General features: G+C 65.6%; 40 protein-coding genes and 1 pseudogene (1 of these 41 running past the window's edge). 23 read left to right on the forward strand and 18 right to left on the reverse strand.

Going from position 1 to position 57,671, the window contains the following annotated elements; all coding sequences use genetic code 11:
- Nucleotides 1–462: 462 nt before the first annotated feature.
- The 5 genes and pseudogenes from L6D75_RS19970 to qhpG all read left to right on the forward strand — a co-directional run.
- On the forward strand, nucleotides 463–708 hold the full coding sequence (locus L6D75_RS19970) for a hypothetical protein (protein WP_176511821.1): 246 nt from the start codon (nucleotides 463–465) through the stop codon (nucleotides 706–708).
- A gap of 239 nt (nucleotides 709–947) precedes the next feature.
- Nucleotides 948–2,858: a sigma-54-dependent Fis family transcriptional regulator gene (locus L6D75_RS19975; protein ID WP_176511817.1), complete on the forward strand. Its 1,911-nt coding sequence runs from the start codon at nucleotides 948–950 to the stop codon at nucleotides 2,856–2,858.
- Nucleotide 2,859: 1 nt separating this feature from the next.
- Nucleotides 2,860–4,593, forward strand: coding sequence for an ABC transporter ATP-binding protein (locus L6D75_RS19980; protein WP_176511818.1), 1,734 nt, complete (start codon nucleotides 2,860–2,862; stop codon nucleotides 4,591–4,593).
- Complete coding sequence (gene qhpE, locus L6D75_RS19985) at nucleotides 4,583–5,260, forward strand: subtilisin-like serine protease QhpE (RefSeq protein ID WP_176511819.1); 678 nt, start codon at nucleotides 4,583–4,585, stop codon at nucleotides 5,258–5,260. Before L6D75_RS19980 ends, qhpE begins: the two co-directional genes overlap by 11 nt.
- A pseudogene (gene qhpG, locus L6D75_RS19990) lies at nucleotides 5,253–6,149 on the forward strand (flavin-dependent monooxygenase QhpG); the annotation flags it as partial. The gene qhpE and the pseudogene qhpG, both read left to right, overlap by 8 nt.
- A gap of 27 nt (nucleotides 6,150–6,176) precedes the next feature.
- Here the strand turns inward: qhpG and L6D75_RS19995 are convergent.
- The gene (locus L6D75_RS19995; protein ID WP_176517544.1) at nucleotides 6,177–7,670 is read right to left on the reverse strand and encodes an aldehyde dehydrogenase family protein; all 1,494 of its coding nucleotides are present in this window, start codon (nucleotides 7,668–7,670) and stop codon (nucleotides 6,177–6,179) included.
- A gap of 463 nt (nucleotides 7,671–8,133) precedes the next feature.
- Here L6D75_RS19995 and peaA point away from each other — a divergent pair, with 463 nt between their 5' ends.
- The 5 genes from peaA to L6D75_RS20020 all read left to right on the forward strand — a co-directional run bounded on the left by peaA (nucleotide 8,134) and on the right by L6D75_RS20020 (nucleotide 14,456).
- Complete coding sequence (gene peaA / locus L6D75_RS20000; protein ID WP_176517543.1) at nucleotides 8,134–9,699, forward strand: quinohemoprotein amine dehydrogenase subunit alpha; 1,566 nt, start codon at nucleotides 8,134–8,136, stop codon at nucleotides 9,697–9,699.
- A 48-nt stretch (nucleotides 9,700–9,747) separates the two neighbouring features.
- Nucleotides 9,748–11,178 (forward strand): quinohemoprotein amine dehydrogenase maturation protein, encoded by a 1,431-nt coding sequence (gene peaB / locus L6D75_RS20005; RefSeq protein ID WP_176517542.1) that lies wholly within the window; start codon nucleotides 9,748–9,750, stop codon nucleotides 11,176–11,178.
- Nucleotide 11,179: 1 nt separating this feature from the next.
- Nucleotides 11,180–11,503: a quinohemoprotein amine dehydrogenase subunit gamma gene (gene qhpC / locus L6D75_RS20010; RefSeq protein ID WP_176517541.1), complete on the forward strand. Its 324-nt coding sequence runs from the start codon at nucleotides 11,180–11,182 to the stop codon at nucleotides 11,501–11,503.
- Nucleotides 11,504–11,535: 32 nt separating this feature from the next.
- Nucleotides 11,536–12,657, forward strand: coding sequence for a quinohemoprotein amine dehydrogenase subunit beta (peaD, locus tag L6D75_RS20015; protein ID WP_176517540.1), 1,122 nt, complete (start codon nucleotides 11,536–11,538; stop codon nucleotides 12,655–12,657).
- Nucleotides 12,658–12,782: 125 nt separating this feature from the next.
- Nucleotides 12,783–14,456, forward strand: a complete 1,674-nt coding sequence (locus L6D75_RS20020) for a fatty acid CoA ligase family protein (RefSeq protein WP_176517539.1) — start codon at nucleotides 12,783–12,785, stop codon at nucleotides 14,454–14,456.
- Between the two features lie 128 nt (nucleotides 14,457–14,584).
- Here L6D75_RS20020 and mobA read toward each other — a convergent pair whose 3' ends face one another.
- From mobA to L6D75_RS20045, 5 genes are all read right to left on the reverse strand, one after another.
- Nucleotides 14,585–15,172 (reverse strand): molybdenum cofactor guanylyltransferase MobA, encoded by a 588-nt coding sequence (gene mobA / locus L6D75_RS20025; RefSeq protein WP_176517538.1) that lies wholly within the window; start codon nucleotides 15,170–15,172, stop codon nucleotides 14,585–14,587.
- Nucleotides 15,165–15,800: a retron Ec78 anti-phage system effector HNH endonuclease PtuB gene (gene ptuB / locus L6D75_RS20030; RefSeq protein ID WP_176517537.1), complete on the reverse strand. Its 636-nt coding sequence runs from the start codon at nucleotides 15,798–15,800 to the stop codon at nucleotides 15,165–15,167. Before ptuB ends, mobA begins: the two co-directional genes overlap by 8 nt.
- A 6-nt stretch (nucleotides 15,801–15,806) precedes the next feature.
- Nucleotides 15,807–17,216, reverse strand: a complete 1,410-nt coding sequence (locus tag L6D75_RS20035) for an AAA family ATPase (protein WP_176517536.1) — start codon at nucleotides 17,214–17,216, stop codon at nucleotides 15,807–15,809.
- Nucleotides 17,217–17,423: 207 nt separating this feature from the next.
- Nucleotides 17,424–20,549, reverse strand: a complete 3,126-nt coding sequence (locus L6D75_RS20040) for an efflux RND transporter permease subunit (protein WP_176517535.1) — start codon at nucleotides 20,547–20,549, stop codon at nucleotides 17,424–17,426.
- 11 nt (nucleotides 20,550–20,560) lie between these two features.
- Nucleotides 20,561–21,727 (reverse strand): efflux RND transporter periplasmic adaptor subunit, encoded by a 1,167-nt coding sequence (locus L6D75_RS20045; RefSeq protein WP_176517534.1) that lies wholly within the window; start codon nucleotides 21,725–21,727, stop codon nucleotides 20,561–20,563.
- A 172-nt stretch (nucleotides 21,728–21,899) separates the two neighbouring features.
- On the opposite strand from L6D75_RS20045, the gene L6D75_RS20050 reads away from it, so the two are divergent.
- Both L6D75_RS20050 and L6D75_RS20055 read left to right on the forward strand, forming a co-directional pair.
- Nucleotides 21,900–22,601 (forward strand): response regulator, encoded by a 702-nt coding sequence (locus tag L6D75_RS20050; RefSeq protein WP_176517533.1) that lies wholly within the window; start codon nucleotides 21,900–21,902, stop codon nucleotides 22,599–22,601.
- Between the two features lie 6 nt (nucleotides 22,602–22,607).
- Nucleotides 22,608–23,909 carry an ATP-binding protein gene (locus L6D75_RS20055; RefSeq protein ID WP_176517532.1) on the forward strand — a complete coding sequence of 434 codons (1,302 nt, stop codon included), beginning with the start codon at nucleotides 22,608–22,610 and terminating at the stop codon, nucleotides 23,907–23,909.
- Nucleotides 23,910–23,963: 54 nt separating this feature from the next.
- Here the strand turns inward: L6D75_RS20055 and L6D75_RS20060 are convergent, their stop codons facing one another.
- The 5 genes from L6D75_RS20060 to wecB form a co-directional block, all read right to left on the reverse strand.
- Complete coding sequence (locus L6D75_RS20060) at nucleotides 23,964–25,055, reverse strand: GGDEF domain-containing protein (RefSeq protein ID WP_176517531.1); 1,092 nt, start codon at nucleotides 25,053–25,055, stop codon at nucleotides 23,964–23,966.
- Between the two features lie 108 nt (nucleotides 25,056–25,163).
- Nucleotides 25,164–26,003 carry a DUF4434 family protein gene (locus L6D75_RS20065; protein WP_176517530.1) on the reverse strand — a complete coding sequence of 280 codons (840 nt, stop codon included), beginning with the start codon at nucleotides 26,001–26,003 and terminating at the stop codon, nucleotides 25,164–25,166.
- Nucleotides 26,003–29,005 carry a phage receptor gene (locus L6D75_RS20070; RefSeq protein WP_176517529.1) on the reverse strand — a complete coding sequence of 1,001 codons (3,003 nt, stop codon included), beginning with the start codon at nucleotides 29,003–29,005 and terminating at the stop codon, nucleotides 26,003–26,005. The genes L6D75_RS20065 and L6D75_RS20070 overlap by 1 nt, the downstream gene beginning before the upstream one ends.
- A complete protein-coding gene (gene nfrB, locus L6D75_RS20075; protein WP_176517528.1) occupies nucleotides 29,002–31,176 on the reverse strand; it encodes a cyclic di-3',5'-guanylate-activated glycosyltransferase NfrB in 2,175 nt (724 codons plus the stop codon). Before nfrB ends, L6D75_RS20070 begins: the two co-directional genes overlap by 4 nt.
- Complete coding sequence (wecB, locus tag L6D75_RS20080; RefSeq protein WP_236193775.1) at nucleotides 31,173–32,327, reverse strand: non-hydrolyzing UDP-N-acetylglucosamine 2-epimerase; 1,155 nt, start codon at nucleotides 32,325–32,327, stop codon at nucleotides 31,173–31,175. The genes nfrB and wecB overlap by 4 nt, the downstream gene beginning before the upstream one ends.
- A 305-nt stretch (nucleotides 32,328–32,632) precedes the next feature.
- On the opposite strand from wecB, the gene L6D75_RS20085 reads away from it, so the two are divergent.
- Both L6D75_RS20085 and ilvA read left to right on the forward strand, forming a co-directional pair.
- On the forward strand, nucleotides 32,633–33,064 hold the full coding sequence (locus tag L6D75_RS20085; RefSeq protein WP_176518355.1) for a PACE efflux transporter: 432 nt from the start codon (nucleotides 32,633–32,635) through the stop codon (nucleotides 33,062–33,064).
- A 184-nt stretch (nucleotides 33,065–33,248) separates the two neighbouring features.
- Nucleotides 33,249–34,811, forward strand: a complete 1,563-nt coding sequence (ilvA, locus tag L6D75_RS20090) for a threonine ammonia-lyase, biosynthetic (RefSeq protein WP_236193776.1) — start codon at nucleotides 33,249–33,251, stop codon at nucleotides 34,809–34,811.
- Nucleotides 34,812–34,915: 104 nt separating this feature from the next.
- On the opposite strand, the gene L6D75_RS20095 is transcribed toward ilvA, so the two are convergent.
- The 3 genes from L6D75_RS20095 to L6D75_RS20105 all read right to left on the reverse strand — a co-directional run bounded on the left by L6D75_RS20095 (nucleotide 34,916) and on the right by L6D75_RS20105 (nucleotide 38,380).
- Nucleotides 34,916–36,103: a hypothetical protein gene (locus L6D75_RS20095; protein WP_176516167.1), complete on the reverse strand. Its 1,188-nt coding sequence runs from the start codon at nucleotides 36,101–36,103 to the stop codon at nucleotides 34,916–34,918.
- A gap of 63 nt (nucleotides 36,104–36,166) precedes the next feature.
- Complete coding sequence (locus tag L6D75_RS20100) at nucleotides 36,167–36,637, reverse strand: VOC family protein (protein ID WP_176516169.1); 471 nt, start codon at nucleotides 36,635–36,637, stop codon at nucleotides 36,167–36,169.
- A 123-nt stretch (nucleotides 36,638–36,760) separates the two neighbouring features.
- Nucleotides 36,761–38,380: an NADP-dependent glyceraldehyde-3-phosphate dehydrogenase gene (locus tag L6D75_RS20105; RefSeq protein ID WP_176516171.1), complete on the reverse strand. Its 1,620-nt coding sequence runs from the start codon at nucleotides 38,378–38,380 to the stop codon at nucleotides 36,761–36,763.
- A 138-nt stretch (nucleotides 38,381–38,518) separates the two neighbouring features.
- On the opposite strand from L6D75_RS20105, the gene L6D75_RS20110 reads away from it, so the two are divergent.
- Complete coding sequence (locus L6D75_RS20110; RefSeq protein WP_176516173.1) at nucleotides 38,519–40,123, forward strand: putative bifunctional diguanylate cyclase/phosphodiesterase; 1,605 nt, start codon at nucleotides 38,519–38,521, stop codon at nucleotides 40,121–40,123.
- Nucleotides 40,124–40,129: 6 nt separating this feature from the next.
- On the opposite strand, the gene L6D75_RS20115 is transcribed toward L6D75_RS20110, so the two are convergent.
- Nucleotides 40,130–43,828, reverse strand: coding sequence for a dermonecrotic toxin domain-containing protein (locus L6D75_RS20115; RefSeq protein WP_176516175.1), 3,699 nt, complete (start codon nucleotides 43,826–43,828; stop codon nucleotides 40,130–40,132).
- A 314-nt stretch (nucleotides 43,829–44,142) separates the two neighbouring features.
- Between L6D75_RS20115 and L6D75_RS20120 the strand changes: the two genes are divergently transcribed.
- From L6D75_RS20120 to L6D75_RS20150, 7 genes are all read left to right on the forward strand, one after another.
- On the forward strand, nucleotides 44,143–45,297 hold the full coding sequence (locus L6D75_RS20120; RefSeq protein ID WP_176516178.1) for a hypothetical protein: 1,155 nt from the start codon (nucleotides 44,143–44,145) through the stop codon (nucleotides 45,295–45,297).
- Between the two features lie 68 nt (nucleotides 45,298–45,365).
- Nucleotides 45,366–46,484: a glycosyltransferase 61 family protein gene (locus L6D75_RS20125; RefSeq protein ID WP_176516180.1), complete on the forward strand. Its 1,119-nt coding sequence runs from the start codon at nucleotides 45,366–45,368 to the stop codon at nucleotides 46,482–46,484.
- A gap of 336 nt (nucleotides 46,485–46,820) precedes the next feature.
- Nucleotides 46,821–46,997, forward strand: a complete 177-nt coding sequence (gene eppA / locus L6D75_RS20130) for an EPS-associated small membrane protein EppA (protein ID WP_176516182.1) — start codon at nucleotides 46,821–46,823, stop codon at nucleotides 46,995–46,997.
- Between the two features lie 307 nt (nucleotides 46,998–47,304).
- Nucleotides 47,305–47,862 carry a polysaccharide biosynthesis/export family protein gene (locus L6D75_RS20135; RefSeq protein WP_176516185.1) on the forward strand — a complete coding sequence of 186 codons (558 nt, stop codon included), beginning with the start codon at nucleotides 47,305–47,307 and terminating at the stop codon, nucleotides 47,860–47,862.
- A gap of 70 nt (nucleotides 47,863–47,932) precedes the next feature.
- Nucleotides 47,933–49,003, forward strand: coding sequence for a porin family protein (locus L6D75_RS20140; RefSeq protein ID WP_176516191.1), 1,071 nt, complete (start codon nucleotides 47,933–47,935; stop codon nucleotides 49,001–49,003).
- A 22-nt stretch (nucleotides 49,004–49,025) separates the two neighbouring features.
- Nucleotides 49,026–50,594: a GumC family protein gene (locus tag L6D75_RS20145; protein WP_176516187.1), complete on the forward strand. Its 1,569-nt coding sequence runs from the start codon at nucleotides 49,026–49,028 to the stop codon at nucleotides 50,592–50,594.
- 11 nt (nucleotides 50,595–50,605) lie between these two features.
- Nucleotides 50,606–51,412, forward strand: coding sequence for a CpsD/CapB family tyrosine-protein kinase (locus L6D75_RS20150; protein WP_176516189.1), 807 nt, complete (start codon nucleotides 50,606–50,608; stop codon nucleotides 51,410–51,412).
- A gap of 196 nt (nucleotides 51,413–51,608) precedes the next feature.
- Here the strand turns inward: L6D75_RS20150 and galE are convergent, their stop codons facing one another.
- From galE to L6D75_RS20165, 3 genes are all read right to left on the reverse strand, one after another.
- Complete coding sequence (galE, locus tag L6D75_RS20155; protein ID WP_236193777.1) at nucleotides 51,609–52,583, reverse strand: UDP-glucose 4-epimerase GalE; 975 nt, start codon at nucleotides 52,581–52,583, stop codon at nucleotides 51,609–51,611.
- A 66-nt stretch (nucleotides 52,584–52,649) separates the two neighbouring features.
- On the reverse strand, nucleotides 52,650–55,247 hold the full coding sequence (locus L6D75_RS20160) for a glycoside hydrolase family 5 protein (RefSeq protein WP_176510858.1): 2,598 nt from the start codon (nucleotides 55,245–55,247) through the stop codon (nucleotides 52,650–52,652).
- Nucleotides 55,244–56,779, reverse strand: a complete 1,536-nt coding sequence (locus L6D75_RS20165; protein ID WP_176510857.1) for an O-antigen ligase family protein — start codon at nucleotides 56,777–56,779, stop codon at nucleotides 55,244–55,246. The genes L6D75_RS20160 and L6D75_RS20165 overlap by 4 nt, the downstream gene beginning before the upstream one ends.
- Nucleotides 56,780–56,874: 95 nt before the next feature.
- On the opposite strand from L6D75_RS20165, the gene L6D75_RS20170 reads away from it, so the two are divergent.
- Nucleotides 56,875–57,671 carry the 5' portion of an oligosaccharide flippase family protein gene (locus L6D75_RS20170; RefSeq protein WP_176510856.1) on the forward strand. Its footprint extends 580 nt past the window's final position, so the window shows 797 of its 1,377 coding nt (coding positions 1–797); it begins with the start codon at nucleotides 56,875–56,877; the stop codon falls past the right edge of the window.

The following is a 57,671-nucleotide window of genomic DNA, read 5'->3' on the forward strand; positions in this document are numbered from 1 at the left end:
GGGGCATGGGGGCAGTCACCCAGCATTGGGGGAGGTTGGTGGGATGGCAGCGCTGACCCTGCGCGGGCCGGTACAACAGAAGTGTTACTGCGCGCAGTCTCGGCTTGAAACCCTTCCCTGGCACCGGTAGTCTTTGCCTGCTGCTGTCAATCCAGCAGCCGGGTTTGGTCACCCGCAATCATCAAGGCGCATAAGCGCCGCTCTGCGATACAGTTGGCGCTTTTTTGTGCCCAGCTGTTTCGTTTTATGGCGGCTGTGCGTGGGGCGCCTTCGTGCGCGCCGGTTTCCTTGATTCCCGGTTGACCAACCCGCGTACAGTCGCCACCCATTCGTTTGGTCACGTTGTGTGGCGGCTCCAGTGAATCAAGGAGCAGCACAATGACAAAAGGCTTACCGGATCCTCCTGCCCGCGCCGTTACGGCATCTTCCAGTTTCTCGACCTGCGAATGCAGCCACCCGCCGCTGTTTGCCGTGCGCTCGGGCGTGGACTACGAAGACGCGCTGGTGCACCTGTCGACACTGCTCAAGGGGGCTTTTGCGACCAACCTCAAGGCCCTGGAATTGGCCACGGGGACTTGTCGCGATCTGCTGCTGAGCAATGACCATGGGCTGGACTCGGCCAAGGCCGTGGTGGAAGCGTTGCTCGATGGGGTGGAAATGCAGCAGCAGGCCGAACGGGAAAGTGCGCCGAAGATGCGAGGTGTTTGAGGGGCGTTAGTGGCACGCGTGATTTCGAGCACCGCAACGGCGCTCGAAATCTGCCCGAACTGCACTTCCAATCCGCAATCATTGGCCCTTTGCCAACCATCGCGTTCTCCCTTTACGTAAACGTAACCTTATGCCACCTTCTACCGCAGCCTGATGACGGTCAGGAATTTCTCCCGCACACTGCGGAAAATTCCCAAGCCCGTCCCCCGCCACCTTGCGGGGCACAGCCGGAGTAGAAAATGGCGCGACAACTCATAACAAACGCCCAAGACCCGCTGCACGAATCCCGCCAGGCCCGCCTGAAGCTTGCCAGTGAAGGCGAGCTGCCGCTGGGCATGCTGCGCGACGAAATCGACGCCTCCTGGCGCCGCAGCCTGGGCCATGGCCTGGACTGCCTGCAAGGCGAGCAGGTGGGCCTGGGCCTGGAGCAGGGGCATGACCTGCGCATGCTCCTGGAGCGCAACCGCCTGCTGGTCGACGCCGTTACCCCCGAGCTGGACTACCTGGTCGCGCGCCAAGGCAAGGCGGGGATCATCATCCTTGGCGACGCCCAAGCCAACGTGCTGGCCATCGAAGGCCAGACCCACGTGCTCAGCCGCGAGGGTCTGCGCGACCTGCACCCGGGCAGCTGCTGGAGCGAGTCGCTGCGCGGCACCAATGCCATCGGTACTGCCGTGGTCGAAGGCCGGCCGACGCTGATCAACTGCGGCGAACACTACCTGGACCGCCTCAGCCCGTTCTCCTGCACCTCCGTGCCGCTGCGCGACCCGCACGGCGAGGTGATCGGTGTGCTCGACATCACCCGCGAAGGGGTGATGGCGCAACCGCAGGACAGCCTGACCACGCTGATGCTGGCAGCCGGCAACATCGAAAGCCGGCTGTTTGGCCTGTGCCACCCGGAGCATCTGGTGCTGGCCTTCCACAGCCGCACGCAGTACCTCAACAGTGCCTGGCAGGGGCTGCTGGCGCTGAGCCTGGACGGTGAAGTGCTGGCCGCCAACGACAACGCCTGCCAGCTGCTGCAGGTACCGCGCCATGAGCTGCTGGGCCGGCGCAGCAGCGACCTGCTGGGCGAGCGCTCGCCCGCCTTCATCGCGCGCCTGTGGCAGGGCGGGGTGAGCAGCGTGCAGACGGCCAAGGGCGAGTTCTACTTCCGCGCCTTGCAGCTACCGCGCCATGCGCGGGTCAATGGCAGCGCGCCCGCCAGCAAGCCGGCGCCGGGCAAGCCGTCGCCCGCGCTCGAAGCGCTGGCCGGTGGCGACCCGCGCCTGGCGCGCAACCTGCGCATGGCCCGCCAGGGGCTGGGCAATGGCCTGCCGGTGCTGCTGCTGGGCGAGACCGGTACCGGCAAGGAAGTGGTCGCCCGCGCCTTGCACCAGGCCAGCCCGCGTGCCGACAAGCCCTTCGTGGCCGTTAACTGCGCGGCCATCCCCGAAGGGCTGATCGAGTCCGAACTGTTCGGCTACCGCGAAGGTGCCTTCACCGGCTCGCGCCGCGGCGGCATGGTCGGGCGCCTGATGCAGGCCCACGGCGGCACGCTGTTCCTCGATGAAATCGGCGACATGCCGCTGGCCCTGCAGGCGCGCCTGCTGCGCGTGCTGCAGGAGCGGCGGGTGGCGCCCTTGGGCGCGGGCGACGAGCAGGACATCGACGTGGCGCTGATCTGCGCCACCCACCGCGACCTGAAGCGCCTGGTGCAGGACCAGCATTTTCGTGAAGACCTCTACTACCGGGTCAACGGCGTGTCGCTGCGCCTGCCGGCACTGCGCGAGCGCGACGACCTGGCAGCGATCATCGAAGGCCTGCTGGACAAGGCCGGGGCCAAGGGCGTGAGCCTCGACCCGGCGCTGGCCGGTTTGCTCGAAGGCTTCGACTGGCCGGGTAACATCCGCCAGCTGGAAATGGTGGTGCGCACGGCGCTGGCCATGCGCGAGGACGGCGAGCAGCTGCTGACCCTGGACCACCTCACCGACTGCCTGCTCGACGAACTGGCCAGCGGCGGTGCGCCCTCCGGCAGCTTGAAGGACAGCGAACTGGAGCTGATTCGCAACGCCCTGGCGCGCCATCAGGGCAATGTCTCGGCGGCCGCCGAGGCGCTGGGCATCAGCCGGGCGACCTTGTACCGCAAACTCAAACAGTTGCGGGGCTGACATGGGCGGCTTGTTCTCAAGGCTGATGGAGTCCAGCGACCCTGTGCTCATGCGCCAGGCCCTGGCCTGGCTGTATGGTTTCGTGCGCCCGCAGCGGCGTGCCATCGGCGCGTTGCTGGGCCTGTCGCTGGGCGCCTCGCTGCTGGCCCTGGCGCAACCCTGGCTGGTCAAGACGCTGATCGACGAAGGCCTGCTGGCCAAGGATTACCAGACCCTCTGGCACATGGCGGCGATCATGATCGGCGCCGGGCTGCTCGGCACCGTGCTGGCCGGGGTCAACCGCTACCTGCACACGCGGTTGTCCGGGCGCATTCTGTTCGCCCTGCGCGACGACCTGTACCGCCACCTGCAGCGGCTGTCGCCGACCTTCTATGGGCGCCGGCGCACTGGCGATATCCTGTCGCGGCTCGATGGCGACGTTGCCGAGATCCAGCGGTTCGCCGTGGATTCGCTGTTTTCGGCGGTGTCGGCGGTGATCGGCCTGGTGGGCGCGGTGGCGCTGATGCTGATGCTGTCGTGGCAGCTGTCGCTGCTGCTGGCGCTGCTGATTCCGCTCGAGGTGCTGTGGCTGCGCTGGATGCGGCGCAAGGTCGAGCGCGAAGTGCGCAGCCTGCGTGAGCGTTCGGCGGATGTGTCCTCGTTCCTGGTCGAGACGCTGCCGGCGATGAAGTTCATCCAGGCCGCCGGCCAGCAAGGCCGGGAAGCCGGGCGCCTGGACCAGCTGGGCCAGGGCTACATGCGCCAGCTGCTCAAGGTGCAGGTCACCGAATTCTTCACCCAGGCGATCCCCGGCACGCTGACTTCGTGGTGCCGCGCCTGCGCGTTTCTGGTGGGCGGCTGGTGGGTGATCCAGGGTACCTGGCAGCTGGGCGCGCTGATTGCGTTCTCCACCTACATGGGCATGGCCGTTGGCCCGGTACAGAGCCTGTTGGGGCTGTATGTGGCGGTGCAGCGCATGGCGGTGAGCCTGGGCCGGGTGATGGAGCTGAAACAGGAAGCCGTGGCCGTGCACGAGGCGGCGGTGCCGCGGCCGATGCCGCAAGGGCCGGGCGAGCTGCGCCTGGAGGCGCTGCGCTTTGCCCATGACGGGCGCCAGGGCGCGGTGCTGGACAATGTCGACGCCTGCCTGCCCGGGGGCCTCAAGGTCGCCATCAGCGGCGCCTCGGGCGTTGGCAAGTCGACCCTGATCGACCTGCTGCAGCGCTTCTACGACCCCGATGGCGGGCGCATCCTGCTCGACGGCGTGGACCTGCGCGAGCTGGACCTGGCCGCCGTGCGCCAGCGCATCGCGGTGGTCAGCCAGGACATCGTGCTGTTTCGCGGCACCCTGGCGCAGAACCTCGCCTACGGCGCGCCCCAGGCCAGCCGCGAAGCGCTGGAACAGGTGGTGCGCCTGGCGCACCTGGAAGGCCTGGTGGCCAGCCTGCCGCTGGGCCTCGATGGCCTGCTCGGCGAGCGCGGCCAGCAGCTTTCCGGTGGCCAGAAGCAACGCATCGCCATCGCCCGCGCGGTGCTCCAGGCGCCGTCGATCCTGGTGCTGGACGAAGCCACCTCGGCGGTGGACGAAGCCACCGAGCGCGAGGTGATCGCCGCCATCGACGAACTGTTCGCCGGGCGCACGCGCATCCTCATCAGCCACCGCGCCGCGACCCTGGCCGATGCCGACCTGCACCTGCATCTGCAGGGCGGGCAACTGCGGGTATTGCCCCAGGAGGCCCTCAAGCATGGCCACTGAAATACGCCTGGGGGTGGTCGACAGCGGCTGCACGCCGGCCCAGGCCGAGAGCCTGGGCGCCGCACGCCGCTTCTGGCTGGACGACGGCGTGCTGCGTGAAGGCGAACTGCAACCCGACCGCCTGGGCCATGGCAGCGCTGTGCTGGCGCGCCTGCAGGGGGAGGCGGGCAGGGTGCCGGTGCTGCTGGCCCAGGTGTTCGGCGAACAGGGCAGCACCAGTGCCTTGCAGGTAGCCGCTGGCATGCTGTGGCTGGCCGAGCAGGGGGCGACCTTGATCAACCTGAGCCTCGGGCTGCAGCAGGACCGCCCGGCGCTGCGCCAGGCCTGCGCCGAAGTGCAGGCCGCAGGCGTGCTGCTGTGCGCATCCAGCCCTGCCCAGGGCGCGGCGGTCTACCCGGCCAGCTACCCGGGGGTGATACGCATCACCGGTGACGCCCGCTGCGCGCCGGGCCAGTGGTCGTGGCTGGGCAGCGCCCAGGCCGATTTCGGCGGGCACGTCGGTGAACGGCGCATGGCCGGTGCCAGCCTGGGCTGCGCGGCGGTGGCGGGGCGAATGGCTGCCCTGCTGCAGCAACAGCCCGGGCTGGGCCGCCAGCAGCTGCTCGCCTGGCTGCAGGCCCACGCCAGTTTCACCGGCCCCGAGCGGCGCAGGGCAGGCGATGCCTGAGCCGCGCATTCTGGTGCTGGGCGCAGGCCCGGCGGGCGCCGCTACCGCGCTTGGCCTGCGCCGCCTGGGCTACCCGGTCACCGTGGTCAGCGACTGGCGGCGCTTCGCCGCGCTCGAAGGGGTTTCCCAGCGGGTGCTGGAGGGCCTGCGCAACGCCGGCCTGGGCGGTGCCCTGGCAGAGGCGGCAATGCCGGCGACCCGCGAGGTGCGCTGGAATGGCCAGCACCTGCAACTGAACCAGGAATTTCTGCTCGACCGCCAGTGCTTCGACCGAGCCCTGCGCCTGGACCTCGAGCGGGCAGGGGTGAAGGTGATCAAAGGGCGCGTGCGCGAGGTCACGCGCAAGGGCGTGCATTGCGTCGGCCTGGACGACGGGCAGGTGTTGCACGCTGAATTTCTGGTCGAAGCACGAGGCCGCCAGGCGCCGCTGGCGGCCGACCGTTTGCGCGGGCCGGAAACGGTCAGCCTGCTGAACCTCTGGCAGGGTGAGCCCGGGGCGCCGGCGTCGGCGGTGCAGAGCCTGGACGAAGGCTGGGCGTGGATGGCCCGGCGCGCCGATGGCCGTTGCTACTGGCAGATCACCCTGGATGCCGGCGGCTTGCCGGGCAAGGCCGCATTGCCCGAGTACTGCGCCGAGCGCCGCCGGGGTTCGGCGCTGGTGGCCGAACTGTTCGGTGCGCAGGCCTTCGCGCCTGCCCAGGTGCATGCGCGCAGCAGCACGGCGATCCTTGCGGGTGACTGCGTGGGGGACGACTGGATCCGCGTGGGGGATGCCGCCATGGCGGTTGACCCCTTGTCGGGGAATGGGATTTTCCAGTCGCTGTCGTCGGCCTTGCAGGCGCCTGTGGTGGTCAACACCTTATTGTGCAGGCCTGAGCGGGCGGCGCTCGATCTCAAGAACGCTACAAATGCCGGATCAAAGCTTGATTAACACCGACTTAAGTTCGGTGTAATGCTCGATCGCCGCCGCGCCCATCTCACGCCCCACCCCAGACATCTTGTAGCCGCCAAACGGCAATGCCGGGTCCAGCGCGCTGTGGCAGTTGACCCACACCGATCCCGACTTGATCCGCGGAATCATCCGGTGCACCGCCGCCAGGTCGTTGGACCAGATGCTCGCCCCCAGCCCGTAGGGGTTGTCGTTGGCCATGCCGATCACCTCGTCGAGGTCATCGAACGGCATCGCCACCAGCACCGGGCCGAAGATTTCTTCCTGCACCAGGCGGTGGCGCTGGTCGACGTCGACGATCACCGTCGGCTTGACGAAATAGCCTGGGCCGAACCCTTCGCCACCACAGGCAATGGTCGCGCCCAGCTCGCGGCCCAGCTCGATGTAGCCGGTGACCCGGTCCTGCTGCTTGGCCGAGATCAGCGGCCCCATCTGCACCGCCGGGTCCAGGCCGCTGCCCAGTTTCATGCCATTGGCGATGCCGGCGATGTCGGCCACCACGTTGTCGAAATGCTTGCGGTGCACATACAGCCGCGAGCCGGCGCAGCACACCTGGCCCTGGTTGAAGAAGATTGCCGTGGCGGCGCCGGCGGCGGCCTGCTGCAGGTCGGCGTCGGGCATGACGATGGTCGGTGACTTGCCGCCCAGCTCGAGGGTGACGCGGGTCATGTTGTCCATCGCCGCCTTGCCGATCAGCTTGCCCACCTCGGTGGAGCCGGTGAAGGTCAGCTTGTCCACGCCGGGGTGGCGGCTCAGCGCTGCGCCGGCATTCAGGCCAGTGCCGGTGATCACGTTGAGCACCCCGGCCGGGTAGCCGGCTTCGTCCACCAGCTCGGCGAGCTTGAGCGCGGTCAGCGGGGTTTCGTCGGCCGGCTTGAGGACCATGGTGCAGCCGGTGGCCAGGGCCGGGCCGAGCTTCCAGCAGGCCAGCAGCAGCGGAAAGTTCCAGGCGACGATGGCGCCCACCACGCCCACCGCTTCGCGGCGCACGAAGCCATGGAACTGGTCGTTGGGCATCAACGGCATCGACGCCTCGACGGTGCTACCTTCGATCTTGGTGGCCCAACCGGCCATGTAGCGCAAGAAATCGATCGCCAGCTGCACGTCCATGACCTTGGCCACGGCAGCGCTCTTGCCGTTGTTCAGGCATTCAAGCTCAGCCAGCTGCTGCGCGTCGCGCTCCATCAGGTCGGCCAGGCGCCACAGCAGGTTCTGCCGCTCGCGCGGGCGCATGCGGCTCCACGGCGAGTCGTCGAAGGCCTGGCGCGCGGCGCGCACGGCGCGGTCGACATCCTCGGCCTCGGCCGCCGGCACTTCGCCGAGGATGTCGCCGGTGGCCGGGTTGCGGAACGACAGGGTGCGGCCGTGGGTGGCGCCCTGCCACTCGGCGCCGATGCGCATCTTCAGCTTGCGATCGAGGAAGGCGCGGGTGGCGGGCAGGATGGGCAGTTCGGAAAGCATGGGGCGGTGCCTCTTGTCATTGAATGTGCCCGGGGCTGGCGCAATGGCCGTGCCAAGATCGTGCATCGGGCGCAAAGGCCTGTGCTGCCTTGGCTTTGCTCGTGTGCAAGGGCGCGATTGCGTGGTTGCGCTGTTGCACTTTGAGACGGTGTGAGACGGTGGATGAAACAGTGCCTGTGAGGCCCTATCGCCGGCAAGCCGGCTCCCACAGGTAGGTAGGAGCCGGCTTGCCGGCGATGGCCTGCGCAGCAGGCCCTGTCTCAACCTGATACACCCTGTCGCGAATTGGCACGGTCCTACTCGCCCATGGCGGCCACCCGGTAACCCCCAAAACCCCTCAAGAGCCTGAAATACAACGACTTCCCAGCATCTGGCACAGTTTCTGTATCACAACTGTCACATGCACACCTGCTGTACCCAAGCGTGCGAAAACCATAAGAACAACAACCGTGGAGGTCTGACCTTGAAGACGACTCGACTCCGGCGGCATGCGGGCAAACTGGCGCTTGTCGCCGCCGCACTGCTGGGCACCCAGGCCATGGCGGCCGAACAGGGCCCGAGCCTGTTGCAGAACAAGTGCATGGGGTGCCACATCCCCGAAGGCAACGACACCTACAGCCGCATCAGCCACCAGCGCAAGACACCCGAAGGCTGGCTGATGAGCATCGCCCGCATGCAGGTCATGCACGGCCTGCAGATCAGCGACGACGACCGCCGCACCCTGGTCAAGTACCTGGCCGACAAGCAGGGCCTGGCGCCGAGCGAAACCGATGGCGTGCGCTACGCCATGGAGCGCCGCCTCAACACCGTCGAGCACTTCGACAGCATGCTCAGCGAAACCTGCGGGCGTTGCCACTCCGGTGCCCGCGTTGCCCTGCAGCGCCGCCCGGCGCAGGAATGGGAGCACCTGGTCAACTTCCACCTCGGCCAGTGGCCGTCGCTGGAGTACCAGGCCCAGGCGCGCGATCGCGATTGGCTGGAAATTGCCCTGAAACAGGTGGTGCCGGAACTGGCCAAGCGCTTCCCGCTGCAAAGCCCGGCCTGGGAGCAATGGCAGCAAGCCAAGCCCAAGGCCGATAGCCTGCCCGGCCAGTGGGCCTTCAGCGGCCACATGCTGGCCAAGGGCGACGTGCGCGGTGTGATGACCGTCAGCCCCGACCAGGGCGATACCTTCAAGGTCGAGGTCAAGGGCAGCTACGCCGACGGCACGCCGTTCAACGGCAACGGCTCGGCGATCCTCTACAACGGCTACGAATGGCGCGGCAACGTCAAGGTTGGCGAGGCCAACCTGCGCCAGGTGTTCGCAGCGCTCGACGGCGAGATGAAAGGCCGCATGTTCGAGGCCGACCACGATGAGCGCGGCCTGGACTTCACCGCTGTGAAGGAAGGCAAGGCGCGCCTGCTGGCGGTGCAACCGGCGTTCATCAAGGCCGGTGGCGAAAGCGAAATCAGCCTGGTCGGCACCGGCCTTGACGGCAAGCCGGACCTGGGCGCGGGCGTGGAAGTGACCGAAGTGCTGGAGCAGACCCCGACCCTGGTGCGGGTCAAGGCGCGCGCCGCGGCCGATGCCAAGCCGGGCCAGCGTGAAATCGCCGTGGGCGCGCTCAAGGGCGTCAACCTGGCGGTGTACGACAAGGTCGAGCAAGTGAAGGTGGTGCCGGCGTTTTCCATCGCCCGCATCGGCGAAAACGGCGCTTCGGTGCCCAAGGTGCAGGGCCGCTTCGAGGCCGAGGCCTGGGGCAAGGATGCCAGCGGCCAGCCGCTGCGCATCGGCTACCTGCCGGCCACCTGGAAGGTCGAGCCATTCAACGAGCGTGCGGTCGAGGACGAAGACGTCAAGTTCGCCGGCCAAATGCAGGCCGACGGCGTGTTCGTGCCAGGCGGCGCCGGCCCGAACCCGGCGCGCAAGATGATGACCAACAACGCCGGCAACCTGAAGGTGGTCGCGACCTTGGCTGACGGCGGCCAGACGGGCGAGGGGCACTTGATCGTCACCGTTCAGCGCTGGAACAACCCGCCCTTGCCATAAGGGCTGGTTGCCAAGCTTGTTCAACGGATCGATTACGCGGAGGTCGCCATGGGCGCACTACTGAACCTGGTCGAGCGCAACCTGCACGAAGTGCAGGTCGACGCCGACCGCATGCTGTTCCATATCCCCAGCAGCTCGCTGTTCGCCACTGACGCGGTGACCGGCAGCATCATCGACACCCTGCGCCAGCAAGGCTGCAGCGCCGAGGAGCTGACCCAGCGCCTCGGCCAGCAGTTCGCCGGCCAGGACATCCAGGAAACCCTGCGTGAGCTGATCGCCCTGGAGCTGGTCAGCGACGGCTCGCCACTGACGCCGGAAATTGCCCTCAGGCAAGTCGAGCGCACCGCGCTCAACACCGTGGTGCTCAACGTCAACACCGGCTGCAACCTGAGCTGCACCTACTGCTACAAGGAAGACCTGGACAAACCCTCGGCCGGCAAGAAGATGAGCACCGCCACCGCCGAAGCCTCGGTGGAGATGCTGCTCAAGGAATCGCCCGACGAGCAGCGCTACAGCGTGGTGTTCTTCGGCGGCGAGCCGCTGTCCAACCGGCCGCTGATCGAGCACATGGTGGCCTACTGCGAGCGGCGTTTCGCCGAGGCGGGCAAGCAGGTGGAATTCATCATGACCACCAATGCCACGCTGCTCACCGAAGAGATCGTCGACTGGCTCAACGCCCACCGCTTCGGCCTGTCGGTGAGCATCGACGGGCCCAAGACCGTGCACGATCGCAACCGCATCACCGTGGGCGGGCAGGGCACCTATGACGTGGTGCGGCGCAAGGCCGACATGCTGCTGTCGCGCTACACCAGCCGCCCGGTGGGCGCGCGGGTGACGCTGACCCGCGGCATCACCGATGTCGAGACCATCTGGAACCACCTGTTCAACGAGATGGGCTTTGCCGAAGTCGGCTTTGCCCCGGTGACGTCTGGCGATATGTCCGACTTCAACCTCAGCGGCGACGAGCTCATCGAGGTGTTCGCCAACATGAAGGCCCTGGGCCGGCGTTACCTGGAAGCGGCACTGGAGCACCGCAACATCGGGTTTTCCAACCTGCACCAGCTGATCACCGACATCCACGAGGGCCACAAGAAGGCCCTGCCGTGCGGCGCCGGGCTGAAGATGCTGGCGGTGGACCACGAAGGCGAGCTGAACCTGTGCCACCGCTTCACCGGCTCCAGCCTGCCGACCTTTGGCAACGTGCACCAGGGCGTCAAGCAGGCGCAGCTCAACGATTTTCTGTCCCAGCGCCTGGACCGCAGCAACACCGGCTGCGACAGCTGCCGCATCCGCAACCTGTGCTCCGGTGGCTGCTACCACGAGAGCTACGCGCGCTACGGCGACCCGCAGCACCCGACCTACCACTATTGCGAGCTGATGCGCGACTGGGTCGACTTCGGCATCGAGGTCTACAGCCGCATCATGGCCGCCAACCCGGCCTTCATCGATCGCTACATCACCCCGCGAAAGGCCCACTGACATGAAGCACTTGAAGCCCCTGAACAACAAGGCGCGCATCCTGGAGCAGGCCGCCGCCGAAGACCGCGTCGAAGAAGTCATGGCCATGAGCGCCGTGGCCGGCTGCACCGCCACCACCGACCCGGGTTGGGAAGTGGACGCCTTTGGCGGCGTCAGCTCGCTGTGCCAGCCGATGGAGGCCGACCTGTACGGCTGCTCCGACCCTTGCTGGTGGCCGGCCCAGGTGCCGGACATGATGAGCACCTACCAGGACTGGAACGCCCAGGCCACCAACTCCCAGGAAGACTGGCGCAACCTCGGCACCGTGTTCCCGAAAGACAAGTGACCGGCCCGACAAGAAAAACAAGGGGAAACCGCATGAATGCTGGACGCTGCGCGCAACTCGCGCTCACCATCGCCGCCACGGCCTGCGCCTGGGCGGTGCAGGCCGACGACGCAGGCAAGGCCCTGAAGGCCGGCCAGGAATACCTGGTGACCACCAACTACCCGAACAACCTGCACTTGGTCGATGTGGCCAGCGACACGCTCTACAAGAGCTGCCCGCTGCCCGGCAAGTTCGGCCCCGGCACCGCGATGATGGCGCCGGACAACCACACCGCCTACGTGCTCAACAACCATTACGCCGACATCTACGGCGTGGACCTGGACACCTGCAAGACCACCTTCCACGCCAACCTGTCGAGCGTGTCCGGTGAAGTCGGCAAGTCGATGTACTCGTTCGCCATCAGCCCCGATGGCAAGGAGATCTACGCCACGGTCAACCCGACCCAGCAGCTCAACGACCACTACGTGGTCAAGCCGCCGCGCCTGGAGGTGTTCAACAGCGCCGACGGCGTCGATGCCAAGCCCGTGCGTACCTTCCCGATGCCGCGCCAGGTGTACCTGATGCGCGCCGCCGACGATGGCAGCCTGTTCTTCGCCGGGCCCGACATGTACAAGATGGACGTGAAAACCGGCAAGTACGAAGTGGCCCTGCCGCTGCGCAACTGGCACCGCCAAGGCTACAGCGCCCCGGACGTGCTGTACTTCTGGCCGCACCAGAGCCCGCGCCACGAGTTCTCGATGCTCTACACCATCGCCAAGTTCAAGGACGAGAAGCAGGACCCGAACACGGCCGAGCTGCTGTACGGCTACCTGAGCGTCGACCTCAAGACCGGCAAGACCCACACCCAGGAGTTCGCCGACCTGACCGAGCTGTACTTCACCGGCCTGCGCTCGCCCAAGGACCCCAACCAGATCTACGGCGTGCTCAACCGCCTGGCCAAGTACGACATCAAGCAGCGCAAGCTGATCAAGGCGGCTAACCTGGAGCACACCTACTACTGCGTGACCTTCGACAAGAAGGGCGACAAGTTGTACCTGGGCGGTACCTTCAACGACCTGGCGGTGTTCGACCCCGACACGCTGGAGAAGGTGAAGAACATCAAGCTGCCCGGTGGCGACATGTCCACCACCACGCCGCAGGTGTTCGTCCGCTAGTTCGGTGTTGCCTCTATCGCCGGCAAGCCGGCTCCCACAGGAGGGCTCAAAGCGCCCGGTGTGGGAGCCGGCTTGCCGGCGATAGGGCCGGTTAATCCACTACAAGAACAACAAGGCGATCGCCCATGACCCAGCCCAGCTACACCCAGGGCAACCACGACAAAGCCCTGCTCAGCCACTGCATCGGCGACGCCTTCGACGCCACCGTCGCCCGCTTCCCCGACCGCGAAGCCCTGGTGGTGCGCCACCAGGCCCTGCGCTACACCTGGCAGCAACTGGCCGAAGCCGTCGACCAGCATGCCCGCGCCCTGATGGCCCTGGGCGTGCAGCCGGGCGACCGCCTGGGCATCTGGGCGCCCAACTGCGCCGAGTGGTGCATCACCCAGTTCGCCAGCGCCAAGGTCGGCGCGATCCTGGTCAACATCAACCCGGCCTACCGCAGCAGCGAACTGGACTACGCCCTCGGCCAGTCGGGCTGTCGCTGGGTGATCTGCGCCGATGCCTTCAAGAGCTCCGACTACCACGCCATGCTCCTGAGCCTGATCCCAGGCCTTGCGCAAGGGCAGCCCGGCGCGCTGATCTGCGCGCGCTTTCCCGAGCTGCGCGGGGTGGTCAGCCTGGCCGTGGTGGCGCCGCCTGGTTTTCTTGCCTGGCACGAACTGCAGGCGCGCGCGGCGTCGGTCAGCCGCCAGGCCCTGGCCGAGCGCCAGGCACAATTGCGCTGCGACGACCCGATCAACATCCAGTACACCTCCGGCACCACCGGCTTTCCCAAGGGCGCCACGCTCAGCCACAGCAACATCCTCAACAACGGCTACATGGTCGGCGAGAGCCTGGGCCTGACCGAGCACGACCGCCTGGTGGTGCCGGTGCCGCTGTACCACTGCTTCGGCATGGTCATGGCCAACCTCGGCTGCATGACCCACGGCAGCACGTTGATCTACCCCAACGATGCCTTCGACCCGCTAGCCACCTTACGCGCCGTGGCCGAAGAAAAGGCCACGGCGCTGTACGGCGTGCCGACCATGTTCATCGCCGAACTCGACCACCCGCAACGCGGCCAATTCGACCTGTCGAGCCTGCGCACCGGGATCATGGCCGGCGCCACCTGCCCGATCGAGGTGATGCGCCGGGTGATCGACGAGATGCACATGGCCGAGGTGCAGATCGCCTACGGCATGACCGAAACCAGCCCGGTGTCGCTGCAGACCGGGGCCAATGACGACCTCGAGCGCCGCGTCACCAGCGTGGGCCGCACCCAGCCTCGGCTGGAAAGCAAGGTGGTCGATGGCGACGGCCACTGCGTGCCGCGCGGCGAGATCGGCGAGCTGTGCACCCGCGGCTACAGCGTGATGCTGGGCTACTGGAACAACCCCAACGCCACGGCCGAGAGCATCGATGGCGAAGGCTGGATGCACACCGGCGACCTGGTGGTGATGGACGAGCAGGGCTATGTGCGTATTGTCGGGCGCAGCAAGGACATGATCATCCGCGGTGGCGAGAACATCTATCCGCGTGAGCTGGAGGAGTTTTTCTTCACCCACCCGGCGGTGGCCGACGTGCAGGTGATCGGCGTGCCGTGCAGCAAGTATGGCGAGGAAATCGTCGCGTGGGTGCGTTTGCATCCTGGGCAGGAGGCCAGCGAGGACGAGCTGCGCGAATGGGCGAGGGCGCGGATTGCGCATTTCAAGGTGCCCAGGTACTTCCGCTTTGTCGACGAATTCCCGATGACGGTGACCGGCAAGGTGCAGAAGTTCAGGATGCGCGAGATCAGTGTCGAGGAATTATCAGTGGGTTGATGGGCTGTACCTGATGGCCCTATCGCCGGCAAGCCGGCTCCCACAAAAGGGCTCACATCGCCCTGTGTGGGCACCCTCCTGTGGGAGCCGGCTTGCCGGCGATAGGGCCAGTACAGCCACCCCACCACTCAGCCTTGCAGCAAATCCGGGCTGTTGAAATTGCTCAACCGAGCATCCCCCTCGGCACACTCCAGCCCCTGTACCGCCTCCAGCAGCAGCGCCTTCTGCAAGCTTCGCTCACCCGCCGCCCAGGCCTGCTCCAGCCTCGGCAGCAGCCTGCGCGGCAGCACGCTGAACATCGGCTGCCAATACCCCCCCTGGCGCACCATGGCCGCACAATCATGGGCCACCGCCAGGCGCAGCAAGCCCTCGACCAACGCCCGGTCAATCAACGGCGCATCGCAGGCCAGCACCACCACCCACGCATGCCGCGCCGCCGCCAAGCCTGCGATCACCCCTGCCAAAGGCCCGGGGAAATCCGCCTCGGCATCGCCCACCAGTTGATCGGCAAACGGCCGATAGAGCGCCTGGTTGCGGTTGCAGGAGATCACCACATCGTCGCTGAGTGGCCGCACCACCCGCTGCACATGCGCCACCAGCGGCTCGCCGCGCCATGCCAGCAGCCCTTTGTCACGGCCGCCCATGCGCTGGCCACGGCCACCGGCCAGAATCAGAATTGAGCAGTGCGTAAGACCAAAAGGTGGGGTGTCATTCATTTTGTGGAGTCAGTACATGCTTGATGGCGGTTGCGAACGGTAGATCAATAATGAGCGTGAGCTCGTCAGCCAGGAATGGTAGCCATTCATCTTCGGGATACTCTTCGGCCAGCTCCGCGATCATCACTGCTGTATCCAGGTGGCCGCGTATCTGCTCCAGCCTTATCTGCGTCAGTGCGCCGTTCAATCCGAGTATTCGAATGGTCTGCTCGGCGCGGTTCCGGTCTCTTGCGCTCAGATTGGCCCTTGGTTGAACTGAGCCGTTTGGAGTGAAAACGAGAAAGGCTTCGGGGTCCTCTATATCTGGTTTGATGAGGTCCTCATGGTGGTAAAGACCGCAGTTGTCCTTGAGCTTCCCGCAGGTGCCTGTGCGGTTACAGGAGCCGAAGAGGTTGTGCCAGTCGAATGTTCCTTGGGGATATCGATCTCGCTGGCGGAAGTGCTCAATATGCCGTCTTTCGTGGTTTATGTCGGCTTCGCAATAAGCACAGCGCTTGCCCTGCATGGCGTCCAGCTTGTCCCATATCCCTTGGCGGTGTTCGAGTGTGATACTGCTCCATTGATCGCGACCGTGACGATAGCGCCTCAGGCCTTCGGGCGGTTCTACTTCTCTGTTCAACCGTCGCACCCGGCGTCACTCCTTGCCTAAGGCTTTGGGCAGTCGCTGTTTGAAGTTTTGCAGGCGTATCAAGCGATCACACTCCTGCATAATGGGATGTCCCATGCCGAAGTGCTGCTCCAGCTTTGCATGCAGCGCAGCTCCTTCTGCCGAATCCTCTAGATTCTGCTGGATGAGCGCTTGGAACTGGTTGATCCAGCGTGCTTCGGGAATGTCGGGTACCGGATTGACGTCCATGATGCGGGCTAGCAAGTCCGTACTGGCAATACCGCGGGTTTGCCAGTGCGGGCTTTCTATCAATGTGGCCATCCGACCCGATTCAGGATCCCGTTCACTGCGGATCATCCGCACCGATTCGCTATCAACGGTGCTGAGCACCTGGGGGCTGTGTGTGGTGACGATGAACTGTATCTTTGGAAAGGCTTTAGTTAACGAAGGTATTACTGCCTGTTGCCATTCTGGATGAAGGTGCATATCCACTTCATCGATCAGCACGATTCCGGGAGTTTCCCTGGCTGCCAAGGCACCCAATTGACCATTGAGTTTGGTGGCGCGGAAAGCAATATCTGCGACCATCCCGATCATGTTGCGAATGCCATCGCTCAACAACTCCACAGGGAGTAGACCGAAATCGGGATGGTAGGAAACCAGCGTTTCCTTGGCCAGTGAGTACTCGATCCCCTGCCAACCCGCAGGGGACATGCAGACTTCAACGGCGGTGCTTACCGACTCGATGTAGTCGTCGAACTCTGAGGACCGTGGTGGCTTTTCAAGTTCCATCGCTTTGTAGCGGTATTCTTTGGCGCTGATGCTCCAGTAGCGGAACCAATCTACGAAGGATTTGTAGCTGGAGGCCGGATCCAGGCAGTCGGTGTAGCCAACTGTTCGCGACGTGCGCTGAAGCGGCGCTGAATCACGCTTCTTGTTCTTCTGCTGCCATAACCGACCCGTGCCGTAGTAGGCAATGAGCGGTAATAACACCTCATTACCGGGTGTGCGAACGGCCTCCTGGAGCCGTTTGCCATAGTCGCTCAGTTCCTTGGCATCCTTCACCGTGGTCTTGGTTTTCGTTGCACTTGAAAGGCTTCGGCTCCAGGTACTTGTCAACCCGGTATCCAGCGTGTGCATCAAGCTTCCGGGAATACTGCCTTCTGCCTCCATCCTCACACCTTTAGCGGCGTACTCCATCTCATTGGAGGATGTCTTGCGAACGGCGAACTGGCGAATGTCTCGAGGCTCGAAATGACTGCCGGTCGCTTCGTCAAAAGCGCCGACAAAAGGGCCGTAAGCAACCGCGATGGCATCAAGGATTGAAGTCTTACCCACACCGTTCGAAGCGACCAGCACAGTCAATTGGGGGTGGAAATCGATATCAAGAGATTCGAAGCAGCGATAGTCGCGCAGTCTTAGCCGGGAGAGCTTCACAGGGGTCCTCCACTGAGTTCAGGAACTCCCAGCCTACAAGGTGCGGGGAAGTGCAAAAGGTTAACAGTTTAGCTGTTCAGGCCGCCTATTATCCATTCAGTAAGGCTGCGCTCGGGATCTAGGCTGGCATCGCGATCTTCTTCCACCCAGATCATCCATCGATGCCAGCACTACAGAGTTACCGTCGTTCACCGCAAGCGCTTGCTGTTACAAGCCGCGCTCTTCACCCATGGCATGGTTGGTTGCTCGACCGCGCCCGGCCAAACGCATCACCACCACGAAGAACACCGGCACGAACACGATCGCCAGGGTGGCGCTGAGCATGCCGCCGATCACCCCGGTGCCGATCGCCTGCTGGCTGGCCGAGCTTGCGCCGGTGGCGATGGCCAGCGGCACCACGCCGAGGATGAACGCCAGCGAGGTCATCACGATCGGCCGCAGGCGCAGGCGGGCAGCCTGCACGGCCGCATCGACGGCGTCCACGCCCTGGTCCACCAGGCCCTTGGCGAACTCGATGATGAGGATGGCGTTCTTCGCCGACAGGCCGATCAGGGTGATCAGCCCGACCTTGAAGAACACATCGTTGGGCATGCCGCGCAAGGTCACGGCCAGCACCGCGCCGAGCACGCCCAGCGGCACCACCAGCAGCACGGCGGTGGGGATCGACCAGCTTTCGTACAGCGCCGCCAGGCACAGGAACACCACCAGCAGCGACAAGGCCATCAACAGCGGTGCCTGGCTGCCGGAGAGGCGCTCCTGCAGCGACAGGCCGGTCCATTCCAGGCCGGCGCCGGCCGGCAACTGGGCGACCAGGCGCTCCACCTCGGCCATGGCCTCGCCAGAGCTGTAGCCGGCGGCCGGCTCGCCGGAAATCGACACCGCCGGGTAGCCGTTGTAGCGGGTCAGCTGCACCGGGCCGCTGACCCACTTGGCCTGGACGAACGCGCCCAGGGGCACCATCTTGCCGCTGCTGTTGCGCACATGGATCTTCAGCAGGTCTTCGACCTGGCTGCGCTGGTCGCCTTCGGCCTGCACCACCACCCGCTGCATGCGGCCCTGGTTGGGGAAGTCATTGACGTAGTTGGAGCCCACGGCGGTGTCCAGCACCGCGCCGATGTCGGCGAACGAGATGCCCAGCGCGTTGGCCTGGCGGCGGTCGATTTCCAGCTGCACCTGCGGGCTTTCGGCCAGCGAGGCTTCGCGCACGTTGACCAGCACCTTGCTCTTGCGCGCACCGTCCAGCAACTCGTCACGCGCCGCCATCAGCTCGGCATGGCCCATGCCGCCACGGTCTTGCAGGCGGAACTCGAAGCCGGTGGACTCGCCCAGGCCGTCGATCGGCGGCGGCAGCACCGAGAACGCCACGGCATCGCGAATTTGCGAAAACGCAGCGCTGGCCCGGTCGGCAATCGACTGGGCGCTGTCGTCGGCGCCGCGTTCGGACCAGTCCTTCAAGGTGGTGAAGGTCAGCGCCGCGTTCTGCCCGCTGCCGGAGAAGCTGAAGCCGAGGATCACCGTGGTGTTGCCCACGCCCGCTTCCGCGGCGTTGTGCGCCTCGATCTGCGCGGCCACCTGCTCGGTGCGCATGCGGCTGGCACCCGGCGGCAGCTGGATGTCGGTGATGGTATAGCCCTGGTCCTCGGTGGGCAGGAAGGCCGTGGGCAACTGGCTGAAGCCGTAGCCCAGCACCGCCAGCAGCACGCCATACACCAGCAGGTAGCGCCCGCTGCGCTTGAGCGCCTGGACCACCCAGCGCTCATAGCCCTTGCTCATCGACTCGAAGCGGCGGTTGAACCAGCCGAAGAAGCCTTTGCGCTCATGGTGCTCGCCCTTGGCCAGGGGCTTGAGCAAGGTGGCGCACAGGGCAGGGGTCAGGCTCAGGGCGAGGAACGCCGAGAACAGGATCGACACCGCCATCGACAGCGAGAACTGCTGGTAGATGACGCCCACCGAGCCCTTCATGAAGGCCATCGGCAGGAACACCGCCACCAGCACCAGGGTGATGCCGACGATGGCGCCGCTGATCTGGCCCATGGCCTTGCGGGTCGCCTCCTTGGGCGGCAGGCCTTCCTCGGCCATGATCCGCTCGACGTTCTCCACCACCACGATGGCATCGTCCACCAGGATACCGATGGCCAGCACCATGCCGAACAAGGTCAGCACGTTGACCGAGAAGCCCAGCGCCAGCATCACCGCGAAGGTGCCCATCAGCGCCACCGGCACCACCAGGGTCGGGATCAGCGTGTAGCGCAGGTTCTGCAGGAACAGGAACATCACCGCGAACACCAGCAGCATGGCCTCGAACAGGGTATTGATGACCTGCTGGATCGACACCTTGACGAACGGCGAGGTGTCGTAGGGGATGTCGTACTTCACCCCTTCGGGGAAGTAGCGCGACAGCTCCTGCATCTTCGCCCGCACCAGGGTGGCGGTTTCCATGGCGTTGGCGCCCGGCGCCAGCTGCACGCTGAAGGCGCTGGCCGGCTTGCCGTTCAGGCGGGTGCCGTACTGGTATTCCTGGGCGCCGATTTCCACCCGGGCGACATCGCCGATGGTCACCGTGGAGCCGTCCTGGTTGGCCCGCAGCACGATCGCGGCGAACTCCTCGGGGGTGCTCAGCTGGCCCTTGACCACCACGTTGGCGGTGATTTCCTGGGTGCCGCGGGCGGGCAGGTCGCCAATGCTGCCCGGGGCCACCTGGGCGTTCTGCGCGGCGATGGCGTCGGCCACATCGTTGGGGGTGAGGTTGAAGCCGATCAGCTTGGCCGGGTCGATCCAGATCCGCATGGCGCGTTCGGAGCCATACAGCTGGGCCTTGCCGACACCCTTGAGGCGGCGGATCTCGTTCATCACGTTGCGCGCCAGGATGTCCGACAGCGCGGTTTCATCCAGGCTGCCGTCCACCGAGGTGAGGGTGCCCAGCAGCAAAAAGCCGGTGGAGACCTTTTCCACTTGCAGGCCCTGCTGGGTGACCGGGCGCGGCAGGCGCGACTCGACCACCTTGAGGCGGTTCTGCACGTCCACCTGGGCCAGGTCCGGGTGGGTGCCCGGCTCGAAGGTGGCGGTGATGGTGGCGCTGCCCAGGCTGCTCTGCGACTCGAAGTACAAGAGGTTGTCGGCGCCGTTGAGCTCCTGCTCGATCAGGCTGACCACGCTCTCGTCCATGGTCGCCGCCGAGGCGCCTGGGTACACGGCGTAGATTTCCACCTGCGGCGGCGCCACGTTGGGGTACTGGGCCACCGGCAATTGCGGGATGGCCAGGGCACCGGCCAGCAGGATGAACAATGCGACCACCCAGGCGAACACCGGGCGGTCGATGAAGAATTGCGGCATGGGTCAGGCCCTCACTGGCCGTTGTGCTGGGCGATGGGCTGGGCGCCGTCGACTTGTACCTGGTCGCCGGCCTTGACGTGCTGCAGGCCTTCGACCACCACGCGCTCGCCGGCGGCCAGGCCGTCGCTGACCAGCCAGCGGTCGCCCTGGGCGCTGCCCAGCTGCACCTGGCGTTCGCTGACGCGCGCCTGGGCGTCGACCACCAGCACCTTGGGCACGCCTGCGCTGTCACGCAGGATGGCCCGCTGCGGCACGCTCAGGCCCTTGGGCTGCAGCGCCTGGTCCAGGCGCACGCGCACGTAGCTGCCGGGCAGCAGGTCGAGGTCGGGGTTGGGGAACTCGCTGCGCAGGGTGATCTGGTTGGTGCTCGGGTCGACGCTGATGTCGGAGAACAGCAGCTTGCCGGGCAGCGGGTAGGCGCTGCCGTCGTCCTGGATCAGCGTGGCGCGCGCCTCGCTGGCGCCCACCTGCTGCAGTTCACCGGCCCGCAGGGCGCGGCGCAGGGCATTGAGCTCGCGGGTCGACTGGGTGACATCGGCGTGGATCGGGTCCAGTTGCTGGATGGTCGCCAGTGGCGTGCTCTCGTTCTGGCCGACCAGCGCACCTTCGGTCACCAGTGCGCGGCCGATGCGCCCGGAGATGGGCGCGGTGACCGTGGCGTAGCCCAGGTTCAGGCGTGCCCGCTCCAGGGCAGCCTTGGACTCGGCGACCACGGCATCGGCCTGCAGGAAGGCGGCGCGGGCGTTGTCGTATTCTTGGCGGCTGACCGCCTTGTCGTCGACCAGTTCGCGGTAGCGCTGCTCTTGCAGGCGGGCCTGGTACAGGTTGGCCTGGGCCTTGGCCAGGGTGGCGCGGGCGCTGTCGTGGTCGGCCTTGAACGGGGCCGGGTCGATGAGGAACAGCACGTCGCCCTGCTTGACGTCGCTGCCCTCGCGATAGACGCGCTTGAGCACCACGCCCGCGACCCGGGCGCGGACCTCGGCGGTGCGCGGGGCGAGGATGCGCCCGCTCAGCTCGGTGCTGATGGCCAGGGGCTCGAGCTGCAGGGTTTCTACCCGCACCTGGGGCTTGGGGGCGTCTTCGGGCTGTTCGGCGCTGTCGTTGCAACCGGCCAGGGAAACGGCCAGCAGCGCCACGAGCGCCACGGGGCGCAGGTGCGGGGGGAGGATGATAGGCATACGGATCTTCCGATGATGACCCGGTGTATGCTACGGCAGCCGTTCCCTGGGTGCCTGTTAACAGCTGTAGGGCGTGTGTGAAAAAGTGTGAAGAATGAGCCTACCCAGTTGTAGGATTCTATATTCTCCTTGGCCATCTGAGCGGTCCTCCCCTAATTTTTCTCAAGCGCCTATGCCCAATATTCTCCTGGTCGAAGACGACAGTGCCCTGTCCGAGCTGATCGCCAGCTACTTGCAACGCAACGATTTCCATGTACGGGTGATTGCCCGTGGCGACCATGTGCTCGACAGTTTCCACCGCGACAAGCCGGACCTGGTGATCCTCGACCTGATGCTGCCCGGCATCGACGGCCTGCAGGTGTGCCGCCTGCTGCGCCAGGCTTCGCAAAGCCTGCCGATCCTGATGCTGACCGCCCGCGACGACAGCCACGACCAGGTGCTGGGCCTGGAAATGGGCGCCGACGACTACGTCACCAAACCCTGCGAGCCACGGGTACTGCTGGCCCGCGTGCGCACCTTGCTGCGCCGCAGCAGCGTCAACGAACCGCGCCTGGACAACGAGCAGATCCTGGTCGGCGGCCTGCGCATCGACCTGGCCGAGCGCCTGGTCAGCTGGCGCGGCGAGGAGGTGGAGCTGTCCAGCGGCGAATACAACCTGCTGGTGGTGCTGGCGCGCAACGCCGGCGAAGTGCTCAGCCGCGACCGCATCCTCCAGCAATTGCGCGGCATCGAGTTCAATGGCACCGACCGTTCGGTGGACGTGGCCATTTCCAAGCTGCGCCGCAAGTTCGATGACAGTGCAGGCGAGGCGCGCAAGATCAAAACCGTGTGGGGCAAGGGCTACTTGTTCAGCCGCGTCGAGTGGGAGTGCTGAGGGCACATGCTGAAGATCCTGGTGCGCCTGTACCTGGTGATCATCGTCGCCTACGCCGGCGCGCTGCTGCTGATCCCCGATGCCATCGTCGGCCTGTTCCACGAGCGCTTCATGGCCTACAACCTGGACCAGGCCAAGGGCGTGCAGTCGCTGATCGTCCGCCAGTTCCGCCAGGCCCCGCAGGCGCAATGGCCGGCCGTGGAAAAGGAACTGGCGCAGGCGTTCGCGCCGCTGCAGGTCAGCTTGCTGCGCAACGACCAGGCCGATTTGAGCGCTGCCGAGCAGGCGCGCCTGGAGCACGGCCTGTTCGTGGTGCGCATCGGCGACTGGGGTTACTACCAGACGGTGCTGGCGCCGCTGGACAAGAACTGGCTGGTCAGCCTGCACGCACCGCCCGACCCGCTGGACATCAACCTGCTGTCCTGGGGCGTGACCGTGCTGATAGGCGCCGCCATGCTCGGCTGCCTGCTGCTTTGGGTATGGCCGCACTGGCGCGACCTGGAGCGCCTGAAGGAAACCGCCCGGCGCCTGGGCCAGGGGCAGATGGCCGAGCGCACGCACATTTCGCCGCATTCGAACATCGGTGAACTGGCTGGGGTGTTCGACACCATGGCCAGCGACCTGGAGCGCCACGTCAACCAGCAGCGCGAGCTACTCAACGCGGTGTCCCACGAATTGCGCACGCCACTCACCCGCCTGGATTTCGGCCTGGTGCTGTTGTTCGACGAAGTGCCGCCGAGCAGCCGCAAGCGCCTGCTGGAGCTGGTGGGGCATGTGCGCGAGCTGGACGAGCTGGTGCTCGAGCTGCTGTCCTACAGCCGCCTGTACAACGCCGACCAGGCCCGCGAGCGGGTCGAGGTGTCGTTGCTGGAGCTGGTCGACAGCGTGCTTGGCAGTTTTGCCGAAGAGCTCGATGCCCGTGGCATTCGCTGGGAGGTGCAGGCCGAAGGCAAGCTGCCACGCTTCGTGCTCGACCCGCGGCTGACGGCGCGGGCGGTGCAGAACCTGGTGCGCAATGCCATGCGCTACTGCGATGAGAGCCTGCTGCTGCGCCTGCGCCTGGAAGAGGACGGCGCCTGCCTGCTGACGGTGGAAGATGATGGCATCGGCATTCCGGTGGAGGAGCGCGAGCGGATTTTCCAGCCGTTCTACCGCCTGGACCGCAGCCGCGACCGCAATACCGGTGGCTTTGGCCTGGGGCTGGCGATCAGCCGGCGGGCGATCGAGGGGCAGGGCGGCACCTTGACCGTGGCGCAGTCGGCGCTGGGTGGGGCGCAGTTCAGGATTCGTTTGCCTGCAGGCGGCTAGGTTGGCAGGCCCGGCCCTATCGCCGGCAAGCCGGCTCCCATAGGCATGTGCTGGCTAACTGTTTTCTGCAAGCCTGGCAGTCCACAGGACGAAGCGATCCTTGCCACTGTGCTTGGCCTCGTACAACGCCTGGTCGGCCTTGACCAGCGCCATGGTCAGGGTGTCCTCGCTGTCTACCCGCGCCAGCCCGATGCTGATGGTCACCGGGTGTTCACCCACATCCTCGCGCACCCGCCTGCACAACGCCGCCACCTGCCGCTCGGCGCCTGCCTGGTCGAGCTCCTTGAAAAAGATCACGAACTCCTCGCCGCCAAGCCTGGCGAATTCATAGCCGCCCATGGTCGCCTTGATGTGCACCGCCACGCGCTTGAGCACCTCATCGCCGATGTCATGGCCAAAGCGGTCATTCACCTTCTTGAAGTTGTCGATGTCGACCATCGCCAGGTACTGCCCGGAAGGCGCCGCCTTCAGCTGGCGCTCGGCCTTGGCCATGAACGAGCGGCGGTTGGGGATGTCGGTCAGCACGTCGATGTAGGCCTGGTCCAGCAGCACCTTGGACATGTAGAAATTGTGCAGCTTGGCCTGGCGGATGCGCAGGTAGCTGTAGACCACCAGGCCGCTGAGGAACAGCGCATAGCTGATGAGCATGGCCGCTTCCAGGTCGGTCAGGCGGATGTTGGTGCTGAAGAAGGGGTTGAGCACGGCCCAGGTGATGGCCATGGCGCAGAAGAACGACCAGCGCCGCACCGGCAATACCGACACGCTGTAGAGCACGGTGGAGGTGCCCAGCACCAGCCAGACCGGGCGCAGTGCGATGGGGATGCCTTCGATGACCAGGCGCATGCCCAGGGTGATGACGGCGATGAACAGCAGGTTGAGCACGTCGAAGTGGTGGGACTTGCGGGTGAAGCCCAGCACCACCGTGAGGCTGCACATCAGCCCTACGAACAGGCCCGAGCGCCAGGTGAAGCCCTGGTGGCCAAGGTAGCTGACGATCAGGTCGAAGATCAGCCAGACGGCGATGCTGACGCAGAAGATCAGCTGGCAGAAACGCCGGGAGTTCTCGAATTCGTATTGGCGAAACTCCGAGCGCAACGCGGCGGGGGCGACCTGTTGGCGAACGTAGTCTTCGATGGTCCTGAGCATCGGGGTTTCCTTGTGCGGACTGCTTTTGCCTGGGCCGGCCCTATCGCCGGCAAGCCGGCTCCCACAGGGTAGGGGCCAGTTTGCCGGTGGCAGGGCCAGTACAGGCACTCAATTGAACGACAGGATACCCCGAGCCCAAGGCCGATAGCGCAATGCAAACACCGCTTCGGCATGGCACCAGGCGCTCAGCCTGGGCTCACCCGGCTCGGCGCGAAACGCCTGCCCCGGTGCACTCACCTGGCGAAACGCTTCACGCACCACACCCACCCGGCACGGCAGGGCCTGCTCATAGCCCTGGCGCACCAGCGGCGGCAGCCGCCCGGTGCCAACGCCGTCCTGCCACCACACGGTCAAGCCCAGCCCGGCCAGTTCATCCAGCCACGCGGCGTTGACCCGCGGCGCCAGGTGGCCGGCGCTGAAGGCGCTGATATGCAGGGGCTTGTCCAGCTGCCGGTTGAAGGCCTGCAACTGCTTGAACAACGCCTCGCGGCGGCTGGCGTCACGAAAGTGCAGGTCATCCAGCTCCAGCGGCAGGTACCAGCCCGCCACCGGCAACTGCCAGTCCTTGCGCACCTGCTGGTACTGGCTCAGCGAGCGGCCCAGCTGTGCCTTCCAGTAGCTGCCCAGGCCATCGGCGTCCAGGGTTTCGATGCGCTGGTAGTAGGCCGGGTCCATGTACAACCCCAGCACCAACTGCAAGCCCTGGGCCTGGGCCTCGCGCAGGCTGTTCGCCAGCCAGCCCTGGGCACCGCCGAAATCGCTGTCGCCGTAGGCGCTCCATTGCACGATCAGGGTCTTGCCGCCCTGGGCCACGGTGGCGCGCCACAGTTGCTGCCACTGGGCGGCGCTGACCCCGGCATCGCGGTTCAGCGGCTGGTAGAACAAGCGCTGGTCGGCCATGGCCGGCAGGCACAGGGCAAGTAGGCAAACGGCGAGCAAGGTACGCATCAGAAGGTCATCTCCGCGCCAACCAGCACGCCGTTGGCGCGCTCGTAGAGGTTGCCACCCAGCGACTGCTGGTACTCGGCGCGCACTTTCAGCGAGCCGCGGTAAGCGTTGTAGCGGTCGTCGTCGAACCACCATTGCCAGCGCACGCCGACACCGGCGCGGGCATCCTGGCGCCAGTCGTTGCTCGGGTCTTGGCTTGAGAACTCGAAGAAGCCGTAGGGCATGAGGGTTTGCGGCGAATTGCCGGGCAGTTTCCAGGCATGGCCCTGCTGGTAGCGCGACAGCCAGGCGTGATCGCCGGCGCGGGTCCACCAGGCGGCGTCGAGGTAGAGGAAGCGCTCGTTCCAGTCGTCCTCGTCGACCCGCCAGTCGTTGCGCCAGTCGCCCTGGTCGAGGAACGAGGCGGTGGCCCGCAGCAGCAGGTCGTTGCTCGACTCGGCATGGTGGCGCAGGTCGCCCCAGTTGCCGCCGACCTTGGCCGGGCTGAGCAGCTCGCCCAGGCTCAGGTTGTTGTTGTGCTCCTCATCGATCTGGCGCTGGTGGTAGAGCTCGGCATACAGGTTGAGGTTGGCCTGGCCCAGTGGCTTGTAGCGCAGGCCCACCCCGGTGCCCATGCTCTGGGCATAGTCGGTGCGGCTCTGGCCGCCGAACAGCACGCGGCCATACACCGACAGGGTGCTGCCGTTGCGGCTGGGCTCCTCGCCCAGGGCGTGGTCCCACATGGCCAGCTGCACGTTCTGCGACTGGGCGCGGCGCGAGCTGCCGCTGCGCTGGCCGTTGTCGAGGAACTTGTCGTTGGTCGAGGTGCCGGCGGGCGACCAGGTGCTGGCCAGGGTGATGGTGTCACGCCGCGACAGCGCTTCATGGGCGCGCCGCTGGCGGTACTCGCGGGCTTTCAGGCTGCCGTATTCGTCGTCGCCGTCGACCAGGTTCTGCTCCACATCGAGGATGCGCCGCAGCTCGCGGCGGGCGGCGGCGCTGTCTTCGGCTTCGTCGTAGCGCAGCGCCAGGGTTTCACCCAGGCGGTAATCCTCGGGCAAATCGCCAGTGGCCTGTTGCAGGTAGGGGATCGACTGACGGCGCTGGGCCTTGTCCGTCGAGCCGGCCAGGCGCATCCCGTAGTCGGCGCGGTAGCGTGGCTGGTCGGGAGCCAGGCGCACCGCTTCGGCGAGCCAGGCCGTGCTCTGCGCGCTGTCGCCGGCCAGTTGCGCGGTGCTGGCGGCGGCATAGTAGTGGTCGGCCCGCGGGTTGCTCGCCAATGCCTGGCGCTGCAAGCCCAGGGCTGCCTGCAGGTCGCCCTGGCGCTGGGCGATGGCAGCGCCCAGCGCCCAGTCATCGGCGCTGTGGTGGGCGGCGGCATCCCAGTAGCGGCGGGCGCTGTCGGCATCGCCGAGGTTCAGTGCGCCGCTGGCGGCGGTCAGCCGGGCGTTGTCGGTCCAGGCGCTGTCCGGCAGGCTGCGCCAGATCGGCGCGGCCGCCTGGGAATCGCCGGCGGCTTCCAGTGCATAGGCCAGTGGCAGGCGGCTGCCGGCACCGTCCAGGCGCTCGGCGGCCTGGTAGTAGACCACCGCTTCACCGGGCTGGTCGGGCATGGCGCAGCGGCCCAGGGCGCGCAACTGGCCCGCTTCGCTCGGGGTCGCCGGGATGGCCTGGCGCACGGCCGCGCACTGGCCGTTTTCGGCCAGCCGGGCGAGCAGCTGGGCGCGGGTATTGGCATCGACCCTGGGCACCAGGTTGAGCATGCGGCGGCTGTCCAGCGGGCCGTCGTTGCGGGCGTAGAGATTGCCCAGGCGCTGCAGCAGCGATGGCGTCAGGCGGCCTTGGCGGCGGTCGTAGGCCTGTTCGAGCAAGGCCCTGGCGCGCTCGCTCTGGCCCTGTTGCAGGAGCAGGAAGCTGGCTTGCTCCAGCGCCGCCAGGTCACCGCTCTGGCGGTAACGCCGCTCCCACTCGGCCGCCGTGCGCGGTTGCGGCGGTTGCACCGGGTCGCCATACAGGCGCTGCTTGAGCACGGCATAGGCGCGGGCATCGGCCGTGGCGGGGCAGGCCTTGAACTGCTCGCGGGCCAGCTCCGGGTCGTGCCGCGACAGCCAGTCCACGGTTTCCAGGCAAGGGCGCTGCAGCTCGTTGCTCAGGCGCCGCACCAGCACCGCGTCGTCGCCTTCGCGGGCCAGCTCCCAGAGTTGCTGGCGCAGCTCTGGCCGTTGCAGCTGGTCGCTCGGCAGGGCCTGCAGCGAGCGCTGCGCCAGCTGGTTGTGGCCCACGGCGATGGCGCGGTTGGCCATGGCCAGGCGCGCCTGATTGGCGGCTTCGGCAGAGGGCGCGCTGGCGAGCAGCTTGTTCAGCCCTTTTTCGTCGACCTGCTGCACATAGGCATTGGCCAGGCGCTGCCAGTCTTGCGGCGGCAGCTGGCCCTGGTCGGCCAAGGGCGCGAGCTGCTCGATGGTTTCCTTCCAGTTGCGCAACTGTTCGGCGAAGTTGGCCCGGGCCAGGCGCAGCACCTGGCCATCGTTGCGCGGTGGCAATTGGTTGAGCCAGTCCAGGGCCTTGGCGGCGCCGCCGAACTTGGCCAGGCTCAGGCTGTAGGCTTGCCACAGTCGCACGCGCTGGTTGCCGTCGGCGGCGGCCAGCCAGCTTTCCACCTGGCCCGCCGGCGGCGGGTCCTGCTCGATCCAGGTCAGGCGCAGCTCCAGCAGGGCGTCGGCGTGTTCAGCGCCGTCGCCCATCTGCTCGGCCATGGCCTCGGCTTCCTTGTAGCGGCGCTGATGGGCCAGGGCCTCGACCAGCAGGGCGCGGGCCTCGTCGTTGTTCGGCACGCGGCCGAGCACGTGGCGGGTCAGGCGCTCCACTTCGGCCCAGTTGTCCTTTTTCGCTTCGCGGTAGCTGCGCTCCATGAACGGGTAGCTGGTGAAGCGCTGGAAATCGGTCATCGGCGCGGCCACGGCGGGGAGCGCGGCGCAGCACAGTAAAAGGCTGGTAAAGGTCAGGGTAAAGCGCGGCTTCATGCCACCTCCCGGATCAGGTCATAGGCGGCCTGCTGTTCGCTGGCCTGTTCGGCGAGGGCTTGTTCGAGCACCTGCTCGGTGATGATGCCGCGGGCGATCAGGTGTTCGCCGAGGCTCTCCTGCTCGGGGTCGAAGTCGATCAGCGCCTGGTTGAACAGGGTCACCGGAACCATGCCGCGCACCTGCAGCAGGGCGCCGAGCATGACCTGGTGGCTGCTGACCTGCTCGAGCAATTCGGCGTTGTCCTGGTGCTGTTCGAGCACCTTGAGCATGTGCCGGGTTTCTTCCTTCTGCCAGGGGCTGGGGTAGTGGTAGCGCAGGCCCAGGGTGACCCGGCCCTGGGGCGCCAGGCGGTAGCTGACCGGGCGCTTGAGCTGGCGGCTGATCACCCCCAGCGAAACCTGGCTGACCGGGCTTTCGCTGGCCAGCACCAGGGTGTCGCCGTCCTCGGCCACCGGCAGTACGCCGTAATGGGTGGCCAGGCGCCGCGGCAGCGCGGCGATCAGCCGCGGGTCGAGCTTGAACGGGTTGAGCGGAGCCCAGGGCAGGTCGAGCTGCTCGGCCAACGCCTGCACCAGTTGATCGCTGCTCAGCCAGCCGCGCAGCAGCAGCTCGCGGCCCAGGCGCCGGCGTACCGGGCTGTTGATGGCCTGGTCGAGTTGCTGTTCGCTGATGTACCCCTTGGCCACCAGGCGCTGGCCCAGTGGTGTGCGCGCAGGCGCGGCGATGGCGGGGAACTCGTGGGTGGTCTTGTCCCAGGCCACCCGGCGCGAGTCGCCCATCTCCATCACCTGGCGCAAGGCGCGCAGGTTGGCGAAGAAGTTGACGAAGTTGCTCCACATCATCCGCGGCGCCGACAGCAAGCCCTCGCCGATGCCGTAGTAGCGGGTGACGAACCAGCCGCGCTGGAACAGGCGGTTGATCAGCATCAGGCCGTTGAGCCAGAGCAGGGTGGTGAGCAGCTGGCTGTCGCTGAGGATCGACATGAACCGCCACGACTGCGGCGCGATCACGGTCACCAGCCACATGGCCAGCAGCACCAGCAGCAACAGGTTGACCAAAAAACTCAGCAGGTAGGCGAACAGGCCGCGGCGGTCACGCCAGAGGAAGTAGTTGAGCGCGCCGGTGCGGCTCCAGCCCAGGTTGCTGGTGCCCTGGAACACGATGCCGACGATCCACCGGGATTTTTGCCGGATGGCGTGCTGCCAGTCGCGCGGGAAGTGCTCGCGCACGCAGATCACCTGGGAGAACTCGCGGCTCATGCCCAGGCGCCACTCTTGCTTGAGGGTCAGCGCCGGGTCGGTGATGGAATAGCGGGCGAAGATGCACTTCATGCCCTTTTGCTTCAGGCGAAAGCCGATGTCGTAGTCTTCGGTGAGGCTCTGCACGTCGAAGGCGATGCCGTCGCCTTCTTCGAGCAGCGCGCTGATGGCGCGGCGGCTGAAGCAGGTGCCGACCCCGGCGCTGGGCACCTGGCCGGTGAGCGCCTCGCGCACGATCACGTCCTTGCCATGGTTCTCGGCGAACTCGTCCACATAGTGCCCGGCGGTGAAGCCTTTCCATTCCGGCGCATAGGGGTACACCGGGATCTGGATCATGTCCTTGGCCGGCAGCAGGTAGTTGAACAGGCGCAGTTCCATGGGCGAGATGACGTCTTCGGCGTCGTGCAGGATGAAGCCTGCGAACTCGATGCGGGCATCGTCCTGGAAGCGCAGGATGGCGTCGATGATGTTGTTTAGGCAGTCGGCCTTGCTGGTCGGCCCGGGGCGGGCGCAGACCACCTTGTGCACGTTGGGGTAGTGCAGGCACACGGCGTCGACGTCGGCCTGGGTCTGTGGGTCGTTGGGGTAGGTGCCGACGAAGATCTGGTAGTTCTCGTAGTCGATGGTCGAGGCTGCCAGGCGCGCCATTTCGCCAACCACGCCAACCTCGTTCCAGGCGGGCACCATGATCGCCAAGGGCTTTTCGGGCACCTCGAACAGGCGTTTCTCGTCGGCCTTGTCGTACTTGTCGTAGATGCGGAATCGGCGGATCAGCTTGCGGCCCCAATAGCACAGGTCGATGAACAGGTCATCGAGGCCGAGCAGGAACATCAGCGTGGCGAGGATGATCGCGAGGATCTTGAGGCCGAACAGTACGTAGGTGAGAAAGTCGATGAAAGCCAGGCTCATGCGTCGTCCTGTTGGTTGGCAGTTTCCTCGAACCAGCGGCTCAGGCGCTCGGCGATGATTTCGCTGGCATGGCCGTCACCGAAGGGGGTGAACACGCGTGCCATGCGCTGGTAGGCGGCCTGGTCGTCGAGCAGTTGGCTGGTTTCCTTGACGATGCGCTCGGTCTGGGTGCCGACCAGCTTGACCGTGCCGCCCTCCAGCACCGAGGGCCGCTCGGTGACCTTGCGCAGCACCAGCACCGGCTTGCCCAGCGCCGGGGCTTCTTCCTGCACGCCGCCGGAGTCGGTGAGGATGATGTGCGCGCGGTTCATCAGCCAGACGAAGTGCTGGTAGTCCTGGGGCGGCACCAGGTAGATGTTGTCGCGCCCGGACAGCAGGCCGTATACGGCCTTTTGCACATGCGGGTTGAGGTGCACGGGGTAGACGAACTGCACATCGGGGTGACGCAGGGCCAGCTCGGCCAGGGCCAGGCAGATGCGCTCGAAGCCGGCGCCGAAATTCTCCCGGCGGTGGCCGGTGATCAGCACCATGCGCTGGTCGTCGCGCAGGGCATGCAGCGGTGACTCGGCGGCGGGGTGCCAGGTGCTTTGGGTGAGGAATTCGCGCATCCACAGCAGGGCGTCGATCACGGTGTTGCCGGTGACTTCGATGTGCTCCGGCGGCACGCCTTCGCGCAGCAGGTTGTCGCGGCTCTTGGTGGTGGGGGCGAAGTGCAGGTCGGCGATCACCCCGGTCAGGCGCCGGTTGGCTTCCTCGGGCCAGGGTTGCTGCAGGTTGCCGGTGCGCAGGCCCGCTTCCACGTGGCCGACCGGGATGTGCCGGTGGAAGGCGGCGAGGGCGGCGATGAAGCTGGTGGTGGTGTCACCGTGCACCAGCACGATGTCGGGCTGCACCTGTTCGTAGGCCTTGTCGATCTTGTCCAGCAGGTCGCGGGCCAGGCCGTTGAGGGTCTGGTTCTGGGTCATCACCTTGAGGTCCTGGTCGACGCTCAGGCCGAAGGCGGTGAGCACCTGGCCGAGCATCTCGCGGTGCTGGCCGGTGGAGCAGATGTGCAGGTCGATGTCTGGCCATTCACGCAGCACCCTGGCCAGCGGGGCCATCTTGATCGCCTCTGGGCGGGTGCCGAATACCATCATGACGGTGTTAGCCATTGTCTTGTTTCCTCGTTCGATTCCCCGGACGAAGCTGTAGGATTTGTGCCGCTAGCAATGGATAGATACAAGCAGTCAAGCGCGGGGTTGTCCAATGCACGGCCGTTCGCGGTCAGCGCCTGGGCTGAGCGAATCGGGGTGGGGGTTGGTTGCAGGGCGGGGCTGCCGGGTGCCGGGGAATGGGTGTCGCTGAAACGTTTAGTCTAAATATTCTTAATTGAACGTTCAGTCAAAAATGTATTTCAGGCTTTTTCTTACAAGCAGCTTCTTGTAATTTGGCAGGTCATTTCCCAACGGAGCTGCACATGCAAGGCAAGGCACGCAAGATCGTCCAGGCCATTCTCTACGAGGCGATTGCCGTGGCCTGCGTGGCGCCGGCGCTGGAGCTGGCGTTCGATGCGGGCATGGCCCAGTCGACCCTGTTGTCGATCCTCATGTCGGGCATCGCGATGAGCTGGAACATGGCCTTCAACTGGGCGTTCGAACGCTGGGAGGCACGCCAGCCCAAGCGCGAGCGCACGCTGCTGCGCCGCTTGCTGCATGCCCTGGGCTTCGAGGGCGGGCTGGTGCTGCTGTTGCTGCCGCTGGTGGCGTACTGGCTGGACGTGAGCCTGTGGGCGGCGCTGCTCACTAACCTTGCGCTGTTCGTGTTCTTCTTCGTCTACGCCTTCGTGTTCCAGTGGGGCTTCGACAAGGTGTTCGACGTGCCGCTTTCGGCCCAGCAAGCCAAGTGTTGACTTGCCGCCAGCTTGCAGGATAAGTTCCCACCCCATGAACACTTTCCCGCACGTGAACGCGATTATTATTACCGCCATTATCAGTTTGGCGGGCTAGCGCGTACGTGCACCGAACCCGCCCTGGAGGCGGGTTTCTTCTCTCTGACTCCTGGGCAACGCAAATAAAGCCAAGGAGTTGCACCCGATGACCAGCCTCAACGTCAGCCCCCGCACACCGCTCACCCCGCAGCAGCTGCTGTCGGAGCAGGTGCGCCGCATTCTCTCGGCGCCGGTGTACGACCTGGCCATCGAAACCCCGCTGCAGCTGGCGCCGGCACTGTCGGCCAGCCTGGGCAACCAGGTGCTGCTCAAGCGCGAAGACCTGCAACCGACCTTCTCGTTCAAGATCCGCGGTGCCTACACCCGCCTGGCGCGGCTGAGCAGCGCCCAGCGCGAGCGCGGGGTCATCACCGCCTCCGCTGGCAACCACGCCCAGGGCGTGGCCATGGCGGCGGCGCGGCTGGGCATCAGGGCGACCATCGTCATGCCCACCACCACCCCTTCGCTGAAGGTCGAGGGCGTGCGTTCACGCGGTGGCCAGGTGGTGCTGCACGGTGAAAGCTTCCCCCATGCCCTGGCCCACGCGCTGACCTTGGCCGACAGCGAAGGGGCGACCTTCGTGCCGCCGTTCGATGACCCCGACGTGATCGCCGGGCAAGGCACCGTGGGCATGGAAATCCTGCGCCAGCAGCCGGGGGCGCTGGACGCGATCTTCGTGCCGGTGGGTGGCGGCGGGCTGGTGGCCGGCATCGCCGCCTACGTCAAGTACCTGCGCCCGCAGGTCAAGGTGATCGGCGTCGAGCCGCAAGATTCCAATTGCCTGCAGGCCGCGCTGGCGGCCGGTGAGCGGGTGATCCTGGCGCAGGTCGGCACCTTTGCCGATGGCGTGGCGGTGGCCCAGGTCGGTGCCCATTGCTTCGAGCTGTGCCGGCATTTCGTCGATGAAGTGATCACGGTCAGCAGCGACGAGCTGTGCGCGGCGATCAAGGACATCTACGACGACACCCGCTCGATCACCGAGCCCTCCGGTGCCCTGGCGGTGGCCGGGATCAAGAAGTACGTGGCCCGCGAAGGCGTGCAGGGGCAGACCCTGGTGGCCATCGACTCCGGCGCCAACGTCAACTTCGACCGCCTGCGCCATGTGGCCGAGCGTGCCGAGCTGGGCGAGCAGCGTGAAGCGATCATCGCCGTGACCATCCCCGAGCAGCCCGGCAGCTTCCGCGCGTTCTGCCAGGCGCTGGGGCGCCGGCAGATCACCGAGTTCAACTACCGCTATTACCCCGGCAAGGAGGCGCGTCTGTTCGTCGGCGTGCAGACTCACCCGCAGCACGACCCGCGCGAGCAACTGCTGGCGAGCCTGGGCGAGCAGGGCTACAGCGTGCTCGACCTGACCGACAACGAACTGGCCAAGTTGCACGTACGCCATACGGTGGGCGGGCACGCAGCGCCGGGCGCGCAAGAGCGGGTGCTGCGCTTCGAGTTCCCGGAGCGCCCGGGGGCGTTGCTGGGCTTTCTCGAGCGGCTGGGCAAGCGCTGGAACATCAGCCTGTTCCATTACCGCAACCATGGCGCGGCGCAGGCCCAGGTGTTTGCGGCGCTGGAGGTGCCGGTGGAGGAACAGGTGGGGTTGCCGATGGCGCTGGAGGAGATGGGGTATCGGTATTGGGATGAGACCGAGAACCCGGCTTATCGGTTGTTTCTGGGGTAGTGCGGTGGTGTCGGTACTGGCCCCATCGCCGGCAAGCCGGCTCCCACATGTACAGCGCTGTGCCTGTGGGAGCCGGCTTGCCGGCGATGGGGCCAGCGCGGTCGCTAGCGCTCGCGCATGAAGAACCCGGCCACATACTTGCGGAAGGTCTCCAGGCTCTTGAAGTCGGCATAGCGCTTGAAGTTCTCGGCATCCGGCTCCGGCCCCAGCGGCTGCTCCAGCAGCGACACCGACAACACCCGGTCCTGGTCCGAGGTCAGCACCAGTTCATCCATCACCTGCCCACCAATCACCGGCCGACGCATCTGCACCTTCACACCCTTGCCGGCCATCCAGTCGATCAACGACACCAACGCCTTGAGCGGCTCACGTTCCTCGTCGCGATACACCGGGAACAGGTGAGCCCGCGACAGCACCGGCACGCTGGCCACATGGATCAGCTCGTAGAAATGGCTGCCGGCGGTGGCCGGCGAATACAGGGCCAGGGCCAGCAGCGGGCCGGATGCGCGGCTGCCGCCCCAGTACAGGTGGTGCCCCTGGAAGTCGAAGCCATCCTCGCTGCGGTTGTTGAACAGCTTGCGCCCGCGCACCTGGTCGACGCAGTCCAGCAGCAGCCCGTGGCGGCGGTGGTTGCCGAACACCGTGGCCTCGCGCAGGCGGGCCTTGAGCATCATCATGTGCTTCATGTCCAGCCGGGTTTCCAGGTAGTTGCTGGCGGGCACCCGTTCGAGCAGCGGATAACGGCTGGCGACGCTGCGCAGTTCGGCGAACTGGGCGGTCAGGTCCTTTTTCAGGTGCGTGGCGTACAGGTTCAGGCCGCTGGTCTCGATCCAGGTCAGCAACAGCGACAGCAAACGCTGCTGGTCGCGCCGCTCGCTGCCCTCGCCACTGCCTTCGAGGCCATCGCTGGCTTTGGGGAAGTCAGCGATCAGGCGCAGCGGCGTATCCGGCGCCAGCCAGGCGGCCGGGGCGCTGGGTTGCGCCTCGCGCTCGGCGGCCTCGCGTTCGTCCTTGGTGAAGGGGCAGCCGGGGGCGTGCTCGGCGGTGCCGGGGTTGTTCTTGAGAAACAGCGTGCCGGTGTTGCCATTGAGGGTGACATTGAGCACCGGCAACGCATCCTTGCGGCAGTCGCAGGCCAGCCACTGGTTGGCGCTGCGCACCTTCATCAGCAGCTGGTTGGCCTGCAACAGGCGGGGGCCGACGAGGTTGCCGCCGGCGAAATCCGCCAGCAGTTCCTCTTCGGCCGGTGTCAGGCTGCGCACCTGCGCGGCGGTCTTGTCGATGATTCGCATGAAGCAGCTCCCAGCTACGAGCCCCAAGCTTCAGGCAAAGTCGCGCCGCTTTCAACGTGTGGTTCAGCTGCCAGCGAACATTTTCGCGGCGCGGGCACGGATTTCCTCGGGGCTGAGGTCTTCCTTGTGGGTGGAGACGAACCACAGGTTGCCGAACGGGTCTTTCAGGGTACCGCTGCGGTCGCCATAGAACTGGTCTTTCACTTCATGCATCTGGGTCGCGCCGGCGGCCAGGGCCTGGGCAAACACCTTGTCACAGTCCTCGACGTACAGGTGCAGGCCAACGGCGGCGCCATTGAGTTTCTGGCTGGCGGTGAGGCCGCCTTCCATCTGGTCGCACGGGTCGGCGAGCATCATCGACGAATCGCCGATCTTCAGCTCGGCATGGCCGACGCGGCCGTCCGGGCCTTCGAGGCGGAACATCTCCACGGCGCCGAAGGCCTTCTTGTAGAACTCGATGGCTTTGGCGGCGTCCTTGATGGCCAGGTAGGGGGTGATGCTGTGCTGCCCTTCGGGAATGGGTTTGACTGCCATGTTCGGTACTCCTCTGACGGGGTTGCGAAGGGGGCACGTGGCGCGCCCCTGTTGCATAGAGTCGTTTGCAGCCCTGGAAGATCGACAATCGTGCTAGACCGATTGTCTATAAACAGCGGCGCCTCAGAAGATGTAGTCGGTGGTCAGGAAGCTCGACTGGCGGTTGCGGATGATCTCGCTGATCAGCTCCTTGTTGGCCTCCTGGAAGCGGGTGGCGACCAGGGTGCGGATCGAGAACACGCGCAAGGCGTCATGCACCGACAGGGTGCCTTCGGCGCTGTTCTTGCGGCCGTTGAACGGGTAGGTGTCGGGGCCGCGCTGGCACTGGGCGTTGAGGTTGATGCGCCCGACCTGGTTGGCAAAGATGTCGACCAGGCTGCCGATGGTCGCCGGGTCGTTGCCGAACAGGCTCAGTTGCTGGCCGTAGTCGGAGTCGAGCACGTAGTCGATCACCGTCTGCAGGTCGCGGTAGGGCACCACCGGCACCACCGGGCCGAACTGCTCCTCGTGGTACACGCGCATGTCGCGGTTCACCGGGTACAGCAGCGCCGGGTAGAAGAACGAGCCGCGGCTTTGCCCGCCGCCTTCATTGAGCACCCGCGCGCCCTTGGCGGTGGCATCGGCCACCAGGCCTGCGAGGTAGTCGACCTTGCCCGGTTCCGGCAGCGGCGTCAGGGCCACGCCCGGTGCCCAGGGCATGCCCGGCTTGAGCGCGGCGAGCTTGCGCTGGAACTTGTCGAGGAACGGCTCGACCACATCCTCGTGCACGAACAGGATCTTCAGCGCCGTGCAGCGCTGGCCATTGAACGACAGGGCGCCGGTGACGGCCTCGTCCACGGCGTTGTCCAGGTCCACCTGGGGCAGCACGATGCCGGGGTTCTTGGCATCCAGCCCCAGGGCCGCGCGCAGCCGGTGCGGGCGCGGGTGCAGCTTCTTCAAATCACTGGCCGCCTTGTGGGTGCCGATGAAGGCGAACACGTCGACCTTGCCGCTGGCCATCAAAGCACTGACCGTTTCCCGGCCGCGGCCGTAGATCACGTTGATCACCCCCGGCGGGAAGCTGTCGCGAAAGGCCTCGAGCAGCGGGCGGATCAGCAGCACGCCGAACTTGGCCGGCTTGAACACCACGGTGTTGCCCATGATCAGCGCCGGGATCAGCGTGGTGAAGGTTTCGTTCAGCGGGTAGTTGTAGGGGCCCATGCACAGCGCCACGCCCAGGGGCGCGCGGCGGATCTGGCCGAGGGTGCCTTGTTCGAGTTCGAAGCGGCTGGAGCGGCGGTCGAGGTCCTTGAGGGCGTTGATGGTGTCATTGATGTAGTCGCAGGTGCGGTCGAATTCCTTTTCCGAGTCCTTGAGGTTCTTGCCGATCTCCCACATCAGCAGCTTGACCACCGCCGTGCGTTGCTCGCGCATGCGCGCCAGAAACTGCTCCACATGCTGGATGCGCTCGGCCACGCGCATGTTCGGCCAGCTGCCGCGGCCCTTGTCGTAGGCCTGCACGGCGGCGTCCAGCGCCGTCAGCGCGGTGTCGGCATCGAGCAGCGGGGCGCTGCCGAGGATGACCTGGCGTTCGCCATCGGCGTGCTTGAGCCACACCGGGCTGCGCACCGTGGCCAGCGGGCCGTCCCAACGGCGCAGCTCACCGTTGACCAAATAGTCGCGTTGCTCCAGGGGCTCGCCCAGGTGCCAGGCCTCGGGGATGTCGTCTGGGCTGGGAAACAGCGAATCGAGCAGGGAGTCCATGGGTGCCGCACCTCGCATGTCTAGGTAGGTGAATCGCTTCAGCTTCGAGCATGCACCTGGCCAAAGAAAAATACCAGTCTGGCTCAATATTGCCGGGCGTGCGCCGATACAGGAGCAATCGACCGCGTTCGCAGGCCTATGATCCCGTCCAACTCCCCGCTTTCAGAAGAGCAGAAACCGCCTGTCGGTAGCCTGCGCCAAACCCTCTGCCGCTGGTTGCCGGCCGGCCTCACCGTGGCCGGCGTCGGCCTGTCGGTGCTGCTTGGGCAAGTGGATGTGCAGCGTCAGCCGGCCGGTTCCGAGGCCTACGTGCTGACCTCGCCACTGTTCTGGTACGCCCTGGCCTGCACCGGCGTGACGTGCCTGTTTCTCTGCCAGACCCACCGCAAGCAGCGCCAGTTGCAGCAGCGCAACCGCGAGCTGCGCCGCTCCCAGGCGCAGCTCGAACGCCTGGCCCATTACGACACCATCACCGGCCTGCCCAACCGCGTGCTGTTCCAGCAGCAGCTGACCGAAGCGATCGGCAAGGGCGATGGCCTGGCCGTGCTGATGCTCGACATCGACGGCTTCAAGCAGGTCAACGACAGCCTCGGCCACCCCATGGGCGACCTGCTGCTGCAACAGGCCACTGCGCGCTTTCTGCAGGAGCTCGACAGCGCCGACCGCCTGTGCCGCCTGGGCGGCGATGAATTCGTGTTCATGCTGCGCGGCACCCAGGGCCAGATCAGCCACCAGCTGGCGCACTTGCTGCGCTGCCTGCAGCGGCCGTTCGACCTCAACGGCAACGCCGCGCTGGTCACGGGCAGCATTGGCCTGGCCTGGTGCCCGCAGCATGGGGCCGATGTCGGCAGCCTGTTGCGCCATGCCGACACCGCCATGTATGTGGCCAAGGAAAGCGGGCGCAACACCTGGCGCCCTTACCACGGCGACATGACCGCACGCCTGCAGCAGCGCCTGGACCTGGAGCGCAACTTGCGCCGGGCCTTGCAGGCCAACGAGTTCGAGCTGTGGTACCAGCCCAAGGTCGACCTGTTCAGCGGTTGCCTGGAGGGCGTCGAGGCGCTGCTGCGCTGGCGCGACCCGGCCCACGGCCTGGTGCCGCCCGCCGAGTTCATCCCGCTGGCCGAACGCACCGGGCTGATCATCCCGCTGGGCGAGCGGGTGCTGGAACTGGCCTGCGCGCAGATGGCCGCCTGGCGCGACCAGGACCGGGTGCCCGGGCCGATGGCGATCAACGTGGCGGCGCTGCAGATCGAGCGCAGCGACTACGTCACCAGCCTGGCCCAGGCCCTGGAGCGGCATGGCCTGCCGCCGAGCCTGCTGGAAGTGGAAATCACCGAAAGCCTGTTGATGGAAAGCCAGCAGCAGGCCTGCGCGGTGCTGGCCCAGTTGCAGGCCATGGGCGTGACCACCGCGGTGGACGACTTCGGCACCGGCTATTCGTCACTGGCCTACCTGCGCGCATTGCCGATCGACCACCTGAAGATCGACCGCGCCTTCATCAAGGACCTGCCGGACGATGACGATGCCGTGGCGGTGGCCCGGGCGATCATCGACCTGGGCCATGCGCTGGGCTTTCGCATCACCGCCGAAGGCATCGAGACCCAGGCGCAGTACGACTTTCTGCGCAACGCCGGCTGCGACCAGGGCCAGGGTTACCTGCTGGCGCGGCCGATGCCGGCGGCCGACCTGGCGCGCTGGCTGGCGGCGCGCCGCGAGCAGGGCCGCCAGGCCGGCGCCTGAGGGGCGCTACAGCTCCAGCAGCGAGGTGGCCGGCGCGGCCAGTGCGCGCTCACGAAAACGCGGGTCGGTGTCCATGCGCTCCAGGCGCCGCCACAGCGCTTGCAGGCCGGTGTCGTGATCGCCGATGTCTTCGATCAGCAGGCGCAGGTCGCGCCGGTACTGCAGCGGCACCCGTGCCCAGAGCTGCAGGCGCCGGGCGCTGGCATCGGCCAGCAGCTCCTGGTAATCGGTCACGGCCACCAGCAGGTCGACGCCGTGCTGCTGGTAGTAGTCTTCGATCTGCTCGCGGATCGGCAAGCCCAGTGCGGCGCTTTCCAGGCTCACGGCATCGGCAGTGGCGGGGGGCAGGATGAAACCGCTGGGCAGGCGCTGGAACTGGTTGTCGGACAGGTCGATGAACAGCGCTGATCGCAGGTGCTCCAGCCCCTGGGGCAGGCGCGTGAGGCTGCAGTTGACCATGAACAGCGAGGTGACGCTGGGCGTGTGTGACATGTCTGGCGCATTGAGCAACGGGTTGTCGGAAAGGTCGAGGATGCGCAGCGCGGTCCACTGCTCCAGGGTGGCCTGGGCCTGGCTGTCCCAGGTGATGCGGTTGTGCTCGATGTCGAGCCATTCGAGCGTGGCCGGTTGCGCCAGCTGCGGCAGGCGATCGAAACGGCACCGCTTGAGCATCAGCCGGCGCACCTGCGCCAGGCGTTGCAGCCATTGCCCGGGTACTTCGCTGAGCAGGCTGTTGCCGCTGAGGTCCAGCTCCATGATGTGATTGAAGCCGTCGGGCAGGGCCAGGGCGGCCAGGTCGTGGTTTTCCAGTTCCAGGTTGGCCAGGTTGAGCCAGTGGATACGTTCGTCGACGGCCAGCCAGCGCACGGCATTGCGCCGCCAGGCGTCGAGGATGCGCACGCTGGCGCGTTGGCGCCGCGCCATGCTCGCGGCCCAGCGGACCAGGGTGTCGCGCAGTTGCTGCAGCGCGGCCTCGCGCACCTGCAACTCGTGTTCGGCAACCACCAGCGCGCGGCGCCAGTCGGCTTGCAACTGCTGGATCTGCGCTGGGCTGATGGCCGGGTAGAGCCTGCGCAGGCGCCCCTCCACGGAGCCGCTGGCCAGAGGCGATAGGGGTGGCAACGGAGAAAGCGGGCCGCCGCCGCGCAGGCCGCCACGACGGGCCGGGCGCTTGGCCGCCAGGCCCCACAGGCGTTGCGGCCAGTGGGCGCGCTCGGCGAGGGCCAGTTGCTGCGTGCGCAGGCGCAACGCATCGGCGCTGCCCCAGGCCAGTTGCAGGCTCTGTGGCGCGCCCGCGTACAGCGGCTGATACGGCTCGGGGTAGAGCGGCCCGCTGGCCGGGCGTTCGCCGACATGGCGTTCGTAGCCTGAGTCGAACCTCAGCAACAGCAGCTGCTGGGCGGCGTTTTCGTCACCCAGGCTCGCCAACACGTCGCCGCTCGGGCTGGCGGCGCGGATCTGCACATGCAGTTCGGTGGGCCAGCTTGCAACGCGCTCGATGCAGGCCAGCAGCAGGCGTTCGCTGTCGGGGTTGGCCAGGCGCGGCTCATGCAGCCCCTGCAGTGCGCGCACCAAGGGCAGGTCGCGGCTGACTTGTTCGCTTTCCAGTCGTAGCCAGGCAGGCAAGTGGCCCTGCGCCGTCCAGCCGGCCATCTCGTCGGCAGACAGGCGCGCCAGCAGGCGCCTGGCCAGCGCGGTGTCGAGGCCGGTGTAGGCCTCTGTGAGTTGACGTTCGGCATCGGTCGCCACGCCGGCGTTGAGGCTGGCCAGGGCCAGGCGCTCTACGGTGTCGGCGAGCAGCACCGGAGTGGCCGCGCCCGCCAGGTGCACGGCCTGCAGGCCTGCGCGGTCGACGCCACTGATGGCCATGGCCAGTTGCAGTCGGGCGTCATCCAGGGTGTCGGTCGGCAAACCCAGGCGCCGCACGCACTGGGCATCGGACCAGGCCTGGGGCACTTCGTGCTCGGTGCGCCAGGCGCCTTCACCGTTATGTTCCAGGCGCGGGCGATAGGCTTCGGGGTCGTTGGGGTGGTGGATTCGCCAGCCATGTTCGGCGGCGCCCTGGCTCACTTCGTACGTGGCGCCCTCCAGCGCAATGTACAGCCTGCCGTCATGGGCAAGCTGGCCGAGCGCGTTGGGCGTGCTGGAGTGTGCAAGTGCTGCATCACTGGCATAGCCTGCCAGGTCCGGGCGCCACAGCCGGCGGCTGCCATCGGGCATCTGCACCGGCGCGAGGCTTTCCAGCAGCGGGCTGCCGAGCAGCTTCGGCACCACCTTGCCAGCCCCATGCAGGGCGCCGATCAAGGCCAGGTTCAGGCCCACGGCCTCAAGGTGCTGCAGGGCCAGGTGGCGGTCGCCGACGTGCCAGGCCTGGTAACCCTCGTACACGTCGCCGAGCAGCTGGAAGGCCATCACGCCTGTCATCAGGGTGCCGACACCGGGGACGAAGAAGCCCGCCAGCATCAGTGCGTCCATGCCCAGGCTCTGCCACTGGGCGATACGCCGCTGCCGGGCCTTGGCGTCGACGGCTGTCGTGGGTACCGCAAGGTCAGCCGCTTCTGCTTGCAGGCGCGCCACGTGGTCATCGTGGATAAAGGCAAATACCGGGGCGGCGATCAGCTCAGTCGTCAGGTGCAGGTCGGCAGTGGATTCGAGGTTTTGTTGCAGGCGATCGACAAAGCGGTGCTGCAGCGCCGCCGGCACGTAGCGCAAAAAGGCGCGTCGATACGCAGGTTGCAGCAGTTGCGCGAGCAGGTGCTGATGCACACCCGCTAGCCCTTCGCACTGCAGCAGGGCTCGCTCGTCGCCGGGCAGGTACAACAGCAGGCCCCTGGCGCCGGCGTCGATGATCAGTGCTTCATGCAGGCCAATTGCGAACAGTGAGGGTTGCCAGCAGCGCACGGCGGCGTCGCCCAGCAGCGCCTCGATGACATCGCGGGCGGGGCCGTCAATGCCATGGCGCAACAAGGCCAGGTCGGCGGCCAGGCGCAGGCGGTCGCGCTGCAGGGCCAGGCTGTCGCGGCGCACGGCCGGGCGGCCGAAGCAGGCCTGCAGGTGCTCTTGGTACTGCTTGCCGATATCCAGGTCACGGCAGCTGCGGGCGAAATCGTCAGGGGCGAGCGCCAAGGGCTTGAGGCTTGGCGTTTCCGATTCCAGCTCGATATCCACCCACGTCTCGCTGTCGCCCAAGGTGGTGCGGCCCACGGTACGCACCTGTTCGAAGCGGGCGTCGCCGGCCAGCGTCAATGCACTGTCGGTGCTGAACGTGGCCGCGGCTTCGAAGTTGTGCAGGGCCGCTTCCAGCAGGCTGGCCTGCGTGTGGCGGGTGACATAGGTGCCGAAGGTGAACAGGTGATGAATTTCCACCAGCTCGGTGCTGCGCAGCGGGACCGCCAGTTGGTGCTCGGCCTGCAGCCGCTGCGCGAGCCGCGTTTCGGCGAACGGCGCAATGTTCTCAAGCCCCTTGAGCGAGCGCGCCAGTGCCTGTTGCGAGCGATCCAGCCGAGCCTGGCTGGCCAGTACTGCGGCGCGCAGGTCGGGCGCCGCATTGGCGAACCAGGCGGCCTCGCTATCGACCAGGCCTTGGGCAGGCAGCAGGCTTTCGCGCAGTGCCTGCCAGTGTTGCGGCGCCGCATGCCGTGCCCAGGCAGGCAGTTGCGCTTCAATCAATTGTTGATGGGGGTTTTCACTTGCGGGCAAGTTCATGGTGGCGCTCCTGTTGAAAGAGCAGCCAGCAGGCCCGCACCTGCACAACCCCCGGAAGTAGATAATTAGCCATTGCCGTTATAAATGATGGTGCTAGGCAGCAGGGGCAAATTTGACGTCATAAAATAAGGCCAAGTGCTAGCAAAATGCCGCTTGCCAAGGCGCGAGCTTGCATCTTAAATTGTTACTGAATGTTAGGGTGATAACGGATAAATGTTATTGATTTATCAGTAAGTTATGCGGCTGTGTTAATGAAACTTCATCGTCTTTTGCGATAACGCCAGTTGAAATATACAAAGGGACGTCAAAAAAGAATGAAAGCGCACCTGGTGGCAGTAGCCCGCAAACTCATCTCGCCCTCCCTGCGTTACGAGATCAGGACCGTTTCAAGCATGTTACGGGACATCCTCGGTCGGGCCTGTTTCTGGCGGTGGGAGATCGCCAGGTTCAGGCTGCAGCAGGCCAGCCCCTACGAAATCCTCTACATCGGCAGGAAGCAGCAGCGCGAAATGGCCAAGCTGCTGATCGGCGGCAAGGCGCCGCGCGATGCCGGCGATGTGCAGGGCGCGGCCACCCCCGCCGCGCAGAACCACGTGGTGGTGGTCAGCGAGGTGCCCACCGCCGGCGCATTGTCGGTGCCCCATTACCTGAGCGCAGTGGTACCGCTGGGGCGCTCGCTCGATGACATCACCGGCCGCTACGACAGCGAACTGCGCCGCAGCATCCGCAAGAACCGGCCGCTGTACCAGATGCGCCAGACCTTCGACGACAACGAAATCGCCATGGCCGACCGCGACCTGCTGCGCCCATACGCCACGGCGCGCCAGGGCATCCATGCCGCGCAGTTCGCCACCGAGGAAGTGTTCCGCCTGGCCAAGGGCGTGGGCCGGCTCGACCTGATCACCCTCAACGACGAAGTGGTGGCCTGCCACCTGGGCTGCGAAATCACCCGCGGCGGCAAGCGCTATTGGAGCACCCTGCGCTTCGGCTACTGCGAGGCGGTGTTCGCCGACGCCAAGCGCCTGCGCGAGGTCAACTCGATCACCACCTTCATGGCCCTGGAATGGGCGCTGGAGCATGGTTACGACTACTACGACATCGGCCTGTGCCTGGCTCGGCCCGACGATGGGCTGCTCAAGTGGAAGCGCCGGCGTGGCGGCGATGTCGATTCGCTGGGCAATCACGCCTACATGTTCGTGCGCCTGCCCAGAAAAGGCACCGCGCAGTTTCTCTGGGACACGCCGCTGTTCGCCATGGAGGGCAACAAGTTGACGCTGCACCTGGGCCTGCCCGAAGGCGCCAGCGATGAAGAAGTGGCCAGCCGTTATCACGAAATGGTCTTTGGCGGGCTGCACAAGATCTACCTCTATGGCGCCAAGAGTGCAGGGGAGTCGTTCCTGGAAACCTTGCGCGCGCGTTACGCCACCTTCCATTCACCGCCCCAGATGGAGCGGGTGCCGTCCAGTTGAGCACCCCGTCTGGCCGGTAACAGACCCCTCGCGTCAGCCCCTTGCCCCGTTACCGTGGAGGCCGCCTCATGCAAAGCGATATCTCGAAACTCAGTGATTACCCGGTTGCCAGTGGCCATGCCTGGACGTTGGCGGCTTACCGGCACATGGCGCGAAAACGGCTGGCGCGCAAAGCGGATATCGAGCTCAAGAGCCTGGCGGTCAGAACCTGGGATATCGCCCCCGGCGAAACCACGCTGTCGCCGCCGGCCTTCTACCTGCCCAACCAGCTGGAGCGAGTGACCGGCTGGGAAGCCAAGCGCTTTTTCCCCTACGTGCACCCGGGGCGCACCATGGAAGGCGGCATCCGCGCCGAGCAGGGGCCGACCCGCGCCTACCTGCTCAAGGACGTGTGGCTGGTCGATGGCGCGCTGTACAAGGGCAATGCCAGCCACTGGCTGTCGCTCAAGCCCAGTACCTTCCCGCGCATTGCCGTGGAGCATGAGATCGAACGGGGCGCGGCCTATTGCACGCAAAACGGCAACACCTGGTTCGGCACCTGGCTGATGGAGGACTGCCCCACCTACGCCCTGGCCTGCAACGAGGGCGTGCCGGTGACCACCGCACCCTCGGCGCGCTACCCGCTGTTCACCCAGGGGCCGGCCTACGAGCAGTGGCTGGGCATGCAGCCGCTGCGCCTGCGCAGTGCCTTCTTCCACGAGCTGGTGCTGTTCGACGATGTCAGCAACAACCGCAGCCGGCACCAGCGCTACAAGGCCATGGGCGACAAACTGCTGGCGCATGTGGATAGCACGCCGCACCCGGGCGTGTTCATCCTGCGCGGCAGCGATGGTGACCTGCGGCTGTTGCGCAATGAGCTGGAAATCGCCGAGCACCTGCGCACGCAGCGCGGTTTTCGGGTGATCAACCCGATGCAGCTGGATGTGCCTTCGATCGTGGCCGCCTGCGCGGGCGCCAGGACAGTGGTCGGGGTGGAGGGCAGCCAGCTGGTACATGGCATCAACGTGCTGCAAGCCGGTTGCAACTTCCTGGCGCTGCAACCGCCAAACCGATTCGTCAGTTATTACAAGTACCTGACCGATCGCGATCACCAGCACTTCGGTTTTGTGGTCGGCGTGCCCGAGGGCGAAGGCTTTACTCTCGATATTGATGAAGTGCAACGCACGCTTGATCTTTTTCCGTCATAAAACGGTTGCTAAGCAGAATGATTCGCACCTGTTCTCGCCGTTGAAACACTCGAGCGCCGCCAGAAAAGCGAGTCGGTGGCGTTCGCCCGGCGTTGAAACGCGGCCAATGGGCGTCACAATATCGCGCAATTTCAATCACTTGTTAATTGCCCCAAGCGGGCAGTTGGGGGTGCATTTTCTGCATGGCGGTAAATTGACGAGTACCGGGTCGGTCGATTGATTTTTATTATGGTGTCGGATCATTGACGTAATGTCATTGTGCCCATAAGCTCCAATCACCAGCAGTAAAAACTCTATTCAAACCAACAATAACTGTCCTCTTTTCAGGAGGGGAACATGCGCTCGACTCTGTTCATCAAATCGATTTTCCTGTTGGTGTTATTGAGCGGTGCGGCACGAGCGGCTGATTCTTATATGAACCAGACCAATATTGTTCCTTTGGCAACGGCGGGTTGGCTTTTTGCGTTTGCAGTCATTGGCTTCGTGGCGGTAGCCAATAGAAAGAAGATTTGAAGCGTTGCCCGTGTTAGTTGTTTGAAGTTGACCTTTCTTTATCGCGACGCCAGCAACTTGACGCACAAAAACGGACATTTGCGCTTTCATCGCTGGCGGTTGCTTGTCAATTTTCCAGCCATTGCTATATTCCACTGGCCAGACCCTGGGCAGTGGTGGCAGGGGCAGGCAAGGCGGCATCGCGGTAAAGGGCCTGCAGGATTGCGAGGCCGGCGCAGCGGGTTTGCAGCTGCGTGTGGAGCGAGAGGCTTGCTGTTGTTCTCATTCAGTGCTCTTAACCTGGGCCGATTGGCCGGAGGGATCCCTCATGGCGCGTTTGCTGATTTCCCTGTTCTGCGTACTGTGCGCCTGGGCCGGCGCCAGCGTTGCCGATGACAGCACGTCCACCTACCTGTTGAGCCCCGGCGACAAAGTGTTGATCTCCGTGTGGCAGGAAGACACCCTGCGCCAGGAAACCGTCGTACTCCCCGATGGCAGCATTACCTTCCCCCTGGCCGGCCGCATCGATGTGGCGGGCCTGGATGTGACCGCAGTGGCCAAGAAGGTCACCGCCGGCCTCAAGCCTTTTCTTGCCGACCCGAACGTCAGCGTGGTGGTCACCGGCACCGCCGGCAACCTGGTGTACGTCCAGGGCAAAGTGATCAAGCCAGGCCCGGTGCCAATGGCAGGCCCAACCGCCGTGCTGCAAGCCTTGAGCATGTCGGGTGGAATGGACAAATTCGCCGACGAAAGCGCCATCAAGGTGATCCGCGGCAGTGGCCCTGCACAAAAGGTATTGCCGGTGCGCTACAAGGATCTGGTTTCTGGGCGTGACATGTCCACCAACTTCCAACTTCAGGCTGGCGATACGCTGGTCGTACCTTGAATCTTCTAATAATTAAGAATTACTAGTGCCTATTTTTCGACCAAAGCGTATGGCGGCGGCAATCATGATGATGCCGTTCGCGGGGGTGGTTAGTGCCGCCAATTGGCAGTCTTCAGTTGTGGTACCCACGACTGTCGAGTACGACAGTAACCCATTGCTCCTGACGTCCAAGGAGAAAGGTGTGACGCGTACCATCATTGCACCCGACTACAACCTGATCGGTCAGTTCGACCGCGACCAACTGCGTCTGGGCCTGGGCATGAACCTGTTGCGCTCGTCCGACCGTTCGGTGGTCGACGACCGTGAAGACCCCAACCTGAGCCTGGGCTGGCAGCGCGAGACCGAGACCGGCGGTTTCGGCCTCCTGGCGCAGTACACCGAGAGCTCGACGCTGTCTGGCACGGTGCTCGACACCGGCGTGGTCACCACCGACGGCACGCAGAAGATGTCCTCGCTGACCGCCAACTGGAGCAGTGCGGTGACCGAGCGCAGCACCCTGGCCAACGAGCTTCGCTACAACCATGCGCGGTATGACATCACCACGCTGACCGGCTACGACGAGTACTCCAACTACCTGACCTGGACCTACGCCTGGAGCGAGCGCACCGACCTGATCACCGGGTTCGAGGCGCGGCGCTACGAGCCCCAGGACACCACCACCGCCATCGCCACCAACAGCTACGTGCCGAGCATCGGCATCAAGCACCAGTTCTCCGAACGCCTGGAAGGCGCCATGCATGTGGGCGTCAACGAAACCAGCGGCTCCGGTGGCGGGCGCCGTGGCGAAGGCGGCATGTCGCTGTTCTACCGCGGCTCGCGCGCCGAGGCCAGTTTCAGCGCCGAGCGCAGCACCGTGGCCAGTGCCGAGGGCGGTTTCGCCGAGCTGGACATGGTGCGCGGCGGCTGGAGCTACCTGGTCAGCGAAAGAAACCGGGTGGGCCTGGAAGCGTCCTGGCAGGACGCCAAGGGGCAGACGCCAAACACCTTGCAGACCTACAGCGCCTGGGCCAGCCACGAATTCTCGCGGGCCTGGGACATGCGTTTTTCGTTGATGTACAAGGAGCGTCAGCAAGATGGCTTGCCAGATGCTGAAGCGACCATCGTGGGACTGACGCTGACGTACCGATATCCCGACATCTGACTCTTCGCACGGGTGGCCACACATGAAGACCGAGTACGAGCTGTCGATCAAAGATTACATCGCCATCATCAAGGACCGCGCCTTGCTGCTGGGGGTGAGCATCGTCGTCGTACTGGCAGCGACCGTGGGCGTCGCCCTCAGTGTGCCACCCATCTACCAGGCCACCGGCACCATCCTGGTCGAATCGCAGCAGATATCGCCCGACCTGGTCTCGGCCGGCAACACCACCTTTGCCGATGAGCGCATCGAGGTCATTCGCCAGCGCGTGATGACCCGGGAAAACCTGCTGCGCATCATCGACAAGTACGGCCTGTTCGCCGACAAGGGCCGGCAGTTCAGCGAAACCGACAAGATAGAGCAGATGCGCAACGACATCGTGGTGGCCACGCTCAGCACCTTCATCAAGGGGCGTGGCGAGGCGACCGTGGCGTTCACCGTGTCGTACGAGGACAAGCGCCCGGAAGTCGCCAAGGAAGTGGCGGACGAACTGGTGAACCTGTTCCTCAACGAAAACATCAAGCAGCGCACCGAACGCGCCACCGAAACCACCGAATTTCTCTCCCAGGAAGCCAACAAGCTGGGCGCCGAACTGGCCGACCTGGAAAACCAGCTGGCCGACTTCAAGCAGGCCCACGCCAATGCCTTGCCGGAAAACCAGCAACTGCGCATGAGCATGCTGTCGCGCTCGGAGCTGGAGTTCCGCGAGGTCGACCGTGACTACAAGTCGGCCCAGGAAGAGCTGCGCTACCTGGAGCTGGAGCTGGCGGCTGCCAATGCCGGGGTGCCCACCCAGGCTGCCAATGGCCGCTCGACGGCCGCCGACCAACCGCAAGACCTGGCAAGCCTGAAGGCCGAGTATGCCCGCCTGCTGACCCGCTACACCCCGGCGCACCCGGACGTGCAGGCGATCAAGCGCAAGATCGATGTGCTCCAGGCCTCCGGTGACAAAGGCGCGGCGGCTGCGGCGACGATGAACCTGGACGCCGCCCGGGTGCGCACCAAGATGGCGGCGGCGCAGTCGCGCATCGCCTCGCTGGCCGAGCAGAAGCGCCAGCTCACCAGCAAGATGGAAGGCTACGAGGCGGATATCCTCGAAGCCCCGCAAGTGGAGCGCGGCCTGATCACGCTGATGCGCGACCACGACAACGCCCGCAAGAAGTACGAAGAAATCCGCAACAAGGAAATGGGCGCGAAGATCACCGAAAGCCTGGAGCAGGAAAACAAAGCCGAGCGCTTCGTGCTGCTCGAGCCGCCGCTGATGCCGGAAAAACCGGTCAAACCCAACCGCAAGAAAATCGTCGCCCTGGGCCTGGTGCTGGCACCGGCCGTGGGCGGTGGGCTGGTGATGTTGCTGGAGATGCTCAACCAGCGGGTGCGTGGCGTGGGTGCGCTGGAAAGCGTGCTGGGCAAGCGCGTGCTGGTGGCGGTGCCCTATATCGCGACCCAGGCCGACAAGGCCCGGCGGCGAAAATGGCTGATGCTGCTGATCGTCGCCGGCGTGGTGTTGCTGGCTATGCTGATGGTAGTCGTCCATGTGTTCTACATGCCGTTGGACGTCCTGCTGTTTAAAGCTATGGCTCGGTTTGAATAGGGAATGCAGCGATGGACAGAATTACGCCGGCTATTGGAAAGAACCTGCACCAGATCTCACCCACCCCCGTGGAAACCCCAAAGGCCCCGCTGTTGGCGGAAAAGCCCGAACCCCTGGGCGATTTCGACTACGTGCAGACCAAGGTGGTACCGCTGCGCGCGGAACACCTGGAACGTAACCGCATCATCTCGTACAACAAGAACTCGAACATGAGCGGCGCCATCGACCTGTTGCGCACGCAAGTGCTCAAGGCGATGGACGAGAACGGCTGGCGCACCCTGGCGATCACCTCGCCGACCCCGGAGGCCGGCAAGACCGTGCTGGCGGTGAACCTGGCCATGAGTATCGCCCACCACACCACCAAGACCGCCTTGCTGGTGGACTTCGACCTGCGCCGGCCACGGGTGGGCAGCAGCCTGGGCCTGCCGATGGACAAGGCGCTCAACGAGGTGCTCAGTGGCAAGGCGTGGCTGGAAGAGGCGCTGGTCAACCCGACGCTGCCGCGCTTCGTGGTGCTGCCGACCCGCGAACCGATCCCGATGTCTACCGAGATGCTGTCCTCGCCCAAGGTCGACAACCTGATCGGCGAACTGCGCGACCGCTACGATTCGCGCATCTGCATCTTCGACCTGCCGCCGCTGCTCAGCTCGGACGATGCGATCACCGTGCTGCCCAAGTTCGATTGCGTGCTGCTGGTGGTGGCCAATGGGATGAACAGCAAGAAGGACATCGAGGACTGCCTGTACCACCTGGCCAACGCGAACCTGGTGGGGGCGGTGTTGAACAAGGCCGATGAGCAGCCGCGCACTTACTACTGAGTTTCGCGGTGTTTTTGAGATCGAGCGCCGCCCGCGCGGCGCATCGCGGATAAATCCGCTCCTACATTTGTTGCAACGTGCCACGGTCTGTCAGGCCATGGTTGTCCGCCTTGGCGCCCGCCGAGAAAACGCATTGGCCTGTAGGAGCGGATTTATCCGCGATGCGCCGCGCGGGCGGCGCTCGATCTCGAAATCACTACAAGGAACCTGGCGACCAAGGGAACTTGCGCTCCCAACTCCAGGCATGGCCGACAATTTCATCCAGCCTCGCAAACTGTGGCTGCCAACCCAGCACGCTTTTCGCTCGCTGTGCATCGGCCACCAGCGCTGCCGGGTCACCTTCGCGACGGGACGCTTCAATCACCCGGATTGGCCGCCCCGTGATGGCTCGTGCGGCTTCGATCACTTCCTGCACCGAAAAGCCCAGCCCGTTGCCCAGGTTGAATGACGCGCTTTCGCCGCCCTTGAGCAGGTACGCCACCGCCAGCGCATGGGCCGACGCCAGGTCGGCGACGTGCACGTAGTCGCGGATGCAGGTGCCATCCGGCGTGTCGTAGTCACGGCCGAACACGGTAATGGCCTCGCGCCGCCCGGAGGCTGCCTGCAGGATCAGCGGGATCAGGTGGGTTTCCGGTTCATGGCATTCACCCAGCGCCCCCTCGGGGTCGGCGCCTGCTGCGTTGAAGTAGCGCAAGCTCACCGACTTCAACCCATAGGCGCGGTCGAAGTCCTGGAGAATCTGCTCGACCATCCATTTGCTGCGCCCATAGGGGTTGATCGGCGCCTTGGGGTGCTGCTCGTCGATGGGGACATAGTGCGGGTCACCATACACGGCGGCGCTGGAGGAGAAGATCAGGTGCCTGATGTCGGCCCGGACCATCGCCTCCAGCAGGGTCAGCGTGGCCGCCACGTTGTTCTGGTAGTACTTGCCAGGGTCGCTGACCGACTCGCCCACCTGGATGAAGGAGGCGAAGTGGAACACCGCATCGAAGTGATAATCGCCGAACAGCCGGTCGAGGGCGCCTGCGTCGGCGATGTCCAGCTCGACCCACTCGATGTCGGGCGCCGTGGCCACGGTGTCTGCAACCACCACCTCATGGCCATCGCCCAACAGGTGCTTGACCATGTGCGAACCGATATAACCTGCACCGCCGACAACCAAGTACTTCATCCAATCCTCCTGGAACAGACGCAGCGTCGAATGCCTGGAATACAGGTCTGAACTGACTCTAGATGGCTATTTCAGGAACAGCCAGTTGGCCATCTGCTGGCCGTCGAAGGTGATCCGGTAGCGCCCATCCTGGTAGGTCGAGGCCATCGCCTGCTCGCTGCCATCGGCCTTGCGCGCGTACAGCTTCAGGCCCTGGGGTGCCTGGATGGTCAAGCTGCCTTCGAGCGGCTCGACATGGAACGGGGTCATGTCGTCGGGCCGTGGCACGGCGCGGCTGCCGAGCGAAATCAACAGGCTGCGCGACTGCTTCAGCGGCTTGGCGTCCAGGCTTTGCACCACCACGCTGGCATAGGCGGTCTTGAGATCGACCGCGATGTCGCCCAGGCGCAGCGCCTGGCCGCCCAGCCAGCCGGTGGCGGCCTGGGTCAGCGGCGTGTCGATGGTGTACAGGCCTTGCTGCCAGTTGCGCCTGAGCTCGCCGGTGTCGCTGGTCGACTCGCTGGCGTTGGCATCGAGCAGCGACTGGTCCGGGTCTTTCAACACCTGCGCATCGCTGGGCACGGCGCCCGGCTGCAGCCAGGGCAGTTCAGGCGTTTGCGGCAGGGCGATCTGCAGCCGGCCTTTTTCCATGGCGGTGCGCAGCAGCACCGAATTGGCCGGGGTGATGGCCCGGTTGAACAGGGTTTCGGCGCTGGGTGCGAAGACGTAGCGGGTGCTCGCCTGGCGCACGTCTTCGCGGCGGTAGAGCAAGGCGGCGGCGGGGAGGGTGGCGATCATCGCCGGGTCGTTGTAGGCGTTCCAGTTGTCGGCCCGGCGCCAGCCTTCAAGAAACGCCTGCTGGCTGTAGGCGTACTGCATGATCGCGTCCCAGCCCTGGTGGCTGGCGGTGCCGGCCACGTACAGCGGCAGCGAATGGCGGTCGGGCAGGGGGAAGGGTTCGGCGTTCCACTCGGTGACCGTCATCGGCAGGCCCAGCACCTGGGCGGCGCCGAGCCAGTTGATCATGCCGTCGCTGGTCAGCGGGTTTTTCTGCAACTGGCCAATGCCGCCGTAGGCGTGGGCATCGATCACATTGCCGGCGGTGAGCGCCGGCAGCGCGGCCAGGCCGTTGCCACCCCAGGTGCTGGTGGTGACGATCGGCACCTTCACCCCCAGGGTGCGCAGGTGGTCGATCATGTCGACATTGAAGCGGTGCTCCAGCTCGTTGAGAAACAGCTTGCCAGGCCCCGGCTCCCAGGCGCGCCAGGTCTTGTCGGCGGGCAGGTTGGCGCGGGCGGCGAAGGCCTTGGCCTGGTCCATGAACAGGCGGTTGTGCTTGGGCACGCCCTTGTCCGGCAGCAGGGCGTTGCCAAAGTGCTGGGTCACGTCGTTTTCGTTGGTGATCAGCACGGCCGCCACGGCCGGGTCGTCCTTGTAGGCAAGGCCAGTGAAGCTGTTGACGTGGCCCAGGTACTGCTCGGCGAAGCGCTTCATGGCCTGTTGCAGGGTCACGTTGACGTAGGCGTAGCCCTTGATGCCGGCGTACTGCTCGCCCTTGGCCAGTTCGTCGAAGGCATAGATGTTGTCATTGACGGTGACGATGCGCTCCACGTGCAGGTCGAGCCACACATAGATGCCTTCATCCTTCAGGCACTTGATCCACCAATCGAGCTTCTTCAGCGAGGCGGGGCTCAACTGCTGGGTGTCGCGCAGTGTTTTGACCTCGCCGAAGACGTTCGGGCTGACCCAGGGCGAGTCATGGTGGTGCAGCCGCACCAGGTTGAAACCCAGCGCAGACAGGCGCTTTGCCTGTTGCTTGATCTCATCGTCCGGCGTGTTGAACAGCGCATAGGCCGACAGGTTGGTACCCCAGAAGCGCGCCGGGGTGTTGTCGGCGAACTGCAGCTGCTCGCCGGCGGCCTTGACGAAGCCGCGCTTGCCGGCGGGTTTTTCTGCGGCGTTGAGGAACGACAGGTCGACCGGCGAGGTGCGCCAGCCGAGCTGGTCGTCTGGCCAGCGCGTGGGGTCGGCCAGGCCGAAGCGTTCGGTGGGGGTGGGGGCGAGCTCGATATCGCCGGTGAGGTTGAGCGTGGCCTTGATCTGCTGGCGGCCGGGTTCGATCGGGTCGGTGTAGAAAAACGCGCGGATTTCGGAGGTATCGCCGCGCTCGAAATACACCTTGGCCAGCGCCGGCTCGAAGCGCAGTTCGATGCGCCGCGTCGCAGTGCCCCATGACCAGCCACGATTGCCCGGCAACAGCTGCGGCTCGCCCATCTGCTGGCTGAACAGCGCCGGGTCGAAGCGAAACACCATGCCGCCGCCCATCACGCCGCGCTTGAGGCTGTGGGCATCGAGGTCGAAGGCCCAGCTCAGGGTCTGCGGCTGTGGCTGGGTGATTGCTGCCGCCAGCTCGAAATCCAGCTGCGGGTTCTTGCCGTTGAGCGTGTAGCGGTAGGGCGCGTTGACCTTGAACGCGGTACCGAAGCCGGTCCAGCTCCAGTCGCCGCCCCAGAAATCGAAGCGCGCCTGCATCGCCGGGCCGCCGCCGCGGCTCACGCTGGGCAGGCCGTTCTGTTCGTCGACGCTGACGGTCCACTCGGATGAAGACCAGGCCAAGGCTGGCACTGCCAGCAGCGCGACGAGCCACGATGCCCTGAGCCCAGGGCGCAGACCAATCCTTGTCATGAAAGTACCTGGTTCGTCGGCTGGGAGGTTTCCAGCGCGCTGGTTTCACTGCTTCTGAGCCTGCGCACCATCTGCACGTAGGCCACGCCCAAACCGCCTACCGACCAGTACACCACCGGGATCACGGTGATGCTGCTGACGGTGAAGATGATCACCAGGATCCCCAGCAGGGTTGCCAGCAATGAGCGGCCCAATCGTCGGTGTTCGTCTTCCTTGTCGGGGAATGCCCGCAGCGCCTTGTAGATCGCCAGCAGCACGCTGGCGAAGAACGCCACGAACAGCGCCAGCCCGACCAGGCCGAAGCGCAGCGCCATGCTGATGTAGCTGTTGACGATGTCGATGATGCCCTCGCCCTGGATCATCGACTGCATTTCCGGGGTGTTGCGAAAATCGAAGGAGCCGAACAACGGGTTGCGCTGGATGGTGATCCAGGAATTGTCGAGCAGGCGCTGGCGGTAGGTGATGTTCTCTTTTTCCAGGTTGCCGACGAACGGCAGCAGGTCGAGCACCTTCTCGCCACCGGGCAGCAGGGTCAGCATCGGCAACGCCAGCAGGCCGGCGCAGGCCAGCAGGGTCAGGCGCTTGACCGCGCCTTTGCCGGTGGCGATGAACACCCCGATGATCACCCCGGCGCCAATCCACGGCCCGCGCGACAGCGGCACCACCAGCCCTGCGGCCAGCAGCAGGGCGCCCATGTAGCGTTGCAGGCGGTTTTGCACGTAGCTCTGCACGAACAGGTACATGCCGATGGCCACGCTGATCACATAGGCCAGGGCAATCGCCTGGCCGGTGGTGGCGCTGGCGCGCAGCGAGCCGCCGCGGCTGAGGTAGCTGGACATGCTCCACTGCACGCCCATGGCGCTGATCAGGCCGTTGTACAGCAGCCAGTGGCGGGCGAACTCGGCCACCGCGATGATCGCCAGGAGAAAGGCAGCGATGACGAAGGCGAGCAGGGCGTCCTTGAAGTCCTGCACGGTCTTGAGCCCACGGCTGGCGACGTAGTAGGGCAGGAACACATCAATATACAGCGACACCGCCTGTCGCAAGGTATCGGTGATGGTGGTTTCGCGCAGGTACAGCAAGGTCATCAGCACCAGGCTTGCGGCCAGCAGCTTGTCCGGCAGGGTGCGGCCGAAGCGCACCGTGTCGGCCTGGCGGCCCAGGGCCAGGGCCGTGGGCAGCAGCACGCAGACGGTGAGGATGCGGATGTGGTTGAGCTCGATCAGATAGTTGATCACCCCGAACCCCGGGATATCCACCGAGGCCGGTGGAATGGCGAACACCAGCATGAAGAACAGCGCCATGGCGTTGTGTTCGCGGCGCCTGGCCACCAGCAGGGTGATCACCGCCGCCGCGGTGTACACCCAGAAGCTGAACGAGAAGAACGCCAGCAGGGTGATCAGCAGCCACAGGTTGCGCCGGCGCTTGTAGTCGCGGTCGGGAATCAGGTCGTTGGCGGGCCTGCGGGCCAGGAAGAACACCACGCTGGCGACGAACAGAATGACGATCAGCGCACGAAATTGTTCGGGCATGGGCTACAGGCACCTATCAGTCGGTGGACGACGGCTAGCGTCATGGCTAATTGAAACTATAGTGACTTCTAGCCATTCAGTCAGAGATTGAAGTCATGCCGTCGATTGAAGCGTCAGCAGCTGGGAGCCTGCGTAAGCGTGCGCTGGGCGCCGGGGCATGGAACCTGGTGTCGCTGGTGGCCTCGCAGGTCATGCGCCTGGGCGGCAACCTGATCATGGCACGCCTGCTGTTACCGGAAATGTTCGGGGTGATGGTCATCGCCACCACGGTTTCGGTACTGCTGCACCTTCTGTCGGATGTTGGCTTGCGCCAAAACATCATCCAGAGCCCGCGCGGCGACGACCCGCTGTTTCTCAATACCGCCTGGACCGTGCAGATTCTGCGCGGCCTGCTGCTGTTCGGCCTGACCCTGCTGCTGGCCGTGGCCGCCTGGGCCGCGCAAATGGCCAACCTGTGGCCGCCGGCTTCTACCTACGCGGCGCCGGAGCTGCCCCTGGTGCTGGCGGTGACTGGCCTGCAGGCGATCATCTGGGGGTTCCAATCGACCAAGATGGATGTTGCCGTGCGCACCTTCCAGCAAAAGCGCGTGGTGCTGATCGACCTGGCCTCGCAGACCATCGGCCTGGTGGTGATGCTGGTGATCGGCTGGTTCACCCGCTCGATCTGGTCGCTGGTGGCGGCCGGCGTGGTGGCTGCCCTGGCCGGCACGGTGCTGGGCCATACCGCGATGCACGGGCCGGCCAACCGCCTGCAGTGGGACCGCACCGCGCTGGCCGAGCTGGTCAGCTTCGGGCGTTGGATCCTGCTGTCGTCGATCGTCGGCGTGCTGGCGATGTACGGTGACCGCATCTGGTTCGGCGCCAGCATGACCGTGGCGGAACTGGGTGTGTA

This window comes from Pseudomonas faucium (assembly GCF_021602585.1).
In the GTDB taxonomy this organism is placed as follows: Bacteria; Pseudomonadota; Gammaproteobacteria; order Pseudomonadales; family Pseudomonadaceae; genus Aquipseudomonas; species Aquipseudomonas faucium.

Bases quoted from the DNA above. Each gene is read 5' to 3' on its own strand.
- L6D75_RS20085 (WP_176518355.1), top strand. From the start codon at position 32,633: ATGCAAGGCAAGGCACGCAAGATCGTCCAGGCCATTCTCTACGAGGCG.
- L6D75_RS19995 (WP_176517544.1), bottom strand. From the start codon at position 7,670: ATGCTTTCCGAACTGCCCATCCTGCCCGCCACCCGCGCCTTCCTCGAT.
- L6D75_RS19975 (WP_176511817.1), top strand. From the start codon at position 948: ATGGCGCGACAACTCATAACAAACGCCCAAGACCCGCTGCACGAATCC.
- L6D75_RS20110 (WP_176516173.1), top strand. From the start codon at position 38,519: ATGATCCCGTCCAACTCCCCGCTTTCAGAAGAGCAGAAACCGCCTGTC.
- L6D75_RS20120 (WP_176516178.1), top strand. From the start codon at position 44,143: ATGAAAGCGCACCTGGTGGCAGTAGCCCGCAAACTCATCTCGCCCTCC.
- L6D75_RS20160 (WP_176510858.1), bottom strand. From the start codon at position 55,247: ATGACAAGGATTGGTCTGCGCCCTGGGCTCAGGGCATCGTGGCTCGTC.
- L6D75_RS20140 (WP_176516191.1), top strand. From the start codon at position 47,933: ATGCCGTTCGCGGGGGTGGTTAGTGCCGCCAATTGGCAGTCTTCAGTT.
- mobA (WP_176517538.1), bottom strand. From the start codon at position 15,172: ATGAATGACACCCCACCTTTTGGTCTTACGCACTGCTCAATTCTGATT.
- L6D75_RS20045 (WP_176517534.1), bottom strand. From the start codon at position 21,727: ATGCCTATCATCCTCCCCCCGCACCTGCGCCCCGTGGCGCTCGTGGCG.
- L6D75_RS20125 (WP_176516180.1), top strand. From the start codon at position 45,366: ATGCAAAGCGATATCTCGAAACTCAGTGATTACCCGGTTGCCAGTGGC.
- L6D75_RS20060 (WP_176517531.1), bottom strand. From the start codon at position 25,055: ATGCTCAGGACCATCGAAGACTACGTTCGCCAACAGGTCGCCCCCGCC.
- galE (WP_236193777.1), bottom strand. From the start codon at position 52,583: ATGAAGTACTTGGTTGTCGGCGGTGCAGGTTATATCGGTTCGCACATG.
- peaD (WP_176517540.1), top strand. From the start codon at position 11,536: ATGAATGCTGGACGCTGCGCGCAACTCGCGCTCACCATCGCCGCCACG.
- L6D75_RS20100 (WP_176516169.1), bottom strand. From the start codon at position 36,637: ATGGCAGTCAAACCCATTCCCGAAGGGCAGCACAGCATCACCCCCTAC.
- L6D75_RS20020 (WP_176517539.1), top strand. From the start codon at position 12,783: ATGACCCAGCCCAGCTACACCCAGGGCAACCACGACAAAGCCCTGCTC.
- L6D75_RS20135 (WP_176516185.1), top strand. From the start codon at position 47,305: ATGGCGCGTTTGCTGATTTCCCTGTTCTGCGTACTGTGCGCCTGGGCC.
- L6D75_RS20095 (WP_176516167.1), bottom strand. From the start codon at position 36,103: ATGCGAATCATCGACAAGACCGCCGCGCAGGTGCGCAGCCTGACACCG.
- nfrB (WP_176517528.1), bottom strand. From the start codon at position 31,176: ATGAGCCTGGCTTTCATCGACTTTCTCACCTACGTACTGTTCGGCCTC.
- eppA (WP_176516182.1), top strand. From the start codon at position 46,821: ATGCGCTCGACTCTGTTCATCAAATCGATTTTCCTGTTGGTGTTATTG.
- L6D75_RS20105 (WP_176516171.1), bottom strand. From the start codon at position 38,380: ATGGACTCCCTGCTCGATTCGCTGTTTCCCAGCCCAGACGACATCCCC.
- L6D75_RS20165 (WP_176510857.1), bottom strand. From the start codon at position 56,779: ATGCCCGAACAATTTCGTGCGCTGATCGTCATTCTGTTCGTCGCCAGC.
- L6D75_RS19980 (WP_176511818.1), top strand. From the start codon at position 2,860: ATGGGCGGCTTGTTCTCAAGGCTGATGGAGTCCAGCGACCCTGTGCTC.
- L6D75_RS20115 (WP_176516175.1), bottom strand. From the start codon at position 43,828: ATGAACTTGCCCGCAAGTGAAAACCCCCATCAACAATTGATTGAAGCG.
- peaB (WP_176517542.1), top strand. From the start codon at position 9,748: ATGGGCGCACTACTGAACCTGGTCGAGCGCAACCTGCACGAAGTGCAG.
- qhpE (WP_176511819.1), top strand. From the start codon at position 4,583: ATGGCCACTGAAATACGCCTGGGGGTGGTCGACAGCGGCTGCACGCCG.
- L6D75_RS20040 (WP_176517535.1), bottom strand. From the start codon at position 20,549: ATGCCGCAATTCTTCATCGACCGCCCGGTGTTCGCCTGGGTGGTCGCA.
- ilvA (WP_236193776.1), top strand. From the start codon at position 33,249: ATGACCAGCCTCAACGTCAGCCCCCGCACACCGCTCACCCCGCAGCAG.
- L6D75_RS20145 (WP_176516187.1), top strand. From the start codon at position 49,026: ATGAAGACCGAGTACGAGCTGTCGATCAAAGATTACATCGCCATCATC.
- qhpC (WP_176517541.1), top strand. From the start codon at position 11,180: ATGAAGCACTTGAAGCCCCTGAACAACAAGGCGCGCATCCTGGAGCAG.
- L6D75_RS20055 (WP_176517532.1), top strand. From the start codon at position 22,608: ATGCTGAAGATCCTGGTGCGCCTGTACCTGGTGATCATCGTCGCCTAC.
- L6D75_RS20070 (WP_176517529.1), bottom strand. From the start codon at position 29,005: ATGAAGCCGCGCTTTACCCTGACCTTTACCAGCCTTTTACTGTGCTGC.
- L6D75_RS20065 (WP_176517530.1), bottom strand. From the start codon at position 26,003: ATGCGTACCTTGCTCGCCGTTTGCCTACTTGCCCTGTGCCTGCCGGCC.
- L6D75_RS20150 (WP_176516189.1), top strand. From the start codon at position 50,606: ATGGACAGAATTACGCCGGCTATTGGAAAGAACCTGCACCAGATCTCA.
- L6D75_RS20050 (WP_176517533.1), top strand. From the start codon at position 21,900: ATGCCCAATATTCTCCTGGTCGAAGACGACAGTGCCCTGTCCGAGCTG.
- wecB (WP_236193775.1), bottom strand. From the start codon at position 32,327: ATGGCTAACACCGTCATGATGGTATTCGGCACCCGCCCAGAGGCGATC.